The organism is Ruegeria sp. CDSA141, from assembly GCF_059612005.1.
The window spans coordinates 56368-113645 of the sequence record NZ_JBXWPT010000010.1; the positions used below are offsets into that span (position 1 = coordinate 56368).

Genomic DNA, 57278 nt, shown 5'->3' on the forward strand with positions numbered 1-57278 from the left:
CGCCAGCCGGTCGTCTGAAATCTGTCTGGGTGAAAGCAGCCGCGCGCCCAAGCCAAAAAGCTTTCCGGCGGCGGCCAATGCGGATGCTTCGGCCACGCTTCCGGTGCCATAGGTGGCGCGGCTGCGGGTCGAGCAGGTAAGCGTGCGTTGACCGGCCAGATCGGCGGCACCAACGAAATGCAGTGGAAGGGACATTTCTTCGGCAAAAACTGTCAGGGCGAAATGACCTTCCTTGTCGGCAACAGTTGCCAGGGCGGTCACATCCCGGCTCGCTGCCGCCGCATCATATGCGGCGCGCAGGCTGTCGACTGTGGCGGCAGACGAGAATCCCAAACCGGCAACGATCATAGCGTTACGCTCCACTGCACTACCGGGTAGGCGGATTTCCAGCCGCGGCGTGGTCCAAGCGGCGCAGATTGTGCGAGTTCGATCCGCAGGAGTTCACCGCCCAGCTTCTCATGCCAATGGGCAAGTGTGGCCTCGCTTTCCAAAGTCACCGCATTGGCGATCAGACGCGTGCCAGAGGGTAGGTTCGTGTGCACCCAGTTCAGCAGGTCTGCACTGAGCCCCCCCCCGATGAAAACCACATCAGGCAACTCTAACCCGTTCAGCGCAGCGGGCGCGGTGCCATGGATGACGTTCAACCGATCCTGTCCCAATGCAATTGCATTCCGACGAATGCGATCTGCTCTGTCAGCGCGGGGTTCTATGCTGGTTGCGGTCAGGGTTGGGTCACACATCAGCCACTCGATGCTGATCGAACCAGTGCCCCCTCCGATATCCCACAGATGCTCGCCCCGTTGTGGGGCAAGCGCCGAGAGTGTCAGCGCGCGGATCGGGCGTTTGGTGATCTGCCCGTCCGTCTCAAAGATGGCGTCCGGTTTACCAGACGCTTTGGACAGGGCAGGTCCTGCACCGGAAACTTCCAGCCCGACGCAGACCGGATGGTCGAACGTACCCAACAGCGCTTCGGTTAAGGTGACTGTTCGGGTGTTTTCGCGCGGGCCACCTAGGGCCTGCATCACATGCAGGGCCGAGTCGGCAAAGCCTGTCTCGGTCAGATACGTAGCCAGTTCCGCCACGGCTTTTCCGTCGCGCAGCAACAGGATCGCGTGCAGTCCCGGGGCCAGATGCGGTCGCAAACGGGTCAGTGGGGCGGCATGCAAGCCGAAAGTCAGAGTGTTTTCCAAAGGCCAGCCGAGCCGGGCAGCGGCGAGAGAAAAGGTGGATTGGCCGGGCAGGGCGGTCCATTCACCGGCATCGAAATTGCGCGCAATGACGGAACCTGCGCCAAACCAAAACGGATCGCCCGAGGCCAGAACAACGGTCTGCCGGCCACGCAGTCCTTTCAGGATCGGCAGCCCATCCGAGAACGGCGCTGGCCATTCGACTCGTTCCGTCCCTGTTTCAGGCAGCAACGACAGGTGACGGGGCGGCCCCATGATCACGTCGGCCCGGTCCAGCACTTGACGGCTGGCAGGCGACAGGCCATCAAACCCGTCTTCGCCCAATCCAAGAACGGTCAGCCACGGAGATTCAGACATGACAAACCTCCTGATCCTTGGCGGAACGACCGAGGCCAATGCGTTGGCCAAAGCTGTTTCGGAACAAGGGATTGCGGCTGTGTATTCCTACGCTGGACGGGTCGAAAACCCGCGTCCGCAGCCCTTGCCGGTAAGGGTTGGCGGTTTCGGCGGTCCGGAAGGTCTGGCCGCCTATGTCAGTGACAATGCCATCACCCATGTCGTGGACGCGACCCATCCATTTGCGGCCCGGATGAGCCGGAACGCGATTGAGGCGTGCGCCGCGACGCGGACGCCGTTGGCCGCGTTGACCCGGGCGGCCTGGGTGTCGCAGCCCGGCGATATCTGGCATAACGTGCCCGATATCGCTGCCGCCGTCGACGCATTGTCCGGCGATGCTCAGCGTGTCTTCCTTGCAGTTGGCCGAATGCATCTTGAAGATTTTTCGACCCAGCCTCAACACAGTTACCTGCTGCGCCTTGTGGATGAGCCCGACACTTTGCCCTTGCCGAACGCAGAGGTGGTCGTCGCCCGAGGGCCGTTTGCCGAAGCTGACGACCGGGCGCTGATGCAGCACCATGGGACGCAGCTGGTCGTGTCCAAGAACGCAGGCGGCTCGGGCGCGCGCGCCAAGCTGGATGCGGCGCGGGCGCTGGGCCTGCCCGTGCTGATGATCAATCGCCCGGTTCTGCCGGAGCGGACCGAGTTTTCGCAGGTCGGACAGGTTCTGGACTGGCTGTTTCATCCCTGATCCTCATCAGGGGTGAAGCGAGGAGTGTAAATGATGGGTGGTCCATCGCGCTCGATGACACGCGTGCGGGATGAACCCACGATCACCACGGTCTGCATATCAGCCATGTCGGGCGTAGCTTCGGCCAGTGTCGAAATACGCATCTCTTCATCTGTCCGCGATACGGCGCGGGCGAACAGGATCACACGCTCGGGCTCACACTCGTCGCGCAGGATTTTCAGCGTCTTTACAAAGCCTTCCGGGCGGGACTTCGAGCGTGGATTGTAAAAGGCCATCGAGAAATCCGCCTGTGCAGCAAGACGCAGGCGTTTTTCGATCAATGACCATGGTTTGAGATTGTCGCTGAGGTTGATGGCGCAGAAATCATGCCCCATTGGGGCGCCCGCGCGTGCGGATGCAGCCAACATCGCCGTGATCCCCGGCAGCACATCGATCTGAAGGTCGCGCCATTCTGCGGGACCGTTTTCCAGCGCTTCGAAAACGGCCGCCGCCATGGCAAACACGCCGGGATCACCCGAGGATACAACGACCACGCGTTTGCCTTCTGCGGCCATTTGCAGCGCGTGTCGCGAACGGTCTATTTCGACCCGGTTGTCACTGGAATGCAGTGTCAGGCCGGGGCGCTCGGAAATACGCGCCACATAAGGAATATAGCCCACAACATCAGTGGCTTCGGCCAGTGCGGCCGTTACTTCTGGCGTAACAAGCGCCTCGTCACCCGGCCCAAGACCGGCAATCTTGACCCAGCCGCTCATGGTCGCCGCCCCTGACCGTGCACGACGATGATCGAGAAATACGGGGTGATCTTCTCGCAGGCTTCAGACAGCTTAGTCACCGTCTGGTTTGGCATCTGCGCATATTCCACGATCCATGCCCGGTCATACAGGCCAGCGGTCTTCAGAGCGCGTTTCACCTTGTCGATGTTGCGCCCGATTTTCATCACGACCAATGCATCGGTTTTAGCCATGCGTTCAGCCAGCGTGTCCTCGGGCAGGGTGCCAACCAGCACGGTCAGAACATCATCACCCCAGGTGATCGGGTCTCCTGTCGCAGTCCAGGCTCCGGACATGCCCGTAATGGCGGGTACAACTTCAACCGGCGCGTCTTCGCGCAGACGACTGTAAAGATGCATGAACGAGCCATAGAAGAACGGATCACCCTCGCACAGAACAACCACGTCCTCACCCTGTTCGGACAGGGCCTTGAGATGCTTGGTGCAGTCTTCGTAGAACGCAGCCAGCAATTCGTTATAGCGCGGATCTGTCACCGGGATCTCGGTGGTCACGGGATACTCCATAGGGAACTCGATCGCACCTTCGGGGATCATCCCGTTGACGATCTTGCGTGCCTGGCCGCTGCGACCGGGTTTGCGGAAGAACGCCACATGTTTTGCATTGCGCAGCAGGCGATCCGCCCGGACGCTCATCAAATCCGGGTCGCCGGGGCCAAGGCCCACACCGTATATGGTGCCCATCTTCATTCTGCCCGGCTTGCGATGGCGTTGACGGCCGCCACTGTGATGGCGCTGCCGCCCAGACGGCCTTTGACAATGCAGGACGGCACCGGTTGGGCTTCCCAAAGCGCATCCTTGGATTCCACCGCACCGACAAAGCCTACCGGGCAGCCGATGATCGCGGCAGGGCGCGGGCAATCCGGGTCTTCCAGCATGTTCAGCAAATGAAAAAGCGCGGTGGGCGCATTGCCGATGGCGACCAGCGCGCCCTCCAGATGCGGCCGCCACAGCTCCAGCGCAGCGGCGGAACGGGTGTTGCTCATCTCGGCGGCCAGCGGGCGTACGCGTTCATCGTGCAGGGTGCAGATCACCCCGTTATCGGCGGGCAGGCGGAAGCGGGTGACGCCTTCGCTGACCATGCGCGCATCACACAGGATCGGTGCACCGTTTTCCAATGCAGTACGGGCCGTTTGCACGAAGCCGGGCGAGAAATGCACGAACTCTTCCAGTCCGACCATACCCGCGGCGTGAATCATCCGAACGGCAACCTGCTCTTCATCGGCATCAAACCGGTCCAGATCAGCCTCGGACCGGATGGTGGCAAAGCTTTCCTTGTAGATCGCTGCGCCATCGGTTTCGTATGTATAGGGCATCAGGTGAAGTCCATGGTCATGAGTGTTTGGGGGTCAAGCCCGCGCTGGCAGGGCTCATCCCCCGCGCGGCCCTGTTTGACAAGATCAAATCGTCCGTTATCGCCTACCAATGTGATGTCAGCGGGGCCCATGCGGGCGCATCCCTTGCTACAGCCTGAAACATGGAGACGTCCGGAAACACGCGAAGCCAATGCGCGGGCGATGTCGCGCGTCTCTGCCTGTGCCTGCGGGCAGAACGGTGCGCCGGGGCAGGCGTCGGTGGTCATCAACGGATCGGTTCCATCTTCGACAAACGCCGAGGCAGGTATCGCCGCCCCGCCTTCCAGCAGGATCAGCCGCCACGGTGTGACGCGCAGGGCGCAAGCACCGCTGTCCTCGATCAGATCATACAGCTTGCGCGCAGGCAGCGACCCAAAAGCCGCTCCGTACAGAGCACCCACTTCACAGGGGCCGGGTTGAAGCTTTGCGCCAACAGAACCGGGCGCACACCCTTGCCATTCCTGCGGCAGGGCGTCGATGACACGCGCCATGCGGCGTGTCTCGGGTGTGTAGGTTTTGGAAAACCACATTGCCAGCGCGATCACGTGGTCAATGGCGTCGGTCTCGGTCACGCTCCGCCCGGTTTCGCACCCGTCGGCGCGCAGGATCAGGCCGTCTGCAACGGTTTCCAGACGAATATCCGCCGAATCCGACGCCAGCAGACGTTCGGGGCCTGTGTCGATTGCAAAGCCGAATTTTGCAGGCAGGGCCGGCAGGTCCGCAAGCCGGCCAATCAGTTCATGGGTCAACCGAGCGGTCAAATCGCCCGCCTGATAGAGCGGTGTAACCAGAATATTGCGGCGTATTTCGATGCCGGGTTCCGCATCCAGCAGGTTCAGCGCGGCAAGCTCTTTGAGTAGAGGCTGGTGGTCTTCCTCGTCCACGCCCCGCATTTGCAGATTGGCGCGATTGGTCAAATCGATCGAGCCGTTGCCAAAGCGGCCCGCCAGATCGCACAGTCCCAGAGCCTGATCGGCGTCCAGACGCGCCAGCCGGGGCCTGACCCTGACGACCAGACCGTCACCGGACATCATCGGACGATGGGCGCCGGGGCACCAGCCCTGAACAATTGGTGCACTCATCTCAATTTCTCCAAATCGGCCCGGATGGAATTCCGGCGCGTGTTCCAAAGCCCGGCCTCCAGCAGCGCGCGGAACCGGTCCTGCATGGCCTGACGAGCTTTGGGATTGGCCTCTTGCAGGAACGCGTCCACCTCTGCGTTGCCCAGCGTGGCATCGTGGTAGAGGTCAAATAGATGTGGTGCGACCGTGCCGGACAAATGCGCGAATGAGGCCATATGATCCAGCGTCGCTGCGATTTCAGCGGCTCCGCGGAAACCATGGCGTTGCATCCCGGCGATCCAGCCGGGATTGGCGGCGCGGGCATGGACGACACGGCTGATTTCTTCAGGCAAGGTGCGGGCACGAGGATTTTCCGGTTTTGTGTTGTCCAGATGGTACAGCTGCGCGGTTCCGCCGGCGATCTTCTTGGCGGCGGCAAAACCCGCCTCGTGTGTGGCATAATCGTTGGCCAGAAGAAGATCGGTTTCGGTCAGGTCCTGCAAGTGGACAAAGCTGTCCGCATTTGCAACGCGTTGGGTGATACCGTCCTTGTCCTGCGATATGTGTTCGCCTTCCAATGCAAAAGAGCTGGCCTCAAGCCACGCTTCACCTGCCTGTGCACGGGCCTCGTCGGTATACACCTCGGAGAGTTCGGTCATGTTGACGCCATAGCTTCCGGGCGCAGGTCCATAGACCCGCGCCACCGGCTCCTGCCCGGCATAGGGGTTCCAGTCCGCCGCCTCATCACGCGCGGCCAATGCGCGAACCGCTTGGCCAAACAAAGCGGACAGCGTCGGGAAAACATCCCGGAACAGGCCCGACACCCGCAAGGTCACGTCCAGGCGCGGGCGGCTCAGGTCAGTGATCGGCAGAACCTCGATGCCGGAAACCCGCTCGGACCCTTTGTCCCATACGGGTTTGACGCCCAGCAGGTGCAAGGCCATGGCAAATTCCTCGCCCGCCGTGCGCATGGTGGCTGACCCCCACAGATCGACGATCAGCCCTTTTGGGTAATCGCCTTCTTCCTGAAGATGGCGTCGCACCAGTTCCTCGGCCAGTTTCACACCCTGCGCATAGGCCGCACGGGTCGGAACCGACCGCGGGTCAGTGGTGTAAAGGTTCCGCCCGGTGGGCAGAACATCTGACCGACCACGATAGGGTGAACCCGAAGGCCCGGCATCGATCCGTTTGCCCCCGAGCGCTTTGATCAGCGCGTCGCGTTCAGCGTGGGCCGACGGGGCCGAATCGAAATTGCCCGTCACCTCGGGCACGCGCCCGAAGATGTGCAGCCCGTCGCCAAACTGGCTTTCCTTGATGTCACAGACAAAGCGGTCGATACGTGTGATCGCTTCGGCGGTGCAGGTTGCCTGATCAAGGCCGAGATCGCTTTCCAAGCCAATGGCCTGCGCTTCATCACGGATATCTTCCTGCAAGCGGTCACGGCGTTTGGGGTCAAGCCCGTCGGCGTTCGAAAACTCATCCAGCAGCGATTCAAGCCGGACCATCCGATCCGGCGTGCCACTTTCCTTCATCGGGGGCGGGATGTGGCCCAGCGTGACCGCTCCAATCCGGCGCTTGGCTTGCGCGGCTTCACCGGGATCGTTGACGATAAAGGGATAAATCACCGGCAGATCGCGGATCAGCGCCTCGGGCCAGCAATGAGCAGACAAAGCGACCGATTTTCCGGGCAACCATTCCAGCGTTCCATGTGCCCCGATGTGGATCAGCGCGTTCACGCCCAACCCTTTGCGCAGCCACAAATAGAAGGCGACATAGCTGTGGCGCGGGGTGCGCGAGAGGTCATGATAGTCGTCATCACGCAGCTCGGGCGTGCCGCGTTCGGGTTGCAGCGCGACCAGCGCCTTGCCGCGTCGCAGTGCGGTGAAATGGAAGACCCCATCGGCACAGGCCGGATCATCTTCGGGCGCGCCCCATGCGGTGTGCAGATCGGTGCGCAGGGTCTCGGGCAAATCCGCAAGCGCATCCAGATAATCCTCGAGCGCCCACGAAATCCGTGCGTCCAGAAGAGTGTCGGCAATCGGCTCGCCAGTCGCGATGTCATAGCCTTCTTCGCGAAGATCGGACAGCATCGCTTGGGCTGAGGCCAGCGCGTCAAGGCCAACCGCATGGGCCATCTGCCAGTCTTTGCCGGGATAAGTGGACAGGACCAGCGCGGGAATCTGATCTGCCTTGGGTTTGTCGTTCAGTGCAAGCCAGCCCGAAACACGGTCGATGATCGCTTCGATCCGATCCGGTTCGGGCCGATGTGCAAAGCGCGCGTATTCCAGATGAGGATTGCGTTTGCCGGGTTCCTTGAAAGACGCGACTCCCGCCGAGATCCGCCCATCAACCTCCGGCAGTACCACATGCATGGCCAGATCGGCGGGGGACAGCCCGCGTTCTGCTTCGGCCCACGCTTTGCGGCGCGAGGTGGCGAGAGCGACCTGAAACACAGGCACATCTGCTGCGTCCAGAGGCGATGTTCCCGACGCACCTTTGCCCGAGAAGGAAGTGGCATTGACAATTGCCGATGGTTTCAGCGCAACAACCTGTTCCCGCAACCAGTCGGCGGCCACAGGCGCCTTGAGCGACGGGGCAAACAGGCCCATCGCCTCGAATCCACGGGCCCGCAGGCTGCGGATCAGGGTGGCGATCGGGGCGGTGTCTGCCGAGGTCAGGTAAGCGCGGTAGAAGGTGACGAGGATGCGTTTAGCGTTATCTTCGAACGCGGTTTCCACCGGGATTACGCCGCGATCCGGACACCACGCGCCACATTCGGGCAAGGTCTTGGCGCCCATCACCGGACCGGCATAAAGCCCTGCCGCCAGAGCCATCTGTGCCAGTGCGGCCTGTGCCGCGACCTCGCCGCCGGTATCGCACAGATGCGCCAGCCGCCGCAGGGTCGAGACGGGCAAGGTGGAATAGTCATCCAACCGCGTATCCTCGCGCCCGTCCGCTGGGAGGACGGCCAGAGCGATGCCTTTGGCCTGCGCCAGTGCCAGAACCTGCTGCAGGCCATAGGACCAGTAGGGCACGCCACCGATCAGACGGATCAGAATGCCCTTGGCGCCCTCGAGCGTCTGCTCGACATAGGTGTCAACGGACAGCGGGTGTTTCAAAGCTGTCAGATTGGCCAGCCGCAGGGTCGGCATTCGCCCATCCGGTCCGCCACCACGATGCCAGCCCGCCGCGAAAGCACCCAGGTCGCTGTCCGAGAAAGACAGCACCACCAGTTCTGCTGGGCTCTGGCCCAGATCGGTCGGGGTCTCGGTTTCCTCGAGCCCGTGGCTTTCGCGGAAGACGACGTGCATGGGTCTTACTCGGCAGCCTCACGCACACCCACGAGGATATCGCGGATTTCCGCCTCTTTGATGTCGTCATGCTCGGCGATTACGACCAGACGCGAACGGCGCTCTTCGCCGGGTTCCCACGGACGGTCATACTGGTGACGTACCCGCGCACCCACGGCTTGTACCAACAGACGCATGGGCTTTCCCTGAACGGCGGCATACCCTTTGACCCGCAGGATGTTCAGCTCATTGGCGAGGCGTTCGATTTTGGCCACCAGTTGGGTCGGATCGGCTTGCTCGGGCAACTCGACGATGATGCTTTCGAAATCGTCATGCTCGTGATCATGGTGGCCGTCGTGATGCGAAGGGCGGGCGTCCATGTCATCCTCGGCGGCGGCTTCCAAACCCAACACAACGCGAACGTCCACCGCACCTTCGGCCACTTCGACCACGGGCAGGGGACGCGGCGCCTCGGCGGCGATGATCTCGCGTGCTTTTACCACGCCTTCAGGGCCGGCGAGGTCGGGCTTGGTCAGCAGGATGATGTCGGCGCAGGAGATCTGATCCTCGAACACCTCGGACAGGGGCGTTTCGTGGTCGATCGAGTCATCGGCCATGCGCTGGGCATCCACCGCTTCGACATTGGGCGCGAAGCGACCGGCGGCTACAGCCTCGGCATCGGCTAGGGCGATCACGCCATCCACGGTGATTTTCGAGCGGATGTCGGGCCAGTCAAACGCCTTCAGCAATGGTTTGGGAAGCGCCAGTCCCGAGGTTTCGATCAGGATGTGATCCGGGCGCGGTTCCAGAGCCATCAGGGCCTCGATGGTGGGAATGAAATCATCTGCCACGGTGCAGCAGATGCAGCCATTGGCCAGTTCCATGATGTTTTCCGCCGGGCAATCGGGAATGGCGCAGGATTTCAGGATGTCGCCATCGACGCCTACATCGCCGAACTCGTTGACCACGACAGCAAGGCGCTTGCCCTGCGGGTTCTGCATCAGATGACGCACCAAAGTGGTCTTGCCCGAGCCCAGAAAGCCGGTGATCACTGTGACGGGGAGTTTTTCGAGGTTCGACATGTCAGGCTCCAATCGGGGGAATGCGCGAGGCACAGTTTTTTCGGAAATGTTCGGGGCGTTCGCGCCATTTCACCAAACCATCTTCAGTGGCCAGATACTTGGTCGCACCGTCGACAATGACGTCGACATGATCTGTTTCGCTCAGGTTTTCATAGACGAATGTCCAGCGGCCCGGCCCGCCGCGCAATACGATCGAACAACCTTGATCGCAGTTAGACAGGCATTCTACGGCTTTCAGGGTGACACCGTCGGGCAGGTCAGCCTGTTCCAGGGCCTTGTGCAACAAAGCGCCCGGGCGTTGCGCGTCATCTTCGACAGGCAGGCCGCGACGGCAGGTGGTACAGACCAGCAACTCGACTGGTGTGGTCTCGGTCATGTCTCTCATCCCCCCAAATCCTCTTCGCGGGGGACGGGGTTTCATGCGGGCCACGATTGGTCACGGACCCGACACCGGAACACCCCGCCCGGTTTCAACTTCGGTTGTTGGCAGGTCTCCCGGCTTGCGGATGCCAGAGGAGGGCCTCTGTCGGATGTCCCGCCTTCCCGGCCTTTGGGCCAGTGGCATTGGGCATCCTCTCCGTTCACGGTCGCGGGGGCGGCTGCGTTTGGCGGCATGACCGTTGACGCATTCCCTTTTCATCGGCTGTCACCGACACCAACGAAAGGGACATGCGGCACCGCTGGCCTGCTTGTCAAGCGAGTCGCGCGTAACAATGATGTAGAGGAGTAGAAAGCGACCTGTGGGCGTCGATGGGCGGCATGTCGTGCGGGGTTCAGCCTGAGATGAGCCCGGCGACGAACGGTATCTCTGCTAGGGTCGTACACTGTGGTGGGTGGGTGCCTCGACAGAACTTGTCACGATGGTGGGAAAAGACCGCCGAACACCCCGGATCCTCTCGCGCTAATAGATGACGTTGATCATGAGCAGAGAGACGACCAGAAACAGCACAGTCATGATCCCACCGGAACGCACGAAATCCATCACCTTGTATCCTGCCGGACCCATAATCAATGCGTTTACCTGATGGGTTGGGATGATGAAGCTGTTCGATGTGGAAATGGCGACGGTCAGTGCAAAAACCGATGGATTCCCACCAGCCGCTATCGCAATCGATATCGCCAAAGGCACCAGCAGGACAGTGGCCCCGACATTTGACATGACCAGAGAAAAAGCAGTCGCCAGAACGGCGATTCCGGTTTGCAGCGACCAGAGCGGCCAGCCGTCCAGAATTATCATGATCTGCTGGGCGATCCACGCAGCTGTGCCTGTGTTCTGTACGGCTTGTCCCAACGGTATGAGGCAGGCGAGCAGGAATACGGTGTTCCACCCGACCGCCCGGTATGCCTCATCCACGCTGAGCACACGGGTCAACATCATGCCTACCGCTCCGGTAAGAAGGCAGAGCGAAAGCCGGACGTCCGTGAACAGGATCAATGACAGCGAAATGGCGAAAAATGCCAGGGCCCAGCCGACTTTTTGCGGCCTCAGTTCGTCCTGGGGAAAGTCCGTTGTCACAACGACGAAGTCCGGGTCGCGCTTGATCCGCATCAGGTTGTCCCATCTGGTATGCGCCACGAGCATGTCACCGGCCTGAAACTTTTCGAGCCCGATCTGAGTGGATTCGTGATCCTCGGTCTCGACATGGCTCAGCGTCTCTTCGCCGCGGTGAATGGCCAGCAGCGACATGCCATAGGTCTTGCGGAACAAAAGCTCGCGGGGGCATTTGCCGATCAGCTTGCTGTCTGGCGTGACGACCACCTCGGCCACGCCTGCATTGGTGGGGGCGAACTCTTCGACAAAAATGTCCAAATCCGGAAGAACGGTAAGCCCGTATTTCTTGGCGAACGTCTCGACCTCCCAACGGCGGCCGACGATGGCCAGCCGACACGGGGCCGCAATTTCGGCTGTCAAAACCTGAACCATCGAGGTTTTGCCGCGATAGAAGGTGGAAATGATGTACAGGTGGTTTTCGTGGTTGATGTCGGCCAGAATCTCTCCGACCAAGGGGCTGTCCTCGGGCACTACGACTTCGAACACGTCGGCTTTGAGGCCATAGACCCTTTGCAGGTATTCCTGTGTCCCTTGTCCGGTGCCCGTATTGTCAGGCCCTTCAGCCACGGGCAAAACCCAGCGTCCTAACAGCAAAAAGTAACCAATTCCCGTTAGGATCAGAACTGCACCGATCGGTGTGACCGAGAACAGGCTGAAGGGCGCCATTTTCTGAGATGCCGGCAAACTGTCATTTGCCGTCAGGATCAGGTCGTTCAGCAGGATAAGTGGAGACGACCCGACCATCGTCATTGTGCCACCCAAAATGGCGCAGAATCCCATCGGCATCAGCAGTCGTGACAGCGGTATACCTGACCGCGAAGAAATACGGCTGACAACGGGAAGAAACAGAGCAGCGGCGCCGACATTCTGCATGAACGAAGAAATGACGCCAACGGTTCCTGAGATGATTGGAACAACCCTGCCTTCCGATTTGCCACCATATTTGAGGATAACGGCAGCAACCTTGTTCATGATCCCCGTCTTGTCCAGACCAGCACCGACGATCATTACCGCAATGATCGAGATGACGGCATTGGATGCGAAGCCGTCGAACAGAAGGGTTACATCCGCCAGATTTCCCAGCCCGGGCGCGTAGCTGAGCAAGCCTATGAGAACCAGAACCAATATGGCGGAAAGGTCGATCCTGATGATCTCGGAGACGAACAAAAAAACGGTGAAAGCCAGAAGGGTACAAACGACCCCCATCTCAAAGGTAAAGGCAATGTGTTCCACAATACGTCCAGAACTTTTTCTTTGTTAGATTCCTAGTTCATCCTTCTCGCCTTGTCATGAAGTTTCGTTTTTCACTCACTTCGAGACATAATATTTCTCTAAGAATGGCGGTTTGAGTAGTGGTAAAAACCTCTTTTGACGAACACCAAACCCTGTGGTCGTGGTGTCCCGCACGCGGTTCAGCGCGTCGAACGTTTAAGCGGGCGGTATGCATGGGTCCGACGGTTCAACACAAACGGAATGCTGGCAAAAGTTCTGTTGGAAAACTTAGAACTGGCTGGTTGAACAGCGCCCTCAAATGCAGGTGAACGCAAATTGCAACAGTTTGATCCAACAAGCGACACGACCCGTAACACACTTGCCCCATTTAGTCTGGGCAGTCCCATGACCAGACTAAGTCCCCGCGTTGCCTATCATCCCAGATTAGGGCGGCGCGGGGAATTTTGATCCAAAGTGCAATTAACGCCGTACACAATTTACCCCTAACTGTATGCCCGCGTTGTTCACTTGGTTTCCCTCCGAACAACGCGGGTTTTTTGGGGGATGAGGGGGTAACGAGTGACAGCCCCGCCATAGTGCGGGGCTTTTTCTTGATTAGACATGACGCGAAATTCTATCATATTGTGACTAAACGTCATTGCGGCACGGGTTTCGTCATGGACAACACTGTACTCTATTTTTTGGTTGGCATCTTTGTCGTCGGGCTACTGACGATGGGTTACTACTCAAGGGGCAGCGGTGCTTTAATCTCAATTGTGATTGTGGTCGGCGTTATAGGTGCAATAATAGCTTACCTGAGTGGCTATTTCGGTGAACTGCCACAGTAGGTGCATGCATCCGGTTGAGAGGCAATGGACGATGTGACTGATCGAATTTGGTCCAAGACGACGATTATGTTGGCAAGAAAAGAACCAGCTTCGCAGTTCCTGTGAGTGAGTTTTGCGAAGCTGGCTAATCCCAACGGCACTGGGATGGTGGCCGCAGGAGGGGTTCGCATAGGACTATGCAACTTGTATTTACCACGAAATGACCGACACCGATAAGCGGGCATAAGAATAGGGGACTATCCAAAAGTATAGCTAATTGTGACCGACTGGCCCGCGTAGTTCCGGTTCGGTCGGCAAAGCGTGGTCTGGTGGTTCAATGCCGTGCTGAATCAGCCACTCAAAGACAGCGACCCAATCGTCTTGTAGCGACGGTTTGCTGCGATACTCGCGCAAACATTCCAGTTTGCATTTCAGGTCATAAGGAGTCGCCCGCGGCCATTTTTTCATGCTGCATGTTCTAATTTTGTTCCGCGTCGGGTCAATGCCGCTATGCACCCTTAAACAACAACCCTTCCCACAGGTTCATGATTTCCCGGCGCTGTCTCAGGCGTCGGGATCGGTTGTAGGTTCGTGCAACCCCGCGTGATGTTGCTGCGGCCTGATGGTTCAATATCCGGTCTACTTCGTTTTCATCCGCGCCGTGTTCGCACAGATGCGTGGCGAACGATCTGCGTATGTCCCTGATCTGGAACTTCCTGACGGGGATATATGCGTCAACGAACCAGCGTCGTTTGACGTGTGCGGTTGTTTTGAAATCCTGAAACTGGTTCGGCTGCATCGCGGCCAGAACGAAAGCTCGACCGGCCAACGGTATGACGTGGCTGGTGCCGTTCTTATAAGGCGGGATCACCATGCACTGATCGCGCACCAGAGCCGGGTTGAATTGCATCAGATCGCTGGGTCTCTGGCCCGCCCGGATGAGCAATTGCAGGAACTGGCGCCACGGCTTGCCCTGATACTGTGCGGCCTCATACAAGGCGCGTAGCTGGTCCAGCGTCAATGTCTATTCGCGTGGTGTTTCTCGGGCTGGCAGGATCGTCGGTGCCAGCGTCGTCCAATCATTGGCCCGCCCGTACCGCCAGAAATGCGTCACCGCTGCCCTGTACCGGCTTCGGGTGCTGGTTTTCCACCGGCTGAGTGCATCCGACAGGTCGGAATTGGTGGTCGTGTGCATGTGAGAACATGAGTTTGATTCAAGTGCCCGCTCCAACTGCGTCAGGCGTTCACCGCCATGTTTGAGTTGGTCCAGATGGTCGATCTTACATCGTGCGAGTGCATCGCGTATCAGCATGGGTGTTCCCGTAAAATCCGTGAACATGCCCTGCTGACAATCGTCAGGGTTTTTGGGGTCATTACATTGCAACGGGTTAGCGTCAGAATACAACTTGGAGGCGAGTACCGGAATCGAACCGGTGTACACGGATTTGCAATCCATAAAGACAGGCAGCGAAAACAACGGCTTATGGGTGCAAAACACCCCCTGACAAAAAGTGAACAAAAAGCGAAAGTTTCAACGCTCTTTGCGATCCAGAATGCTCACAAAATCGTTTCTAACCTTGGGATAATTTGATGAGTTGGGCGGTTGCAAACGAATGCGCCGAGCGCCGTTTTGGCAGCGCTGCGCGCAAGCAGATCATCATGTTTCTGGCCGACAAGGCGAGCGATGACGGCTCGGGCGTCTGGTGCTCCAAGGGAACGATCCAGCGCCACACAGAGCTCAGCGAGAGCACGGTAAAGCGCACCATCATCGACTTTCTGCGGGAAGGCATTCTGATCGAGACGGGGCAGCGGCAGTGCAAGAACGGCTACACCGTCATTTACCGCATCGTTCTGGAACGCGTGGCCGCGCTTGAACCCACGGCTGAGCCCGACATTGAGACGGGGGTCACTGTGAACCCCGTCCAGCCTGGACCCGGTACGGGGTCCACGGTGAACGGGGTACGGGGTTCACAGTGGACCCCAAACCATCCTAAAACCATCCATAAACCACCTACGCGCAGGCGCGAGGCGGCGGAGGAGGTTGAAGATCTGGAATCTGAGAAGATCTTGGCGGCCTATCCCGAAGACAGGATCCGAGACCGGCGGACCAGTCTGCGTTTGATCGCAGCGGCCGTGAAGGCCGGGGTAGAGCCCGATGATCTGCTGCAGGCGGTCAAAGCCTATGCCAAGGAAAGCGAGGGCTATACGCGCAGCAAGGTCTGTTTCTCGGACAACTGGTTCAAGATGCGCCGGTGGGAGAAGGGACTGGCCCAGATCCAGGCCGACCGCGAGAAGGCGCGAGAAGCCGAAGCCAAAGGTCGCGCTAGCCTCGCCGAGTGGATCCGTGAACGCCACCCCCTTTGTCGCCACATTACAAGCCGACAGATCGAGGGCTTGATTGTTTCAAAGTTGGTGACGCCTGAGCAGGTGCGCGCTGCGGGGCTGCAGGCATAAGTGCGACTCGATTGTTACGCCATGGCGTAAAAAGTAGATATTTACGTTGCAGCGTAATTTGTTTTAATTTACGCTGTGCCGTAAAAGGAGCCACATCATGGACCTCACAGCACGAACGGCCGAGCAGATCGGCGAGGCACTTCGCCGGACGCGCAAAGCGCGCGGCTGGACCCAAAGCGATATCAGTGCGCGCACGAATTTGCGCGTCGCGACGATTTCGTCGCTGGAGAATGGCGACGCGGGAGCCAAGCTCGCCACGGTGCTCGCTGTCATGGCGGCACTTGGACTTGAGTTTCGCTTGGTGGAGCGCGGTGGCTCGCTAGAGATTGAGGATATCTTCTGATGGCGAAACGCGGGCGTAGCGGCACGATGAAGGTGCTTCTGAATGGAAAGCTGGTGGGGGCTTTGGGTCTTGCAGGCTCAGGCGCAATCAGCTTCACCTATGATCCAGACTGGCTGTCGTGGGAACATGCCATGCCCATCTCGTTATCACTGCCTTTGCGCGAAGAGGCGCACCAAGGCGGCCCTGTCATTGCCTACCTCGAAAACCTGCTTCCGGACAATCAGGCGATACGTGAGCGCGTCGCTGCACGGGTGCGTGCGGGCGGCACGGACGCGTGGCACATGCTGGAGAAGATCGGCCGCGATTGTGTGGGGGCCTTGCAGTTCGTTTCGGGTGAGATCCCCGAGGTTGGCGCACTCGAGGGAGAGCCCGTTTCCGAGGCACAGATTGCGGATATGTTACGCAACCTCGCAAGTGCCCCCCTTGGCTTAGACGAGGAAGACGACTTCCGCATTTCTATCGCAGGGGCGCAGGAGAAAACGGCGCTGCTACGCCACGAGGGCGCTTGGATCCGTCCATCGGGGCTCACCCCAACGACCCATATCCTCAAGACGCAGCTTGGCGTTCTGCCCGCAGGGATCGATTTGTCTGACAGCGTCGAGAACGAGTATTTCTGCATGAGTTTTTGCCGTGCCATGGGCATGGATGTGGCTGAAGTCGAGATTGCCGACTTCGAGGACGTGCGGAGCCTTGTTGTGACCCGGTTCGATCGGCGTTGGACCAAGGATGGTCGCTTGATCCGCCTCCCGCAGGAAGACTTTTGCCAAGCGCTCTCAGTTCCACCCAGCCAGAAATACCAAATGGATGGCGGGCCGGGGATCACTGAAGGGATCGGGTTGTTGACTGGTAGTGATGACCCTGAAGCAGATCAGCGTGCCTTCTTCCGCGCGCAGGTGCTGTTTTGGCTCTTGGGAGCGACAGACGGTCACGCCAAGAATTTCAGCATCGCATTGCGCCCCGGAGGTTTCCGCATGACCCCGCTTTATGATGTGCTGAGCGCCCAGAAAGCCGTGGATGACGGTCAAATTCGCCAGAACCGGATGCGCCTCGCGATGGCGGTCGACGGGCACTACCGGATGAACGAGGTCGTGCCGCGTCATTTCCTGCAGGCTGCGAAGGCGGCAGGTTTTGGTGTGGCGCTGGCGGAAGAGGTCTTGTCGAACGTCGCGACAGAGCTTGAACCCGCCCTGGACAAAACACTAGCCGACCTGCCGGATGAGTTTCCACAACCATTGGCGGAAGCCATTGTTGCTGGCGTGCGACGTCGGGCGGCTGCCTTTCATGCCGTATGATCCGCAGATCATATTTACGCTTTATGAAAGGTAGATCATATTGAGCGGCAGGCGTGCCTTCGTGAAGTAACAAGTATGTAGGGCCGGTTTACGCCGCGATTGTGAGATCGCAGGGGCCCTATTCTACTTGATGCATCGGGTTTTCCATATTTGTGGGCGCCAAAGCGGACCTTTAGGTCGATTGCAGAGAATGCCGGGAAAGAGCCCATACCGGAAGTGGCACAGCTATAATACTCGCAAGTGCAGCAAGGCTACCAACAAAGGCGTCAGCCGCGATGCAGAGAGAAAACCGGCCGTTCGTTCACAGCGCAGCGAGTTTTTGGGTGCCGATGTCCAAGTTGCGGACCAAACCATCGTCAGCTGCACCGCAGCACTGGACCTCTAGTTGAGTGTCTAATTTGCTAACAGAGCGGGTATCGTTTTAATCACTGAAGCGGTTTTCAACCCTTGGACATAAGGAACTGTTTCATTGGTGTTCGGATACGGGGTCCGAACTTGCTCCGTAATCAGGATGAAATTTGGTTGCCTAAGGAACATTTCCTTCAACTCCCAACCCGAATACAGCGGGCTAGGTCGGGCCCTACTGAAAGTTTAAGCCCGCGTGTGCCAAGTGAAAATTCTTAGCCCGAAATCTCGACCTCACGAACAAATGGCCAAAGCTACAGCACAGGCGCGAACAGGCGGGCAATCGGGGCACCTACACGGATGCCCAAGGGTTGTTCGGCAAGGGTCTTGTTCAGCATCCAAGCTCGATGAAAGTCATTCTCAAGCATAGCAGCAGTTGCGGCCGCAGGACGGGAATCAAAGAAAGTTGCCATAGCCTCAAAATTCAACCGAAACGACCTATTGTCCAGGTTTGTCGTGCCAATGGCGGCAAAGTCGTCATCCACCAAAACCACTTTCTGATGCATGAAACCCGGTTTGTAACGCCAGACCTGCACTCCCGCCTCACGTATCTCATCAAAATAGGCAAACGCCGCCAGCCAAGGAATCTTGTGGTCTATTACCTCGGGCACAAGAATGCGCACATCTACGCCGCGCAGTGCAGCATGCTTCATCGCTGTCAGTACGTCGGTATCAGGAACGAAGTATGGCGATGCAATCCAGACTCTGTGTTTGGCTGCAGTGATGGCCGAGAAGAAGAAGAGCGCGCCAGTTTCCATTTCGTCACCGGGGCCGGTCGCAACAATCATTGCCGTCATGTCTTCGGTCGCATGAGGAGCTTCCCAATTCAGATCGTTAATAAGCACCTCATTGGTAGCCCAATGCCAGTCTTCGCCAAAAACCAGCTGTAGTTGAGACACAACTGGGCCCTTCAACTGGGCGTGAGTATCGCGCCAATCACCAAATTTCGGGTTAAGTCCCATGTATTCGTCGCCGACGTTCAGGCCGCCGGTGAATCCGACTTTTCCATCAACGATAACGGTCTTTCGATGATTGCGCAGATTGATGTGAAACCGGTTCTTGGGGCCTCGTGTTTTTTTGGGATCCACGACGTGTACACCAGCTTCCAGCAGGCGTTGATAGTAAGCTCTGGGCAGTTTGGCGCTGCCGACAGCATCAAACATAAGCCGTACGACGACGCCACGCGCCGCAGCGGCAATCAAGTGTTCTTGGAGGGCTTGTCCCAGCGCGTCATCGTTAATGATATAGAACTGAACGAGGACATAGGTTTCAGCAGCGTCAATGGCACAGAATATTGCGTCAAATGTGGCTTTCCCATCAACAAGCAATATCATGTTGTTACCACGAGCCGTGGGCATTTCTGATATTTTTTCAAAGGGTTGAACTGAAAGCTCAGGTGTTTTCACAGGCGCGTTGGCCATTTGGTAAGTCCGAAGACCTTCAATGACTTCTTCGCTATCGCGCCGGGCGATCAAATAGTTTTTGAATTTGTGGTGCCCCAAAAACAGGTACAGCGGCACGCCTAGGTATGGTGCAGTGATCAGGAACACGACCCACCCAACAGCGCCTTGGGATGTTCGGGCAGACGAGACGGCGCGCCAGGCGAACCAGAAGGCAACAATTTCCAGAAAAATCAGCGCCAGTATGATAATATTTGAGCCCATTGATATTCCTAATTTTCGGTTGTTTAAGCGGTCCTTGTTAACGGCTCCGGCTGCGTATTCGACCATTTGCACGGACTAATTGACAACAGATGAGGTCCATCTGCAAGGCAGCCCCTGAACATGGCTTTGCCGAAACTCGATAGTATGTGACCTTTCCCTGATCTTTGGCAGCAGACCCGTCCATGTTTCATTGTGTCGGCAAGTCATGGGTTACCATGAAGATAGACTCCTGAGTAGCTTCCGAAATCCGAATTCTCGGCTGGTGCGGAAAGACGTGAGAAAATCGCCTGTATCAATCTAGACTTTCGGCGTGCTAGTCGAAGCCGAAGGTCTAGGTTGAGAGGATCCGTAAAATGACGGCACGGCAAGCGGCGGGGGCACTCTGGACGGCTTTGGTCTGGTTCGATGCAAAGAACGGCTGGTCAAGAAGCAGTCATATTGCCATGTCCATGATGCTGGCCCTCTTTCCGTTTACAATCTTTGCGCTGTCGTTGACACAGGCGGCGTCGGTAGATTTTTCGACTTTGGATATAGTTGAGTTCATCTATGGGACATGGCCTGACAGCATCGCTGAACCCATCGTCAAAGAGGTGCGGGCCGTGTTGCAAGACAGCAGCGTCAAGGCGATGACCATTGGCGGCCTATTGGCGGTTTTCTTCGCCTCTAATGGGGTCGATGCAGTGCGCCAAGCCCTCACGGATGCGTATCGTGAGCACGATCCGCGGCCCCTTTGGAAATCGCGCGCATTGTGTGTCGTATTCGTTTTGAGCGGCTCAGCAATTTTGACCGTGGCCGCGGTTTTGACGTTTGCGGTACCTATTTATATCGATACTGTTGACCGCGGCGGGGAAGGCGAGGGAACCTATGATATCTTACGGCTGGGTGTCTCTTTTGGCTTGTTGATTTTTTCGGTCTTTGCCTGTCATTTATGGCTTCCTGGTCGCCATCACACACTGAAGCAGGTTTATCCGGGGGTTGTCCTAACGGTGGCACTTTGGATTTCTGCCGGAAAGGTATTTGCGATGTATGTCGCAAATTTTTCGTCTTACAGCGTCACCTATGCCGGCTTGGCCGGAGTAATGTCAGCCCTTGTATTCATGAACCTGATGGCGGTGATCTTTGTGATTGGAGCTGAGTTTAATGGCCGACTTATTGCAATAAAAGAGTCCGACGCAGAGGCGTGACAGGGCGAGAAAAGTGTATTGGGTTTCGGCGGATGGATTTTGTTCATCATGAACTGGCATTGCAGGCGTGAACGAACGTCGAAGCTTGGGGGAGCGCTGTCTTAGGAAAAAACTTTGCTCTTTGCATACGTCGAAGGCGCACAGCCTTCCCAGACAACGAACGCTTCCGAAAAACTCTGCCGATGCTCGAAACCAATTGCATTTGCCGTATCATCAATGCTGGCCCCAGAGGTCAGCAAGCGGCAGGCCTCTTTGTGGCGTTCAATCTTTTGGATATCTCTAAATGCAGTACCTTCATTTTTTAACTGAATCTGAAGAGTCCGAGGGCCTACTCCAAGTACCTGTGCGGTGTCAGACAGCGACCATGGCGCAATGCCAAATGACGCCTTGATCAAACCGGCGACTAGGTCTGCCCTGTTCACTTGAGGTGCTTGCATAAGTTTCTTGCCACGCAGATAGCGCGAAAGGATATCCGCTCGAACGCTGTCTGAACGGTGCATTTTCGCCCGAAGCAAGTCTTCGTGAAATTCGATATAGCCCTGATTTGAGTCTCTGACTGACTCAACTGCTGAATTATTCTGAAAATGCTCCGAAGAGGCGCCAGGATAAGCCACCGTGATCTGCGGATCGACTTCGCCGAGGGCCATCAGGACAACTTTTGTAAGCAGCCCTATTGTATACTGGATGTCCTGCTTGCCATCATGAGAATTCAACAACGTAAAGTACCAGATACGGCATTTCCCACGATACGTTCTGATCACGAGTTCGGAGTTGTTCTGAAAATAGCGAAGCGCCGTCGTAGCGGTTTGCAAGGCCTCCCAAAGCGTATCCGATGAGACGATTGCTCTGCCAAAAACGCCCAGTTCGCCCACATCCTGTTCAAGGCTGACGTGGAGAAAAAAGTCATTGTCTTCCGCCGAGCGAATAACGTCACTGATGCCTTTCAGATATTCATCGGCTCCGATGATCTGTTCCGCATCCGTAGGCAAACCGAGTGATCGAAGTATCCGTGCGAAGTGTCGCGGGTCTCCGGCAAGAATTGCTGCTGGCCCGTGAAACGCACCTGCTCTGATGGCAAAATCGTTGGTTTCTTCTGACATGCAAAGCCTCATTCAGCTGTCTGGTTCACACCTTGCTCTTATAATGCTCCAATTTGTCAAGGTCTTGGCAATGGTGTCTCGAAACCGACGGTTCGTTCGTCAGCCCTCACTCAAGGCATGAACAAAGCGACGCAAATGTTTCAAGAGGCAGTGTTCGAATATTAGTTTGTTAGATTCGCATTTTCCGACAAAGCGAAGTTTTCCATCACTTAAGTTCCACATGGTTCTTGGAGCAGATCAACTCAAATGTCGCGAAGTTTGGGTGTGAATGGCGCGGAACATCGAGATCATTTTGGAGGAAACATGCGACCTATTCTTTATTCGACAAAGACGGCGGTGACGGCGGTAATGTCAGCTGTCGCGCTCTTTGCTGCGGGCCCAGCGTTCGCTCAAGACAAGCCAAACATCCTAGTAATCTGGGGTGATGACATCGGTGTCCACAATATCAGCGCCTACAACCATGGGATCATGGGCTACAAGACTCCGAACATCGACCGCATAGCAAATGAAGGCGCGATGTTCACAGATGCGTATGCTCAACAGTCTTGCACCGCCGGGCGCGCCGCCTTCATGACCGGCCAACATCCTTTTCGCACTGGGCTACTGACGATCGGCATGCCCGGATCCGAGCACGGGATTCCAGATTGGACACCCACAATTGGCGATGTGATGAAAGAGCATGGCTACATGACTGCTCAACACGGCAAGAACCACTTTGGCGACCAGGATCGCCACCTGCCAACCAACCATGGCTTCGACGAGTTCTTTGGCAATCTGTACCACTTGAATGCCGAGGAAGAACCCGAAAGCTATTATTATCCCAAAGACCCTGCGTTCAGAGAGACGTTTGGTCCACGTGGCGTGATCAAGTCGACTGCTGATGGGAAAGTCGAAGATACAGGCCCAATGACGCGCAAGCGTATGGAAACAGCTGATGACGAATTTCTTGCGGCTTCCGTTGACTTCATCAAGCGAGCAAACGAACAAGAAAAGCCGTTTTTCCTATGGCATAATTCAACGCGAATGCATGTCTGGACCCATCTGAAAGATGAAGCTGTAGGGCGCACAGGCATTGGCCTCTACCCAGATGGCATGGCTGAGCATGATGACCAAGTGGGCGTTCTGCTCGATCTGCTGGATGAGCTTGGTATCGCGGAAAACACAATTATCATGTACTCGACCGATAACGGCGCCGAGACGATTTCCTGGCCTGATGGTGGTACGACGCCATTCCACGGTGAAAAGGGAACAACCTGGGAAGGTGGATTCCGCGTCCCGCTTATCGTGAAGTGGCCCGGCCTTATCGAGCCCGGAGAAAAGTTTAACGAGATTGTCAGCCATGAAGACTGGATGCCGACCTTTGCCACAGCGATTGGAGAGACCACGCTGGTTGAGGACCTCAAAGAGGGAAAAACGTTCAACGGCAAAGACTTCCGCGTCCATCTGGATGGTCATGATCTGACTGAATACCTGTCTGGTGAAACAGACGAGAGCCCACGTGACTCGATCTTCTATTTTGATCAGGGCGCAAATCTGAACGCCGTCCGTGTTCAGGACTTCAAGGCGCACTTTGCAACACTTGAAGGCGGAATCAACACCGCAGTTCGGCAGGTCCCTGCTTGGCCTCTCGTGGTTAATCTAAAGGCCGACCCGTACGAAAAGGCCGTGCATGAATCCGAGATGTATCTGCGTTGGTATGCCGAGAACACGATGTGGATCTTCGTCCCTATCCAAGCGAAAATCAAAGAGTTCCTTCTTTCGCTCAAGGGCTACCCATTCCAGCAAGGTTCAAGCTTGTCGGCAGCCGGGATCAACTATGACTTCCTGACCAAAGTGCAGGCACTTCAACGTCTGGAAAACCTGGAAACCATCATGCCCGGTGCTCGGCAATAACGCGGTCAAACATTGAGCCGCTGGGAGCTTTGCTCGTGAAGATGAACTTTTCCCAGCGCTCACACAACTTGGAGCCGCGTGCCTGGCATGCGGCTTCGGGAAGCGAAACTTAACTCAATCTGAGGAATGAACTTATGAGCGATTTAGTAGTCATCGTATTTGAAGGTCGTCACACAGCAGACGAAGCGCTTTTGCGCCTGCAAAAAATGAGCATGGACTGGGAAGTCGACCTCGACGAAGTCGTTGTGATGACCCGCGATCAAAACGGGGTCGTGCGCACCCGAAACTCCGACACATTGACCGCAGCGGGTTTTCTGGGCGGGACATCGCTTGGCGCTCTGACCGGTACCCTGATCGGGGCTATGGCTGGTAACCCGGCTGCAGGTTTTGTTGCGGGATCGGCTGTAGGTGCCGGTTCCGGGACGCTGGCAGGAATGCTGGATCAGGCAGACGAAGAAGACGCGCTAGCGGCCCGTGTTGGTGCAAAGATGAAGCCTGACTCGTCGGCATTGGCCGTGATCGGTTGGTCGAACCGGCCGACGAAACTGCTGAGCGAATTGGAAGGCATGAAGGGCGAGGTCATCGAGACGTCCTTGTCTGTCAGCGATGAAAACGAGCTTCGCGCAGCCCTGTCCTGAAGCTGACCAAGTTGATTGGAGAGGCCGGCGGCCGGAGCATCTTGCCGCCGGAAAATCAAAGTTCAAAAATCGAGAACGGAAAAAGTGAAATGAAAGAGCTTCTGACAACCGCGGCGATCTTGTGCGCATTCGCATTTGGAGCCCCTATGCCTGCATCCGCACAGTCTGCACCCCATGTGGCGGGTGGAGTAGTTGTTGAGTACAACAATCTGGACATCGCTGTGGTTGCTTCCGGCTGGAGTGTTGTCCAGCTTTTGCGCGGCGATGTTTACAATGCTGGCGGTGATTTTGTGGGCTATGTTCATGATGCGCTGGTTTTGCCGGATGGTGATACGACCTTCGTGATCGTCAATGTTGCCGGCTTTCTGAACATCGGCGAAAAGCTGATTGCGTTGCCTGCCGGCGCTTTCGAGATCAACGCTGATGGCGATCTACTGTTGCCCAACGCGACAAAAGACAACCTGAAAAGCTTGCCGCGGTTTTACTACGCACGAAACTAGGACCTCAAACCGCAGTTGTCTTTACAGCACAACCGCCCGGCATGTCTGAACATGCCGGGCGATCGGTTGGAAGGTGGGTCCAAGTCGCCTTCTGACCAACCAAAACAAAAAGGCTCCGCTTATTGTTTAAAACTAAGCGCACCGAAATCAAAGGACCAAGAGAATGAGTGATATAAAGATTAGCGCATCTGGAGATGTACAAACAAGCTGGGGTTGGTTTCTTGCTTTGGGCATTTTGATGATAATCGGTGGGGTAAGTGCGGTCTTTGCTCCTTTCCTAGTCTCCGTGATTGTCGAACAGATCGTAGGCATCTCTTTTGTTGCAGGTGGCGCCCTGATGCTGGTCCAAATGTTTACCACTAAGGACGGATGGAATGCCCGGATGATCTACCTGATACTGGGGCTGTTCACTACCATGGCCGGTGCATTGCTTTTGTTTCGACCGCTCGAAGGCCTTGTGGCCATAACACTGATTTTGATTGCTGGCGTTTTCGTCAGCGGCTTGATCCGTATCGCAATGGGTATCGCGGCACGCCCGGAAACTGGGTCTGGCTGGGTGATATTCGGCGGAATCCTGTCCGTTCTGGTTTCAGGTTATCTCATGATGAATTATCCCGAAATCAGTGTTGCTCTGCTTGGGTTAATGGCCGGATTTTCATTGATTGGCGAGGGCGCCGGATACGTCCGATTTGCCTACGGTCTTAAGAGCAATGCGGCGAGAGCAACTTAAGCATCCGTGGGGCAACTTAATGTCTTTAAAATCCCGCTCTAAAACGCAGCTCTTTTTTCAAGGGGATAGCATGGTCGGCATCTTTTCAAAACTTGCTGTCGGGGGCACAATTGCCGTTGGCATTGTGTTCTCGTTCGCAACTTCGGCAACTGCCACAGAAAAACCCCAGCTGGTGCTCCAGATAACGGTAGATCAGTTGCGCGGTGACCTGATTGACAGATATCGGACACATGTTGGCGAAGGCGGGTTTCGATATCTGATGCAAAACGGGGTCATTTTTTCAAATGCCCATCATCGCCATGCTAACACCGAAACCATTGTCGGTCATACAACATTGTCCACTGGCACGGACCCGGCAATCCACGGCATGGTTGCCAACCTGTGGTTCGATCGAAAAACAGGCACCCCGTTCTACAATGTTCAAGACATCGAGTATCCACTTGTAGGGGCAGCAGGGATCGATGCAGCTAATGAGATTGACCCGACGCAACGCGCTGCGACAACTGACGGGCGGTCTCCGCGCAATATCATCAGTTCAACGATATCTGACGAAATTGCCATTCATTTTGGTCCGGCTTCCAAAATCTTTGGCGTGTCGGTCAAGGATCGCGGTGCCATTGCAATGGCGGGTCACGCAGGGCAGGCTTATTGGTTTTCGAAAGCCGAAGGCAGATTTGTCACCAGCACGTTTTATCGCGACGACTATCCGGCTTGGATCGCGGACTGGGAGGCGCAAGGCAAAGTGGCGTTGTACGCAAATCAGGACTGGACCCTGTTGCGGGATCGTGAGCTTTACGCTTTTGCTGATCACGACGATCAAGCATGGGAAACCGAATTGCCGGGTTTTGGTCGCACATTTCCCCATAACTGGGGCCCTGACGATAACAAGTATTTCACTACATTCCTAACTCTCAGCCCGGCAGGGGACGAGATCACGGTCGACTTCGCAAAAACGCTGATGGATGCCGAACAGATCGGAACAGACAGTGTGACGGACTATTTGTCGATCAGTCTTTCCTCGACGGACTATGTTGGTCATGTTTTTGGTCCTTCCAGTCTGGAAGCGGAGGACAACTTTGCCCGTCTGGACCGAAGCATTTCCGATCTGTTGGCGCATGTGGATAACACAGTTGGGCTGGACAAAACCCTGATTGTCTTGTCGGCGGATCACGGCGCACCCGAACACCCGGATTATCTCGCGACAGTCGGTATCGAGGCCGGGTTGTTTGACTTTCAGCGTGTGGACACCGAACCGGGGTTTGTACGCTTGCAGCTGGATTTCGGAGCTTCCCGCGATCTCATCCAGAATTTTTCAAATCCCTATCTTTATCTGAATCAGGAATTGATTGGCCAAAGGGGGCTTGATCCAACTGCCGTTGAACTGGCGATTGCCGAGGAGCTTCAGAAGTTACCCGGAATTGCCTATGCGGTCGGCAGCTCTGCATTGCGCAGCGGATCAGTCCCGCGCACCAAGATCACAGAAGCTGTTTTGGCGAACTTTCATCCTGACAGGTCCGGTGACATCTATGTAGTGTTTGAACCACACTGGTTTGTCGCCGATTTCGACGGATTAACGGTTGCGTCGGCACATGGCTCACCTTGGGCCTATGACACCCACGTCCCCCTGATATTTTCCGGCCCAGGCATTACGCCGGGGACAATTGTACGCCGCGTCGAGACGGTTGATGTCGCGCCAACGCTAGCGGCTTATCTAGGCACCAAACCTCCTTCGGGGACCACCGGCGTGCCACTGCCCGAGGTGATGCCACAATGATTGGAATACTCGGATGACAATAGATTCTCGTTCCCTTTGGAGACTGACCATGAAGATGTTCCATATTTTGTCCTTGGTTTGTGCAGTGTCTGTATGCCTGTTCAACACGCAGGCCCAAGCACAATCAGATGCCGCTTCAGATGCAGCTCAGGCGAACAACCCACTGGCCGACATCACTGCTTTTAACATCCAGAATTACTATATCAACGAATTGACCGGACCGGGGGATTTCGATGCAAACCAGTTTGTCTTGAGATACGCCAAGCCAGTTCAAATCGGTAATAGCAACTGGCTGGTCCGAGCATCGCTCCCCTTCAATAGTTTCCCTGTTGGTGATGGCGGATCGACGGAAAGCGGGATCGGTGACTTCGATATTTTTGCTGCATATCAAATCAACACTGGTGATCCCGCTGTCAGCTTTGCTATAGGTCCACAGGTCGTTGCTCCTACTGCAACCGAAGACCGTCTGGGATCGGAACAATGGCAGCTCGGTCTCGCGAATGTTTATTTCAACGCTCGTTCGGCAAAGGTGCAATATGGCTACCTTTTGACATGGCGCGGTGGAGTGGGTGACACAAATGGTCGCGAGCGCGTCAGTCTCGGCGCATTTCAACCATTCGTCTTTTACCAGCTTGGTGACGGCTGGTACACGGGCGGTGCGCCTATCTGGTCCTACAACTTCAAAAACGATAACTATTCTGTCCCGGTGGGCATTCGCTTGGGCAAAGTCTTCAAGAAGAACAAGACCGTTTACAACGTGTTCGTCGAACCGCAGTGGTCGGTGAGCGATAGCGGTAGCGGGCTGCCGAAACAGCAAATCTACTTTGCCGTTAATATGCAGTTCAAATGACACCTAATCCTCAATCAGAAAAATAAATGGAGAACTAAGTTGGACAAATTTGTAGCGGTTGTCTTTGACACCGAGGAAGCCGCCTTTAAAGGTGCAGAGGCAATGCGTGCTCTTCATCAAAACGGAGAGCTTGCTGTCTTTGCAGCGGGTGTGATCACAAAAGATGCAGACGGAGAAGTTGAACTGAAATCGAGCGCAGATGAAGGCCCAATCGGGACTGCATTTGGATTAATGTTGGGAGCTATGGTCGGGGTTTTGGCTGGTCCTGTGGCAGTTGCATCGGGCGCCGCACTTGCCGGTTCTGCGGCAGCAGCATCAGCCGCCGCGAGTGGCATGGCTGTTGGCGGCATGACTGGCGGGCTCTTTGGTGCATACCGGGATCTTTGGGTTTCGGGGATGGACGCCGTAATGCTGGACAATATCAGCACAGAACTTCTACCAGGAAAATCCTGTGTTGTCGCTTCAGTTGACGAAGTTTGGACTACGCCGATGGACACAAAGATGAGCGAGTTTGGTGGAACTGTTTTCCGAAAGTTGCGAGCTGATGCAGTTGACGACGAAATGGCAGCGGAAATGGACGCACTGGATCGCGAATGGGACGCGATGGAGGAAGAATGGCAGGCCGCAAGTGACGAAAGAAAAGCTGCTTTCAAAGAAAAGATGGACGGCATTAAGTCCAAAATGAAAGAAAGTGGTGAAAAGATCGACACTCGCATGGAAGAGCTCGATCAGGAGTTTGAAGCCCGGCTCGAAGCCATCGAAGAGCAGATTGAACGAGCCTCTGATACAACGAAGGCCAAGTTTGAAAAACGCAAAGCTGAGATCAAGGCAGATTGGCAAGAGCGCAAAAACAAACTCGCAGCCTCTTTGCGCAAGGCAGCGGCCAAGATTGAGGCCTGATTGCTCGAATAAACACAGCTTGTACGGGCGAACGCTGTCGCCTGTACAAGCTGCATTATGGATTCTGGAGCAGTCCACCAATCCACCAGAACACAGCATCCAAGCGGGGCCTCGGTTTTGGATACTTGACGTAGCGCAGTGTGCCTCGGATTGTGGTTACTAGGTGCTGACAGCCAGTGTTGTCGCAACTGGCGATTTGATCTTCAAGTTTGGTCGGCGCCGATGAGAAACGCAGAAAAGTTTGAAATTCATCGTGGGAGTTCTTCGTCATGGCAACCAAAATGGAGTTGGAAGCGGAGCTTGAGCGCCTGCGCGCACAAAACGAAACGTTACGTTCGGAGACCAGCGATTCACCCACGATGGATGTGGCGGATGATCCTCCGGGCGAAACAGATGCGATCAGTGATCTGAAACAGCTTCTGGACGAGCACGGCATCGATGGTGAAAATATTGATGCCTTGCGCACGCAGTTGACGGATGAATTCACAAAGCTTCAAAAGGAGTATCCAATAGCGGTCCTCCTGAGCATCTTCGTCCTTGGGTTTGTTGCTGGCCGGACGTTTAAGTAGGATAGAATGCATGAATAGAATTAGCAGAAATCTAACCACAATCTATCGCACAGAACGGCTGATAACACGCCGTCGTATCGCAGTAGTCCAACAACAAACGGTCTTGATGGCACTTGCTGGATTGGCGGCACTAGCTGGACTTATCTTATTGAATATCACGTTCTACTTTGTCCTTACCAAGTGGCTTTCCCCAGCAGTTGCTGCTGGCACGCTTGCTGTCGTCAATCTTGCACTCGCCGGGTTGCTTGCATCAGTGGCCGGACGCATGAGTGTGGATGACGAGATCGCGCCAGCGATCGAAGTGCGGGATATGGCAATAACCGATCTCGAAGCAGAACTCGAAGGAATGACACTGGAAGCACGCCAGACGGTTAATGCAATCAAAGGACTGGGATCTAATCCGCTTGGTTCCGCTGCAGCGCTTTTGGTGCCGGTCTTGACGGCCGCATTGAAAAAGAAGGGCTGACACGCGAAAGCTTTTCAGCGGCGGAATGTCTGTAATTTTTCCTTCTTGGGGACAGGCTAAATCAGCTCGTATCTGTTTTGGGATTGGCGCCGGGTGACGGTTCAGACTTGCGTTGTCTGGCTTCTTTCCGCTCGAGCAACTCTTGTTTCATCAACGCAAGCTCTTCTTCTGTTTCAGAATGGGGCTGTCTCGTACCAGCATCAGAGCTTACGCTTTTGCGGCTCGACGGCCGTGCGACAGAATGCGGTGTATCATCGACTTTCACATTTTGTTCCTTTGGCAACACACCGTCGCTTGAGAGCAATCTGGCAAAGGGTTGCAAGCCCGGAATTTCCGAACAGACAATCATAATGACGACTGTCAGTGGCACGGCGATAAATGCTCCAATTCCACCCCACATAAGGCTCCAGAAGGTGAGCGCCACCATGACAACGAAGGTGCTCAAGTTAAGGGATTTTCCCTGTAGCTTTGGTTGCACGATGTTTCCAATAATAGCGTCACCGCCGCCGTATACTGCAACAACGGTCAAAGCCGGTACGATAGATTCAAACTGAAGAAGAGCCACCGTCGTCGGGAATAATACGGCGAGGAATGAACCAATGCTGGGAATGAAGTTGAGGAAAAAAACCAATAGAGCTAACGGAAGCGCGAAATCGACTCCCAAAACCGTCATAACGATAAAAGCCAGTGTACCGCTCATCGCGCTGGTGGATGCATTAATCCACATATATTGTCGGACGCCGATTGAAATCGACCTTAGGATATTTTCGACCTGCCTGGCACTATCCGGCGTTGCACAAAGCCTTGGAAGTTTTTCAGCGAACGCGCCTCGGTCACCCAACATAAATGCGACGTAGAGCAGGATCAGCCCAATATTCCCAATTGCGCCAGCAGTTGACGCCGCAAATCCTGTTAGCCAACTTTCGATGTCGATAGACAGAATGGATTTTTCGATCGCGGCGGCTCGTTCTGCTCCAACGAAAGCGTCAAATTGAGTTTCCAGCGACTGCAAGCGCTCTGTGTATCTGGGTCCGGCATCTGCGACCGCCGCAGCTTGGTTTGATAAAACGTAACCAAAACCCACAAGCAAAAGGAACAAACCGGCCGTCACCCCAATGTAGGCCGCCCAGCGAGGTATATCCCGCCCGAAAAATGTTGCAGAGTTCAAACGTTCGATCAGCGCGATATTGAGGATAAAAAGCAATGTGGCCAAAGCGAGTGGGATCAGGAAATCGCGGCCAAACCAAAGCAATCCAACTATGATGGGAAATGAGACGATGGTCAAAAACCATGTAGGAACAGCCGACGTGTTTGATGTATTTTTGCCCATAATTTTTTCGTTGGTCATCCGATATGCCTCGTCTTCTGAAGTCGTTGCCGTATCGTTTGACCGGTAATTACACTACTTTACACTGTACTACCCATGTTTCAAAGGACCAACTAAAAAGGCTCCCAGGCCCCTCATTCCCAAAAAAGTGTGCGTGTCGTTTGTATTCAGCCGTCGCTCACATGGTCGTGGGTGCGTGGCAGAACATAAAGTAGTGTAAACGGTGCAGGTGGCTTTTCGCGGCGAAGGCAAGATTGCCCGACGTGACTCACGTCGCTGCAAGCCTTCATTGCCACAAGGAGGGGCCGCAGTTGTTTGACTTCTATAGGTTTTGCGGACAACGTCGCACATGGATTTAATTAACGAAGGGACAAACGAATGATCGACGTAACCGAGATTGTGAAAGAGCTTAAACAACGCCGCGATGAGCTCAAACTGCAGCTTCATCTTGCTTCGAAAGAAGCCGAAGACGAATGGGAAGAACTTCAGGCCGAGTGGGACAAGTTTCTATCTCGATCAGAGTTTGACAAGTCAGCCGAAGAAGTAGGTGAATCTGCCCGCCAGTTGGGGCTAAAAATGAAAGCCGCATACGACAAAATGAAAACAACCTAGGTTCAAGCCCGTTTTACTGACTGGTTTTGCAAGCCGTCAACCAAAGACGCCAGCTCTAGGAATTGGGATCAAATGTGTTGTCCTGTAGCCCTTGGCTTTCCATGCTGGCGTCTATTTTCACTGTTTGGGTAGGATAGGCGAGTGTCGTGCCCGCATTGCGAGTTATGCTTAGAATCGCTAACGTTAAGCGTTCAGTGACTTGCAGATACTCTTGATAGTTTGGTCCCCGTGTCAAAACGTAAATCAGGATATCAATTGAGCTCGGCCCGAAATCGCTGACAAAGATATGCTTGGGCGCATCATCCCCAAGTTCAAAGTCCCCAGACGTCCGGTGATGATGTCGTATCCCATCCCGCACTGCCTCAATCTGCGACTGGGTGGCAGACAGCTGAAGGGGCACTTTCAGCATGATACGCCTGTGTTTCAGCGCAGAGTAGTTCAGAACAATTGAGTTCGACAAATCAGAGTTGGGGATATGTCGCGGGATTTGATCAAAGCCCACAACCAGTGTTGAGCGTAAATCAATCCTTCTTACAGTGCCAACAAACTGCCCCTCCACCTGAATAGCATCGCCCGTCTCAAAACGTTTCTCGCTGATATTCGTCATGCCTGCGACAAGGTTGCGGAGCAAATCCTGCGTTGCAATGGCCAGTCCAGCGCCCAGAACGCCAACACCGGTGAGCGCTCCTGAGATATCAATCTGCCAGACTTTCAGAAGCGATGTCAGGCCAAACAATATGACTGCAAATTGAGTTACTCTTTCAACCCAATCTGTTTCGCTGGCAACCAGACTGGAGGTGTCATCGCGCAATAACGACGCAAAAGGGCCGCTGAGGCGGTACCAAGCGCCAAAGACAGTAACAATGGCAACTGAGCTCAAAACCCTGGTTAGAAAGAGCCCCGTTTCATCGGTGGGAAAGGCTAGGCGGATAGCTACGTAAACCGCAAGAGTAACGAACAGAATTTCGGCGGCGGATTTTAGTTGTGCCTCCACATCGTCCGAAAGATTTACTCCAAACCGGGCCAGAAGTGCTTTGAAACCTACCAAACTTAACGCGGATAATGGTTTGCGTATCAAGAAGACCAAAGCAATGCCGATCAACGACCAAACCACTGAGCCCATATCCAAATAACCCAATGATTGCTTAAATGACTTGACCGTCGTCTCAAGGAACGCGTGAACCGGGCCTACTTCCGTCTCCACTTATCAACTCTCCCGATTTAAGCTCTGGGATTAACAATGCGATTTTTGACTACCATTGACCAGAGTTCGGCTTTACAAACATCGCCTAGGGTGATGTTTTCGAGGAGAATGCCCTTGTTTTTTATGGTTTATCTGCCAATTGCAGGCATTTTGTTCACGACGTCTATACATTGCCGTCTTCGACTGGCAATCACAAATATAGAATGGCTGACAGATTCCCGGTTTACGTGGCTTTGACGCGAGCATTTAGGATATTTAGTAGTAAGAACCGTCGCATTTTTTCGCGCTAAAACCAAGCCAGAGAGCGATGAATACAAGTTCAGACTAAGAGGATGGCGGCGTCGGCCTTCAAACCATGAACTCATCATGCTTTCGCCAACACCAATTGTCTGCTTCCCACCTAAACGTCCCACGGTTGTTGAATTTGCATCTGAAACCAAGAGTTCTTTCCAATCCTTCGCCTTAGTAAGCATGGCAGTCTAGTTTGTGCCGGAAACGACCGTTGAAACTGCAACAACGAAAGTCTGAAAAGTCCCGCTTAGCGGTCGCTAAAACAGAGTGCCGAGAACGGCAGCTAACAGTGCCGGCACACGCGCATTTGACCATTGTCTGGCCTATCTGCGGACGCCTCGGGCGGCTTCGGGATTTTCGGCCAGAAAACCGCGCAGAACCGCAAAGAGCTCTGTTGCATGCTGCAAGTCATCTCTGTGCAACGCGGCGCGAATATCGTCGCAAATCATCTCATGCACCTTCTGGGGCCCGTGATGCGTATGCATCAAGTATTCGCCCATAAGAGCAGCATCGTATTTTGTGATATGCTCATGTTCAGCTAGCGCTTCAATCTCGACCCGCGTCAGCGCAGACATGTCTTCAATATCTTCGATCGCAATCATGTATCACCCTCCCAAGCCATCTCATGCTACCGGTTTGGTGCTTTGATGCATTGATTTGGCTCAATCACGTAAAGGCGTTAGTTAGATGCCAATCATCATTGAGATATCGAACTTGATACTCGCATGCGGGAGCATTCCAGGGTCTCGTGAATACTAGCCACAGCTTCTGATGACTACTTCGTCCGCATACCTGACATTAGACTGTCTCTCGCTCAACGGCAGCGATGCTGAGAAACTGCTTAAGAAGTCTGTGTCTTGGTTTCTTGATTGTCCTCTCAAGATAAGGCAGTCGCCTCGATTTTTTCGCCAACGCGCTTGCGTTGAGGATACTAGCCACAGGGGTGGCTCAGCGCTGTTGTTTCAAATATCCGTGTTTGAAATTCGCGTATAGCTTCTGGAATTCGGCTAAGTACCTGAAATTAAATGGAGGCGAGTACCGGAATCGAACCGGTGTACACGGATTTGCAATCCGCTGCGTCACCACTCCGCCAACTCGCCTTTTCAAGTAAAATCAAATACTTGCCGTGGTGTGCGTGGGGTTTTAGCAGCTTTCCGAAGGGGCGTCCAGAGGATTGCGCGCAATTTTGACGTATGGATTCAAAATTTACCAAAGCCCGCGACGGCAAACGCGCAGGCGCAGGCGAGTTGCGTCAACAGGGCCGTTGCTGGCCGCTTCAGGATGTGGCACAAGCCGGGTAACTTTGGGAATGACACGAGAGATCCTATGACAGATTTCGCAGCCCGGCGCCGCACTATGGTTGACACGCAAATCCGACCTTCGGATGTTACAAAGTTCCCGATCATTGAGGCGATGCTGAATGTCCCGCGCGAAAACTTCGTACCTGATGCGCAGCGTGAGGCTGCTTATGTCGACGGCGTAATCGATCTGGGTAATGGGCGCTGTATGCTAGAGCCGAGAACGTTGGCTAAAATGCTGGACGCGCTTAACATTTCAAACGATGAGATGGTTCTCGATATCGCTCCGGCGACGGGGTATTCCACGGCGGTTGCCGCGCGTATGGCCCAATTGGTTGTGGGTGTGGAAAGCGACGACTCGCTGGCGTCCGAGGCGCAAAGCCTACTGGCTGAGGCGGATGTGGACAACGCCATCATCCACGTCGGTCCGTTGGAACAGGGCGCGGCTGAGCATGGTCCTTACGATGCAATTATGGTGCAGGGCGGTGTCGAACGGGTTCCCGAGGTCCTGCTGGATCAGCTCAAGGAACACGGCCGGATCGCTTGCCTGTTTGTAGAAGGCAGTGTTGGGACTGTGCGGATCGGTCGAAAGGCCGGTGGCCGCGTCAGCTGGCGGGATACCTTCAACGCCAGTGCACCGATACTAGAGAGTTTTTCGGCGGAGTGTGCATTTTCGCTATAGTTCGCCGATAGATTTTTCTGGCGCCTTGAATAGTTGAAAAGAAGACCGCAAACTGCCTTCAGGGCAGTGTAATTTCGTTTTGAGAGGATTTCGGTATGCGTGGTTCAGCGACAGGCAAGCTGGTCAGGGCATTCGCAGTGACCGCAGGACTTGCCATCAGCGTTATGCCAGGGCGTCCGGTGTGGGCTGACAACATAACAGACGCCTTCATCGGCGCATATAACACGAGTGGCTTGTTGGAACAGAACCGGGCGCTGCTGCGAGCGGCAGATGAAGACGTGGCGATCGCACTTGCTGCATTGCGGCCGATCATCAACTGGACCGTACAGATCAGCCAGGACTATACCCGGTCAAGGACCAGCAATGTGGTCACGACGACCGAGCCGTCCCGGTTTTTCACCGGGCTGGGACTGACCCAGCTTCTGTATGATGGCGGTGCTTCGGTTCTGGGCAAGCAATCGGCGCAGGAAACGGTTCTGTCGACACGGCAAACCCTGATCGACATTGAACAACAGGTGCTTATCCGCGCTGCGAACGCGTATCTGGGCGTGCTGCTACAGGAAGAGACAGTCGCAATTCGCCAGAACAACGTGGATGTTTCGGCGGAAGAACTTCGCGCATCGAATGATCGCTTCGAAGTCGGCGAAGTGACGCGCACGGACGTTGCGCTTTCCGAGGCGCAGTTGGCAAGCTCGCAGGCAGATCTTGCGGTTGCACGTGGTGAATTGAGCATTGCGCAAGCTGAATATGTCAACGCGGTTGGCAAGGCGCCAGGGCGGACGGCTGGTCAACCAAGTCTGCCCAATCTGCCGCGGAGCGAGGCAGAGGCGATTAGTCTCGCGCAACGCAACCACCCGGCGATTCTGTCGGCGCAGCATCAGGTCCGGGCCTTTGATTTGATTGTGCAGCAACAGCGGGCCAACCTTGGGCCGAATGTCAGCTTGAACGCCGATGCGGGCGTGCGGGAAAGCTATGACAACAACGACTATGTAAATGACGCAACCGTTTCGCTGGACTTTACACAGCCGATTTACGCCGGTGGCCGGTTGGCCGCCAATGTGCGGCGCGCTATGGCAAACCGGGATGCGTCTCGTGCGAACCTACTCAATGTACAGAAGAACATCACGCAGGGTGTAACGGACCGGTATGCGGCTTTTCAGGCGGCCAGTGCCAGCCTCAGGGCATCTACGGAACGGGTTCGCGCCTCGCAAGTCGCATTTGACGGCATCCGGGAAGAAGCGACCTTAGGCGCCCGGACTACGTTGGATGTGTTGAATGCTCAGCAGGATTTGCTGGACGCGCAGTTGGCAGAAGTGGCATCCCGCACGGAACGATCCCGAGCAGCATATCAGCTATTGCAGGCGCAAGGTCTTTTGACGGCAGAACGTCTGGGGTTGGCGGTTCAGATCTATGATCCGACTTTGTACTACAATCTGGTCAAAAAAGCCCCCGCGCGTGTCAGCAAACAGAGCAAGGATCTGGATCGAGTCCTCAAAGCGTTGCGTCGGGACTAACCGGCAATACTATTTGTTGTAGGGCTCGGATTGTTTGGCTACACTCGATCCAACGATAGAGCGGTAGAGAACAATGTCTGATAATGTCGTGAAAGCAGGGATCGAAGACGTTCTGTCTTCGGTCAAACGTCTGGTCAGTGAAGATAGTCGTGGTAAACCCGCCCCGGATCAACAGGGTGCAACGCGTAAGCCGGGGCGTCTGGTGTTGACGGACGCGCTCCGCATCAGCAAACCCGCTCAGCCCGAGGTCATATCAGCCAAGCCGACCCCTGATGTTGCCGACTCGGCCAAGCCGATGCTGCTGCGCACCTGCGACATTGTCAGGGCAGGGGATCCGGCCAACACTTCGGATGACGAGGTGGAGGCAAAAGCTGCAAAATCCGGCTCATCTGATGACCCTGCGATCAGTCTGAGCGCCAAAATCGAAGCACTGGAAGCGGCAATCGCGCAAACCGAGGATCAATGGGAGCCGGATGGCGACAGCGGTGATGCTTATTCGGGTACACCGACTCAATCCCTGCCGTGGAATGTCGAAGAAGAGTTTGCCGCCGCAAGGTCCATCGTTCTGACTGACGAAGAAGATGCAGGCGATCCGCGGCCTGAGGCCGATACGGCCCAACACGTTGAGTTCATCCGATCCGCACAACCGGTTGAGGCCGATCCTGCCGCTGATGTGGCAGAAGACGTCGCGACAATGGACTTGGATGAAGAGACATTGCGCGACCTGATCGCGGAAGTTGTACGTCAGGAGCTGCAAGGTGCAATGGGTGAGCGGATCACGCGAAACGTGCGCAAGATGGTCCGACGGGAAATCGCTCGCGCGCTGAGCGCGAAAGATCTGGGATAAGATTCAGCCACGCTGCGATGGCTGAGCCAGACTTAGCAGCAGGTCAAGATTCATGTGGCGTTCCAGATGATCCGCAAGATCGTTCAGCGCCTGCTCTACACCGTCTTCGTAAGCAATGTCCGACGTCACGCCCAGCGTTGACAAGTAGCGGGCGCGAAATGCGTCTGACGAGAAAATGCCATGCAGATAGCTGCCTTTGACCCGGCCGTTGCTGCTGGCCGCACCTTCTGGTCTGCCTTCGACTTCCAGCCAGGCGCGGGCGCGGTCCGGGCCGTCGGTGTGACCCATGTGGATTTCGTACCCGCTAACCGGTTCCAGGTCGGGCAGGGCATGGGCCGAACGCAGAATGACCTGTTTCTGGCCGCCCATGACGGTATCGACGTTCAACAATCCCAATCCATCAATCTTGCCTGGCCGGCCATCCACGCCATCGGGATCGGAAATGGTTTTGCCCAGCATCTGATAGCCACCGCACAACCCCAGGACATGTCCGCCCCGGCGAACATGGGCATAGAGGTCGATATCCCAGCCCTGTGCCCGGAAATAGGTCAGGTCTCCGATTGTGGATTTGCTTCCGGGCAGCAGAACCAGATCGGCGTCGCCGGGAAGGGGGCGTCCGCCAGGGATGATCTCGACACTTACGCCGGGTTCGGCGGACAACGGATCGAGATCGTCGAAATTCGCCATTCGCTCAAGCTGAGGCACAACGACCTTGCTCACGCCGCCGGTATGGGAACGGATGTCCATCATGTCCTCGGCGGGCAGTTTCCATGCGTCGTGAAACCATGGCACGACTCCCAGACAAGGCCATCCGGTGCGTGCGGAGATGTCTTCGCGCCCTTCGTCAAACAGGGACACATCCCCTTTGAAACGATTGACCGCAAAACCCTTGATCTGCGCCCGGTCTCCTTCGTCCAGCACGGCCTGAGTGCCAACGATCTGCGCAATCACCCCGCCCCGATGAATGTCCCCGACCAGAACCACTGGTATCTCCGCGGCACAGGCAAACCCCATATTGGCGATGTCACCCTTGCGCAGGTTGGTCTCAGCCGGGCTGCCAGCGCCCTCGATCAGAACCAGATCAGCGTCGGCGCAGAGCCTGTCAAAGCTTTCCAGCGCTGCTCCCAATAGCTTGGATTTGTCCTTGCGGTAATCTCCGGCCTTTATCGTGCCAGCGCGCTGCCCCTGAACGATGATCTGCGCGCCGGTATCGGTTTCAGGTTTCAGCAGAATAGGGTTCATGTCCGTGTGGGGTGTCCGCCGTGCCGCACGGGCCTGAAGGGCCTGCGCGCGGCCAATTTCGCCCCCGTTTTCGGTGACGGCAGCGTTGTTCGACATGTTTTGCGGTTTGAACGGCGCGACCCGAAGCCCCCGACGCGTGTAGGCGCGCGCCAGCCCGGCCACCAGAACTGATTTTCCGACATTGCTGCCGGTGCCTTGAATCATGATGGCGCGAACCATGTTTTGTCTCCTATATGTCAGGGCGCAGATGATCTGATTTGAGCCGAAAGGGAAAGCCCCGGATGAACACGCCAGCGCATCTTTTGATCGGGGCTGCCGCGTTTGCCCGGCCGCCGCAAGGACGTATCCTTTGGGCTGCGCTCCTGGGAGCGTTAATGCCGGACATGTCCCTGTATGTGATGGCGGGCGTGTCCCTTTTTGTTCTGGGCATTCCCGAACAGGTGGTCTTTGGGCAGCTCTACTTTTCCCCGGCCTGGCAGACCGTATTCGCCATAGACAATTCCTTTATCCTCTGGGGGTTGGCATTCCTGCTGGCAGTCTGGAGAGGTTGGCATGTTCTGGCTGTCGGTGCAGCGGCGGGTCTGTTGCATCTTGCGACAGATTTTCTGCTTCATGCGGGCGACGGACGGCCACAGCTCTGGCCTGTCAGCGACTGGGTGTTCCACAGCCCTGTCAGCTATTGGGACAGCGACCATCATGCCTTGTGGGTGGTGCCGGTGTCAGCCTTTGTCTGTCTGGCTGCATATGTTTTGCTGTGGCAGCGTGGATTGCCGGTTTGGGGCAAAGCCCTGTTCGCGACTATGCTGGCGGCTGAATTCTGGGTGGTGCGGCAATGGCTGTTGTTCTTTTGATCCAACAGCTTCACGCCTGACGATCAGGCATAGAAAAACGCGCTCTGATAGGCAGAGCGCGTTTGTTCAATCCAAATCCGCCCTGGTTCAGGCAGCTTCGGCCTGCTGTGCAGCGTTGCGGCGTTCGCTCTCTTCACGCGACAGGGCAACCGACGTGCGGACACCGCGCCCAACGAATTCCATCAATCCGCTGACAACCCGTTCGTTCGGGTCAATTCCTGCGCAGGATAGCACTTCGCGCCCATCGCGCGAACGCGCCCAGCGGGCGATTTGTTCGGGGCCATTGCCGTATTTCTTGTCATCGGCGATAGCATCATCAAGTGCAGCCAACACAACGGCCGCGAAAAGTTTGCGCGCACGATTGCCTTGCTCATTGTTAAAGGCAGTGCCGTCAACGAAATCTCTCATCTCGTTTTCCTTGTTGTTCTTGCTCTTGCATTTTCGGCGTGAGGGTCCTTATGACCGATTAGGTGCGATTCGGATACAGCTAAAATGCATAGTTGCGTTGCGTCACTTGCATGGCTTGCTGCAAGTGCAGCACTAGGTGTCGTTGTCTTGTCAGGTGTGGTCCCGCCAGATATAGGGACCGCAACTGATGCATCAACCGTTTGTGAAGGATTTATGTAATGCCCAAGATAAATGGGAACGAAATTCGCCCCGGCAATGTGCTTGAGCATAACGACGGCCTTTGGGCAGCGGTCAAGGTTGACCATGTAAAGCCGGGCAAGGGCGGGGCTTTTGCACAGGTGGAACTGCGCAACCTGCGCAATGGCTCGAAGCTGAACGAACGCTTCCGCTCTGCGGACAAGGTCGAACGCGTGCGTCTGGAGCAAAAGGATCAGCAGTTCCTGTACGAATCCGACGGGATGCTGGTGTTCATGGATTCTGAAACCTACGAACAGATTGAATTACCTGCAGAATTGCTGGGAGAACGCCGCCCGTTTCTGCAAGATGGCATGACCATTGTTGTCGAGTTCTACGAAAGCGAGGCGCTGAACGCGACGCTGCCGCAGAAAGTGACTTGCAAAATCGTCGAGACCGAGCCGGTGGTAAAAGGTCAAACTGCGGCGAACTCGTTCAAGCCCGCGGTGCTGGACAATGGCGTGAAAGTCATGGTTCCACCCTTCGTCGGTCAGGACGAAATGATCGTCGTGAACACTGAAACTATGGAATATTCCGAACGCGCGTGACGTTTCGTCACGTTTCGCATCAGACCGCGCAGGCACCCGCCGCGCGGTCTTTTCTTATGCGTTGGGTCGATGGCGATAGCGGGTTGGATCCGGGCCAAACAATTCCAGCATCAGTTCGTATTTGATACGATTGGCACTGACCTGGCGATAGAATGCGATCAGAAAGGCAGTGGGCCCCTGAATGCGGCTGAGCCCACTGGTGGCAGCCACCACGGTGCCGACATCCGTTTTCCCTTGCAGGACCAGGTAGCCACCCAGCATCAGTATGCCGACGGTGCCGGCCCCGTTTATCACGCTCAGCAGGAACTTTGCCGATAGTTTCCACAGGAACATCCGCCGCCGCGTGTCGTAAATGTCATCGAACATGGTGTTGATGTCGCGCTCGACGGCTTCGATATCCTCAGTCGTAAGCCGGTCCGTGGCACCGCGCAGAATGCGAACGCGTTCCGCCACGAAAGTGTTCACTTTGCGCTGCGAGGCCAGTACGATGATGATCTGCGGAACGATCATTGAAAGCGCAATCAGCCCCAGACCTGGTTGCGTGGATGAGATGTAGCCGATGACGCTGATCAGCGTTCCGATCTGAACAACCGGATCCGAGAAAGCACCGCCCGCGAATTTTCCCAATTCTTCAGCCTCAGCCGAGATGGCCGTGGTCATGGTGCCTTTGCGAAGGTCTTCGCCGGTTTCCTTCAGGTCAGTCGAGCGCCAAAGCAAGCGCTGGCGGATCAGGCGTATCATGTCTTCGCCCAAGGTTCCTGCGCGAAACCCCAGCACCCATTTCAATGCCAGGCTCAGCAGGATGACCGCCATCATGCCAATACCCAACTGGATCAGTTTCTCGACCCCGACATCATCGGACGTCAGGTGGTTGACGATGTCGCGCTGAAACTCCAGCGGCACGGCGGCAAGGCCCGCAATGGCAATGGACAGCAGGATAAGTATGATTTGCCGCCCGGCACTGGCGCGCCAGATCGCGGAGTAAAGTCGAAACATGCAGGTATCCGGTTTGCCCCGTTTGCCTATACTGTGGCAGCGCTGGACGACAGGTTCAAACTTTACGATACAAGCTGCTGTGCCGGACGTGCCGTTTAGGCAACAAGGTTGGTTTAGTCTTCCAGGCGAACGGTGGCGTCACTGGCCTGCATCTCTCCGCTTGTGCGATCAAATCGCAGATATGCAATCCCGTACCCGCCTGACTGTGTGTACAAAGTTCCGACAGGTTTGCCATTTGCCGTGATTTCGGTCCCTACTGGAGCAGAGCCCTGAACGCCGACGCGTCGCAGACCTTTGCGCAATTCGGTTTTGTGCTTCATACGCGCAGTCACTTCCTGTCCGACGTAGCAGCCCTTTTTGAAATCCACGCCCTTCAGTGTTTCGAACCCTGATTCCAGGATATAACTGTCCGGAGTCAGCTCAATGCCTGACTCGGGAATGCAGTGCCGGACGCGCAGCGCATCCCAGCCGGATCCGTCATCGCCCTCTGGTTCGGTGGAATAGGTGCGCCAGCCCATGTTTGGGTGGCGGGGATCTGGCAGGGCGTTTTTCGGCGTGGCCCCGGTGCCGCGTTGCAGGTTCAGATCAGCTCCCTCGATCACCACATCTGCACGCAGTTTGTACATCGTCAGACGTTTGACCAGATCATCCGCAAGGTGCTCGGCCACATCCAAAAGAACGCCATCGCCATCTCGTTTCAGGAAGAAATCCGCCAAGTACTTTCCCTGCGGTGTAAGCAGAGCGGCGTAGACCAGCCCGTTGCCCAGCCCCCGAATGTCGTTGGTAATCAGGTCCTGCAAGAAGCTATCGGTATCCGAGCCGGTCAGGCGCAGTATGCGGCGGGTGGGCATGGCTTGGTCCTCGTCATTTCCTCAGGCCTCGTGATATAGGAAGTTCCGATGCCAAGACCAGAGGTTATCAGACGTGCCTGCACCCATTTCCGTTGTGATTCCGACCTTTGATGCCGCTGACGCATTGCCGGCCTGCCTCGAGGCCCTGATGGAAGGGCTGCATGGCGGATTGATCCGGGAGTTGATCGTCAGCGACGCATGCTCAACCGATCATACGCTGGATATTGCAGAAGAGGCCGGCGCGAAGGTTGTGACCGGCCCGCCATCACGAGGTGGTCAGCTACACCGAGGGTGCGCAGAGGCCAAAGGGGATTGGCTGCTGATCCTTCATGCGGACACTGTGCTGCAACAGGGATGGATCGAGACCGTGAGCGCCCACCTGCCTTCGGGCAAACCGGCAGCTTTTCGGCTGGCGTTCCGCGCGCACGGTGTCGCTCCAGCGTGGGTGGCTGGCTGGGCCAATCTGCGCAGCAGGGTGCTGGGTTTACCCTACGGAGATCAGGGATTGCTGGTTCCGCGTCACGAGTATCAAACGGCGGGCGGGTTTCCGGACCAGCCGTTGATGGAAGATGTGACTTTGGTGCGCGCGCTGCCACGGATTACGATTTTGGAGACCCACGCCTCTACGAGTGCGGAGCGGTATGAGCAGGTGGGCTGGTTTCGGCGCGGCGCTCGGAACCTGTGGACTCTTCTTCGTTACTTTCTGGGGGCTGATCCGCAGGTTCTGGCGCAGGCTTATCGACGCTGAACGTGGTGCGCAGCTCGACCACGGATTTCCCGAGCCGAAAAGGTGCCGCAAAACTGACAAGGCATAGGGCCACAATCTGCAGGACAAGAATATGGGCATTGTCCTGTAGGTATTCCCATTCTTCTTTCAGCTTCCCGACCTGCGCGATCAGGTCGTCATAACTTTGCGCAAGTATCAGGTAGTCGCCCGCAATTGCGGGAACCTTGCGACGCATGTTGTCTATGGCGGTCTGCGTGCTTTCGTCCAGTGAAGTGAAGACAAGGAACTGGTCGATGTCAAATGCATCGGCCTTGGCGGCCATGTCACGTATTTCGTCCATTTCGTCCTTGGACTGACCCCCAACGAGGAAGTGAAGCCCCTGCAAGGGCGCCACCTCATTCGTGACTGCGATGAACAGGGGCAGTTCCGAGTTGCTGGCTGTCGAGGCTGAAAGGAATTCAACTTTTTCACATAAAACGGCGGTGTCCGGGTCAAAGGCCGGATCACAGAACCGCAGACGGAACCGGGCAGCATCTCTGTCAAATGCCAGCGTCGCGGCATAGGCCACGTCGATTTGTCGGTCCAGTCGCGAACTGTCCGACGTGTAAAGCCCGGCCAAAACAGCAACAAGTGCCCCGATGCCACCCAGCACAACCCATACCAGATCAGCCAGTTTCCACGCCCGGTGCCCCGCCGGTTTGCGAAACAGAAACGCGGTGCCGATTGTGCCTATGACAAAGAACAGGATCAGCAGGAGCAATTGATTGTCGGTCACAAAACTCATGGGCCCGATCTTAGGACCTGTGAACCGTCCTGCAACAGGGATCACGGGCAGTTGTAACATCTTGCCACATGCCCATACTCGGTCTTGCGTTGAGGGAGATTGTCAATGCCAAATGAAATTGTACTGATCCACGGGGCTTTTGCTGGACCATGGTGCATGCAGAATTACGCTTCCTTCTTTCGTGATCGGGGTTGGACGGTACATGTCCCGGCTCTGCGCCACCACGGTGGTGATCCCAAGAGCGATCCCGACCCGGAACTGACGAACACCAGCGTCATCGACTACACCGATGACATTGCGGCTTTTGTGCAGGGATTGGACACCAAGCCGGTCATACTGGGACATGCCATTGCGGGTGTAGTCGCGCAGCAGGTGGCCGCACGGGGATTGGCCAGCGCCATTGTTCTTGTCAATCCGAATGCACCTTGGGGAACGTTGCCTGAAACCGACGACGAGCGCGCCGTGCCACGAGCATTGATGGAGGGAGGCGCGTTTTGGAAACAGCACATGCGGGTCGAGTTCGACCTGATGGCTCCGTTTGCTCTCAACAAAATGCCTGAAACGCAGCAGCATGTTGTATTTGATCAACTGGGGCCGGAAAGCGGGCGCGTTATGTTCGAGATGTTCTTTTGGATGTTTGATGACCACCACGCGATTAAAGTCGACTTCGACAAGATAGATTGTCCGGTACTCGTGGTCTCTGGCGCGGAAGATCGCGCCGTTAACCCCAACACCTGCCGGGCCCTAGCTGATCAGTATGGACAACGCGGAACTTTTCTTTTGGTTGAAGACCATGCGCATTTTCTGTTCATGGAGCCGGGATGGGAGCAACCTGTCACAAAAATTGAATCCTGGATAAACAGTCATGTGATCTGAAACAGGCTTGACAACAATCCACCCATTGGAGACATCGCGCCAAGTAAACAGGGCCACAGACCCTTTTTGCGCAAACTCTCTGCGGGAAAGGTTTTGGAGTGACCCTGTTCGTCATCCCTATCATTTTGTCGGCCGCGTTGTTGCATGCCGTTTGGAATGCCATAGTCAAGACAGCGGCGGATCGAACCACAATGCTGGGTTTGGTCGCTTTGGGTCAAGTCCTGCCTGCGGCGGTTATGGTGATGTTGCTGCCGCTGCCAAGCCCAGAGAGCTTTGTCTACATCCTGCTCTCGACCGTTGTGCATTTCGGCTATTACTTCATGCTGGGTAAAGCCTATCAGCATGGTGATCTGAGTGTGGTCTATCCCATCGCCCGCGGTATTGTCCCGGCGCTGGTCTCGCTCTGGGCCATGCTCTTGGTCGGAGAAGTGCTGCCTTTTCAAGCCTGGGGTGGGATCGCCCTGATTGCCGTTGGCATTCAGTTGAGTAGCTGGAAAGCGCTGCGCTCGGGCGTTGGGCGCAGCACGCTGCAGTTTGCGCTGGGCACCGGGTTCTGCATTTCGATCTATTCGGTCGTAGACGGGATCGGGGTTCGGCTATCGGGCAATACGCTAAGCTATTGGGCTTGGGGGGCATTTCTGCACCTGTTCATAGCCGGTTTTGTAGGCGTTCGGAAACGAGCGGCCCTCAGAGACCTTCCATCAAAAATATGGATGACAGGTATTCTTGGCGGACTGGTATCGATGACGGCCTATGGTCTGGTGCTGTATGCCAAGAACTTCGCACCATTGGGCGCGGTTTCGGCGCTGCGCGAGACGTCGGTCATCTTCGCAGCACTGATCGGGTTCATATTCCTCAAGGAAGGCAATTGGGCGCGACGGCTGGGTGCCGCGGTACTCATGGCTGTTGGCATCGCCCTGATAGGAATGGCTATCTGATCCGGCTGAAAAGCACTGGATGGCGGTGATATCTCTGGCTTAGCGGCCGACCTGAAACGTGCTTTGTGGTTTCCAGTGCATGTTGCCCTTGTCGTTGCTCACACATCGCAGCAAGCGTTCTTCACGCGTGTTGATCGTTTCTGTGACGGTATTGTCGCCAAAGATCACGATGAAGGAATCCGGGGAATAAGCCAGCCCTTTGTAATAGCAAAACCGCGTTTCCGCCCCGTCCGGGATCGGAGAAGCCAAGCTGAGCGTCTGTTGCGCCAGCGTCTGGGTCGCGAGCATGGCTAAGGCCAGCCCAAAAGTCAGTGTTTTCATGTCGTCCTCCCGTCCTGCAAATCTGTTGTCGATCAAAAGGTTTTGGACGCCCGGACCTCAATCATTGTTTTTGTTGCCGCAAGTTTGAACGGGATCAACGGGTTAGGCAACGAAAATCCGACAAGCACAGTGGCAACGCCGTGGGGCGATTTTTACGATCGGTCGTTTCTGTGGTAACATGAACGCATTGTTTTAGGAGAATTGAGAGATGTTCAGACCCTCTGTGGAAGCGATTATGGATGTCATGTCCCAAAAAGATTATGTGGTTTTCGATACCCCTACTGTCGATTGGAACCTGAACATAGTGGGCATTCGCGCCCACCCTGTTTCACCCAAGAAATTCGATGATGTCATGACGGTGTTCCACCGGTTTCTTGGCGTTTGGGATATTGCCTATTACCCGATGACCGCCGATCCAAGCGATCACTACCTGAAGAACCCGATAAACCCGGATGGGACGGCCATTCTGGCGCCGGGGCAATACCGGTCCTGCTACAAGATCGATATTCATAAAAGAGGCCGGCCCGGAGGCCACAAAGCGCTGTGTCAAAGGCTGGGAAACGTTACCGTGTTTCGGGACAACAACGAGGATGGGAACCTGAACCTTGAAAATCCTCAAAGTGGGATGTTTGGCATAAATCTGCACAAGGGGCCAAACAACGGTGATGATGACACTGCGAATACGATCTATTCCGCCGGGTGTCAGGTATTCGCGGATCAGCGTCACTTTGCCGAGTTTCTGCTGAAATGCGAAGCCGGGCGCGATGCGTTTGGCAACAAGTTCACCTATACGCTGCTAGATCAGGCAGATTTCGAGTAAGGCGACGCCTTGCGAAGGTTCTTCAAGCGCCGGGGCAGGTCAGGGGCTTTGGTCGTGCCCGGTTCCAAAACCGGGCGTTGACCCTAGGTCTCGACTTCGGCCTGAAGCTCGCGGAAATACCGGATGGTTGCGTTCAGCCCTTCTTTCAGCTGCACTCTGGGTTCCCAGCCCAGAAGGGTCCGCGCCAGAGTGATATCGGGCTGACGCTGTTTCGGGTCATCCTCTGGCAATTGCTTGAAACTGACGGGGGTTTCGGCCCCCACAAGGGCCAGCACTTCGCGGGCCAGTTCGTTCATCGAGAATTCGTTGGGATTGCCCAGATTAACCGGTCCGGTGACGTCTGGGCCGGTCTCCATCAGGCGGATGAACCCTTCGATTAGATCATCCACGTAACAGAATGACCGGGTTTGCGTGCCGTCGCCAAAGATCGTGATCGGCTCGCCGGTCAGGGCCTGCATGATGAAGTTCGACACGACGCGCCCATCGGCAGGGTGCATTCTGGGCCCGTAAGTGTTGAAGATGCGGGCCACCTTGATCTCCAACCCCATCTGCCGGTGGTAATCGAAGAACAGCGTCTCGGCGCAGCGCTTGCCCTCGTCATAGCAGGATCGCGGACCAACCGGGTTGACGTTACCCCAATAGTCTTCGGTCTGCGGATGAATGGTCGGGTCGCCATACACCTCGGAGGTCGAGGCTTGAAAGATCTTGCATTTCAGCCGTTTCGCCAGCCCCAACATGTTGATCGCACCATGCACGCTGGTCTTGGTCGTCTGCACCGGATCGTGCTGGTAATGCACGGGCGAGGCCGGACAGGCGAGGTTATAGATCTCGTCCACTTCCACAAACAGAGGGAAGGTCACATCGTGGCGCAGGAACTCGAAACGCGGGTTGTTGTGCAGATGGTCGATATTGCGCTTGGTGCCGGTGAACAGGTTGTCGACGCACAGTACCTCATGCCCCTGATCCAGAAGCCGGTCGCACAGATGCGAGCCCAAAAACCCGGCCCCACCGGTTACGAGAACACGTTTTCGACTGTCATAAAGGCGGGCCATTGCAAATCCTTAATCGTTAAATCCGAGTCTGCTGGCCATAAACAAGCCGGTTATTGATCCGATTTGCAAACTAAAGTGGTTTGTTTTGCAGTATCCTGTGGTTTCTTGAGGCACCTGTTGTTTCGCTGCGCCAATCAAATAGCCAAACGCTGATGCGAGGGTTTATGAAAGCGGTCAACACGCGCATGGGCGCAAGGGTAGTGAGATCATACAGAACTGTAGGTTGAGACCGCAGTCAGATTAAATGCAGTGGTTCTCTCAGATTTGGGTACAAGCACTAAGATTTACGGTCTCGACATGAATTTTGACATGCGCTTTAAGGTGAAAATTGCTGGGGTTGGCAACTTCAGAGTTCATCGTAAAAACGAAGTATCAGAGTAGGCGAGCACATAAATCTAAATGAGCGACAGAAAATTTCTTCCAGAGGGAACGCAGGTCTTAGCTGACAGTGTTTCTTTACACGCACGAGCGGCAAACAGAGTCTTTTTCTTGATGGTTTCGCTCACCATTTTGGTTTCCTTTGGGCACGTGGATAAGGAAGTAATCTCCTTATTTGGTTTAAAAGTTCAAGAGCCGCTTGTTCGAAAGTACGTCGTGTTCATAGTGATGATCGTCAACGTTAATTATGCCATGAACAGAGTTCTTATGATCGATGCTGCTGATGCATATTTTGCATTCATTCGTGCGAACAGTCCTTCGGAAGTATTGTTCAGGCATCCTTCAAGCAACAAATCATTTACCCGAGCTGACGTGATGCACCGATTGCATGCGTCTTCGATTGATCGAGTTTACCCTGTTTTTTCCGTTCTTTCGTCCAAGCATAAGAACATGATGACTGCTATCCTTAGGCCGGCAATAGAAATAGTATTAGTATCAGTTCCTTATGTCGCTTTGTTGCAACTTGTTCAGATTGAGCTGTTCGGATCTAATATCTACACACTAGTCTTCGCGCTTGTTTTTACTGCGACGGTAGTTGCTTCGATAATGATGTTGCTCCGTGGTCTGGGTTGGACGTTGGAAGCACGTGATCGCCCAAATACATAGATCGGTTTTTCGTCACTATGCGATCTTGACAATCCTCAAACATCCAACTCCTCCACAAACCGCGCGTTTTCCTGAATGTATTGGAACCGCAGTTCGGGTTTCTTCCCCATCAAGCGCTCGACCAGATCGCCGGTCTCGCCGGGTTCGTCCTCGTCGATGGTGACCCGGATCAATTTCCGGGACGCCGGGTCCATCGTGGTTTCTTTCAGGTCCTTGGCGTCCATCTCGCCCAGACCCTTGAAGCGGGACACGTCGATCTTGCCCTTGCCGCCCAGACCTTTCTCAAGCCATTCATCCCGCTCGGCCTCGTCCAGACAGTAAACTCGTTTGGCGCCCTGGGTCAGGCGGTACAAAGGCGGGCAGGCCAGATACAGGTGGCCCGCGTCGATCATCGGGCGCATCTGGGTGAAGAAGAACGTCATCAGCAGCGCCGCGATATGCGCCCCGTCCACATCCGCGTCGGTCATGATGATGATCTTGTCATAGCGCAGGTCGTCGACGTTGAACTTGGTGCCAAGCCCCACACCCAGCGCCTGCGTCAGGTCGTTGATCTCGGCATTGGTGCCCAGTTTCGAACTGGCCGCGCCCAGTACGTTCAGGATCTTGCCGCGCAGGGGCAGCAGGGCCTGCGTTTTGCGATTCCGGCCCATTTTGGCAGAGCCGCCCGCAGAATCGCCCTCGACGATGAATAATTCCGTGCCGTCCCGTGTTGAACTAGAACAGTCCACCAGCTTGCCGGGGAGACGAAGTTTCTTAGTGGCGGACTTGCGTTGTGTTTCCTTCTCGGCCCGTCTGCGCAGGCGTTCCTCGGACCTCAGGATAAGGAAGTCCAGAATCGCGCCTGCGGATTTATTGTCCGCGGCCAGCCAGTTGTCGAAATGGTCGCGGACCGAGTTTTCCACCAATCGCTGCGCCTCGACCGTGGCGAGGCGGTCCTTGGTTTGGCCGACGAATTCCGGTTCCGAGATAAAGCACGAGACCAGCGCGCAGCCGCCGGTGATCAGGTCCTCGCGGGTGATTTGCGCGGCCTTTTTGTTGTTGATCAACTCTCCGTACGCCTTGATGCCCTTGAGAACAGCAGCCCAGAACCCGGCCACATGGGTGCCTCCTTCGGGGGTGGGGACGGTGTTACAATAGGACTGGATGAACCCGTCGCGCGAGGGCGTCCAGTTGATCGCCCATTCGACCTTGCCGGGGGTGTTGAACTTTTCCTGAAAATCCACGGTGCCCGCAAAGGGTTGGTCAGCATAGGTGGAGGAGCCGTTCATCGTCTCCTTGAGGTAATCGGACAGGCCGCCGGGAAAGTGAAAACTGGCCTCTGTCGGGGTTTCACCGTCATCGATGGCGGATTTCCAGCGGATTTCTACGCCTGAGAACAGGTAGGCCTTGGAGCGGATGGATTTGAACAGGCGGGCGGGTTTGAACTTGTGATGGCCAAAGATGTCGGGATCGGCATGAAACGTCACCGTGGTCCCGCGTCGGTTTGGGGCCGCGCCGATCTTTTCGACAGGACCAAGGGGAACGCCGCGCGAGAAACGTTGTTCATACAGCGTCTTGTCGCGGGCAACCTGAACGACCATCGAATCTGACAGAGCGTTCACTACGGACGCGCCCACGCCGTGCAGGCCGCCCGAGGTCTGATAGGCCTTGCCCGAGAACTTGCCGCCCGCGTGCAGGGTACACAGGATCACCTCAAGTGCCGATTTGTCAGGAAACTTGGGGTGCGGGTCAATCGGAATGCCACGCCCGTTGTCGCGAACGGTCAGGGCATAGTCCGCATGCAGCTCAACCTCGATCCGGTTGGCATGGCCTGCCACCGCTTCGTCCATCGAGTTGTCGAGAATCTCGGCCACCATATGGTGCAGCGCACGCTCATCGGTACCGCCGATATACATGCCGGGGCGTTTGCGGACCGGTTCCAGACCTTCGAGCACCTCAATTGAGGAGGCGTCATAAGTTGTGGTCGCTTCTGGCGTCAACAGATCGTCGGGCATGGGTGCTGCTCTTGTTTTTGAGTTTCCCCCATTATGGCAGGTGATGTGGTCCGGGGGAAGAGGGGCGCGAGGTGTTGTGGATGGATTGAGGACGCTGAGCCGTTGGCTGCTTGTACATTGTGTCGAACACCAAGATTGGCCACCACGCTGCCTGCCTCCACAACGCGGGCTGGTTCCGCAGTGCCGTTATCGACCGAAGAAAGGCCGGCATCCCTGGCTGAACATCGCGCGATAAACCCGTCCGATACAACAAGCGCCGCGGCAAACGCTGTACGCATCGGGTTCTTGTTCGGACGCCGGCAGGGCTGGCGCCACGCCGCAACCTGCTGGGATAAGTGTCCGAAGATCTTCCTGTCGGCCATCGCTGTCGTGTCGGATAAAACTTCCTTCTTTCGGGCAGCAAGAGAGTTGTAACCGGTATGGCATACACATTTGGGTTTGGTGGAATCGTGTCTAGATTCAATTCGCTGTCTGGAAAACTCAATCCTAAAAGCTCAAGCCAGCCGAGGTATTATCGAGAGAATCCTCTTTGGTGATTTTGCCAAATGAAGCAGTGTTTGCACCAGATCAGAACCCTTTCTCCAGCTGTCGATATCGGTTCAGTGCAGCCTTGTGGCGCTTCCGGATCATTGACGGAATCGCTGGAAAAATATAACGTGAAGGCAGACTCCCAAATTATCCATTTATGAGTACCAAGCGTTCATGAGTTACGATTTTTCGTAATTGGAAGGCTGCTATGGCTACGTTTCAGGACGTTCAGGCAGCAGTGCACGATATTGCTGCGCGTTTGAATGTTACCCCAGAGCTGGCTCGCGCTGCGCTAATTAACCCGCTGTTGGCGCTTGAGGAACTTGGGTTCGATCTGGATCTTTCAGGTCGGCTTGAGCTGGAGGACAGGGCGCGGTTTTCCAAGAAACAGATCGTTGAACGCAAAAGCTTGCGGAAAAAGATTTTCGTCGCGGCCGGGCATGAATTTGACCCCGGGCAGGAACACGACCTAGCAGCGGTGCTTTTCGATGAGTTGAAACTGGGCGAGGAAAATTCAAAACGCCCTGACCTGTCCCCCTTGTCCATGCCGAAACGAAGAGTGCGTTCTTCCACTTCCAAAGTGAAGATTGCGAGGGTCAAGGCATCGGAAATCGCCCGTCAGTTTTCTGTGAAAGCCAAGGGCAACTCAGTCGCCGGGCTGGATCCAAGCCTGATCGGAGCCGCGAAAATTCCCGACCCGCTGGAATCATTGAACAAGGCTCACAAAATCATCTCTCCATTGCTTGCCTACAGGCAACTTGATGCAACGGTACCGCGCTTCGCGCCCGCGTCGCTCTATCATGCCGTGCGATCCGGAAAACGCAGGCTTGTCAATATCACGCCCCGCGCCGTTGTCACCGGCACTGCTTGAAGACACCCGGGCGCGATTCCGTCGCGCCGATAGACCGAGGACGTCAGGATGGCAAATACAAGAGGATATGAAGTCGTCGTTGAAGCCTCGGAAGAGGTCCTGCGAAAGGTCATACGGGGGGCGTGGAAGTCTGCAGAATGCGACGATGACCCCGGCGATGAAGGCCGCATTCCCGAATTCATGGATGTTCCCGCGGGTGAAACCTTTGGTGGTTTCGTCGTAGCTGACGGATCTGTTCAGATTCCCGAAGACCAGTTGGACGCAAGCCTGCGCCCGGACATCACCGGTGCCGAAATCCAACTTGGTGTTTTGATCGAGATCGAGATTGAAAACCCACCGGTTCCTTCCGCGCAAATGCTGACGATGACGGCTGATCTTGCTGCGGCTGCGCCCATTGGTCTGATTCCCGGGCGACAGGATGTGGGATGGCTGTTGGACGGTATGCCCCGCAATCAGGTGTCAGCCACTCTGACCAGCGGCGACCCTATTGCCGCCAACATCGATTTGTATGCAACCGAATTCGTGGACAAAGCCTATGAGAACGGTGGCCCGGGTGGACCGATTGACCCGGCCTTCCCATCCATCCCCCATGTTATCGATGAGACCGCGCTGCCATTTGCCTTGGGAGCGTTGACGACGGATGTCCATGCCGAAATATTCAACGACGACTCGGTCGCGGCGCACGATATTGAAACCACCGTGTCCGGCGGTGACATAACAATTTCGCTGCCGGTCTATCTGCGGATGTTCAACATTGTTGTCGGCCCGGCGGTACAGCTCTTTTTCAATCCGCAGGATCCAATGGGGATCGAAACGCGGATCAACATTACGGCACCTTTCAGCCGGGTTGGTTCAGAGTTCCGTACAGATTTGAATGCGGCCATCGTCACCGTGGACGCGATCAATCCGGCCGGTCCGGAGTATGGGCCAGAGGGTGACAACTATATCGATAACCGCGATCAGCTTGCGGCAATCCCGTTGGTCGCGATTGACCTCGACGCCCAGATTTCCAGCGAACTGGTGTCGCGCGGGCAGGAACTGGCCAGTGGCCTGGGCGAGATTTCCATTGCTGCCCCGACCGTAGCCGAAATCGAAGAATTCATCGGCGACTTCTTTCACCGGGATCTGGAAGCACGCGACTTCGTTTACATCTGGGGGCCGGAGGCAACGGACGAACAGTTTCAGGTCGACAGCATCACCGTCGGAGTGACAAACGAGTTTCTGGCCATCGCCTTGAACGATGATGGTGGCGGTGACGTAGGCGGGCTTGCCAATTTCATTCCGGCTGACAGGGATTTTGCAATTGCCATCAGCGCGGCCCAGGTCGAAGCGTCGATTGAAGCTGCTCGCATTGAAGCCGAGTTGTCGGATGATGACCTTCCGAAGACGTTTACGCCTGACGGGCGCGAAGTCCGGCTGACTGATCTGGACGTGAGCCTCAGGGCAGGGGCGATCAGAATATCGGGCAAAGTGACTGTTGTAGACGCGATCCTGGGCAGCATTGATGTGGACGCCGACTTTTTCAACGACGTCGGTTTGCGCTGGCAGCCGAACGGTTCGCTGGGCCCAGACGGCGGGCAGCAAATGGATCACTTTGAAATCGACAGCGATGTCGATCCCGAAGAGTCCGTGCTGCTTTGGGTGCTGACGGCAATCGCCGCGATTTTGTCGTTCGGAGCTTTCGGAATTCTGGGCGCACTGGTTGTTGTGATCGTGGCACTTGTCGTTCGCGGTATTGCCGAAAGCATGGGCAGCGAAATCCTGTCTGATGAAGTTACGAATACGGTTACGGGCATCACCGGCTGGCCGGAAAACCTTGCCAGGATCGGACGGGTCGAGGCGGTTTTTTCGGACCCGATCGTCATTGATACGGACGGCCTTGAAATCGCGGGAGATTTCACTGTTATAAGCAGTTGTGAGGCCACGGATGTCGTCCCGGCGGATTCGGGAGGGGCACGGTCGGGTGCTGCGGCGTCCTCCATGTCGCTCTCGGCTGTGAATGAACACCCTGACGCAGGCTACGAATGGTTGCCGGGTGACGGAACTCCGGCCGCAGTTTTGCCTTCGATCCAGCATGTCTATGCGGCAAGTGGTGTCTACACCGCGAAACACGCGCTGACGATCAACCAACCGGGCGGCGCGCGCAGTCGCAGTTTCTCGCTTGTTACCGTCGAAAACGTGCCGCCGACAGCGGATGCCGGACCTGATCTGACGGTGCAAGAAGGCGAAGAGGTCACGCTGATTGCGCGGTTCAGAGATGTCGAATACCCCGACACGCACGAATCCATGTGGTATTTCGGTGATCACCACGCGCCCAAACCTGGTGTGATTTCTGAAACAAACACACCTCCCGAGGCGACAGGTACCTCGACCGTGACCCATGCCTGGTGCGACAATGGTGAATATACTGTCACGGTGCGCATTCGCGACGTCAATGGTGGCGAGGCCATCGACACCTTGCGTGTCACCGTCACCAATGTTCCGCCCGAGGTCGAAGCTGGCCCGGATCTCTTTGCATATGTCTGCACACCGATCACGCTTGTCGCTGATTTCCGGGATCCCGGCTGGTGCGACACGCATACAGCCAAGTGGGATTTCGGCGATTGCAGTGAACCCCGCACGGCCTTGATCGAGGAAACGAACGAACCGCCAGCGGCCGAAGGCACAGCGACCGCCACGCATGTCTATAACAGGTGTGGTGATTTCCGGGCCATCTGTACGGTCATGGATGACGACGGCGACTTTGGTCAGGACGAGCTGACCGTCCGCGTCGTGCATTTGTTGAACTCCGGCTTTGAAGACGGGTTCCGTTCTCTGCCAGCGGGAAATGTTGGCCGTTTCTGGACTCCTTATGCATGGCTGACCGATTTGGCTGCCTTCCACGCTGGTAAGGGCAATCCCGTTCCGATATTGGCCCCGATCCCTGCCGATGCCTTTGACTGCGAAGGTTGCATCGTCCGAACCGGTGACAGGTCCCAACGGGTCATCGCGCAACGCGGCCTTCGCGTCGGTATCTGGCAATCACTGGGCACAAACCCGGGGTGGGACTATGAGTTCTCATGTTGGTTCACAACAGAAGCCCGCAGTGCTGGCGGCTATGCTCTTGGGTTGGACCCGCGCGGTGGTGACGATCCGCGAGCGCCCTGGGTGGAATGGTGGACCGACGACCTGGACGGTGCCTGGCGGCAATTGCGGGGTCGTGTGACGGCGGAAGCCGAAGCCGTAACGGTATTCCTGGAATTCAGCGGAGATGATCCGCGCAACGATGTGCTTGGATGCATTGATGATTGTGCGTTCATCGCGATTCAACCGCATTGCCCGGACCAGCCTAAACCCGATCCGGAAATTCCTCCGCGTGAACGTTGCATTGATTTCCGCGGCCATAAAGTGCCTTCCCGCCATCCTGTTTTGAATGTCGGCGGTGTACGGTTCTTGCCAGCCAAGGGCAGCATTCTTCAGATCATTGGCGGTTTTCAGCCGCAAGGCACACCCAAACTGTTGCTTTCCATCGCCGGTGTCTTTGCCCATCTGCCGGTCGTCGCTGACTGGGCCCGCTTCAAGGTGAGCTTTGGTGGCGGAAAGCCGATAACGATTATTGCACTTGATGCGGACGGCAACGTCCTGATGACGCAGACAGGAACGCAGCAGCAGGGTGTACAGGTCATAGAGGTTCAGGCGAGCGGGATAGTGACCCTCGTCATGCGGGCGCAGGAAGGAGCGTTGATCGAGCTGTGCTTCCGGCCGGAACAACCCCGCAGCACGCCTTCGGCAGAGCCTGTACCGGGGCCCGGCATCATCGTGAATCCGCGTTTCGACCGCGCCGTCGCCCCGGCTATGTTCAGCGTGGCGGCGATCGAGGAGGATAACACCGTGACCGGAACCAACAGCAACCGTCCGTTTGGATTGTCCGAGACTGCGTGGGGCAAGCTGGACACTCAGCTTCAATCCAAATTGGCGCAGGCCGTAACAGACAGTGATGATCAGGATGCGGTACAAGTCATCTTGCGTCTGGCTCCTGACGCGGGTCGCGATGCGCCTGTTTTTCGGCGTGCTGAAACAAAGGCGCGCGAAGATTACTTCCGCCGGCGCACACAGTCTCTGGTTAATACGCTTGAAAACCTGGGCGGCACCGGAGTCAGGGAACTCTGGCTTGTTGACAGTATCGCAGTTGAGCTGTCGCCCGGAGCCATTGCGACAATCGCCAATGATACCT

At 55.9% G+C, this 57278-nt stretch carries 52 protein-coding genes, 1 tRNA gene and 1 riboswitch (2 of these 54 only partly in view); of the genes, 27 read left to right on the plus strand and 26 right to left on the minus strand.

Going from position 1 to position 57278, the window contains the following annotated elements; genetic code table 11:
* Both AC2FLP_RS14585 and cbiE read right to left on the minus strand, forming a co-directional pair.
* A protein-coding gene (locus tag AC2FLP_RS14585; RefSeq protein ID WP_299901542.1) for a cobalamin biosynthesis protein crosses the window boundary here: on the minus strand, positions 1 to 348 show its 5' portion. Its footprint begins 33 nt before the window's first position; 348 of the gene's 381 nt are visible here — the first part of the coding sequence; it begins with the start codon at positions 346 to 348; its stop codon lies off the left edge, out of view.
* Entirely contained in the window at positions 345 to 1544 is a 1200-nt protein-coding gene (gene cbiE / locus AC2FLP_RS14590) for a precorrin-6y C5,15-methyltransferase (decarboxylating) subunit CbiE (RefSeq protein ID WP_496684524.1), read from the minus strand. The genes AC2FLP_RS14585 and cbiE overlap by 4 nt, the downstream gene beginning before the upstream one ends.
* On the opposite strand from cbiE, the gene AC2FLP_RS14595 reads away from it, so the two are divergent.
* Positions 1543 to 2274 carry a cobalt-precorrin-6A reductase gene (locus AC2FLP_RS14595; RefSeq protein ID WP_496684527.1) on the plus strand — a complete coding sequence of 244 codons (732 nt, stop codon included), beginning with the start codon at positions 1543 to 1545 and terminating at the stop codon, positions 2272 to 2274. The two genes, cbiE and AC2FLP_RS14595, sit on opposite strands and share 2 nt — an antisense overlap.
* Here the strand turns inward: AC2FLP_RS14595 and cobJ are convergent.
* The 11 genes from cobJ to AC2FLP_RS14650 all read right to left on the minus strand — a co-directional run bounded on the left by cobJ (position 2265) and on the right by AC2FLP_RS14650 (position 14755).
* Positions 2265 to 3029, minus strand: a complete 765-nt coding sequence (cobJ, locus tag AC2FLP_RS14600) for a precorrin-3B C(17)-methyltransferase (RefSeq protein ID WP_496684530.1) — start codon at positions 3027 to 3029, stop codon at positions 2265 to 2267. The genes AC2FLP_RS14595 and cobJ overlap by 10 nt on opposite strands.
* A complete protein-coding gene (locus AC2FLP_RS14605; RefSeq protein WP_496674795.1) occupies positions 3026 to 3754 on the minus strand; it encodes a precorrin-2 C(20)-methyltransferase in 729 nt (242 codons plus the stop codon). The genes cobJ and AC2FLP_RS14605 overlap by 4 nt, the downstream gene beginning before the upstream one ends.
* Positions 3751 to 4380, minus strand: coding sequence for a precorrin-8X methylmutase (locus tag AC2FLP_RS14610; RefSeq protein ID WP_117869510.1), 630 nt, complete (start codon positions 4378 to 4380; stop codon positions 3751 to 3753). Before AC2FLP_RS14610 ends, AC2FLP_RS14605 begins: the two co-directional genes overlap by 4 nt.
* Positions 4380 to 5501, minus strand: coding sequence for a ferredoxin-like domain-containing protein (locus AC2FLP_RS14615; protein ID WP_496684535.1), 1122 nt, complete (start codon positions 5499 to 5501; stop codon positions 4380 to 4382). The genes AC2FLP_RS14610 and AC2FLP_RS14615 overlap by 1 nt, the downstream gene beginning before the upstream one ends.
* Positions 5498 to 8791, minus strand: a complete 3294-nt coding sequence (gene cobN / locus AC2FLP_RS14620; RefSeq protein WP_496684538.1) for a cobaltochelatase subunit CobN — start codon at positions 8789 to 8791, stop codon at positions 5498 to 5500. Before cobN ends, AC2FLP_RS14615 begins: the two co-directional genes overlap by 4 nt.
* Positions 8792 to 8796: 5 nt before the next feature.
* Entirely contained in the window at positions 8797 to 9852 is a 1056-nt protein-coding gene (gene cobW / locus AC2FLP_RS14625; protein WP_299901518.1) for a cobalamin biosynthesis protein CobW, read from the minus strand.
* A gap of 1 nt (position 9853) precedes the next feature.
* Positions 9854 to 10228, minus strand: a complete 375-nt coding sequence (locus AC2FLP_RS14630; protein ID WP_170347195.1) for a DUF1636 family protein — start codon at positions 10226 to 10228, stop codon at positions 9854 to 9856.
* 92 nt (positions 10229 to 10320) lie between these two features.
* A riboswitch (cobalamin riboswitch) is annotated at positions 10321 to 10527 on the minus strand.
* A 226-nt stretch (positions 10528 to 10753) separates the two neighbouring features.
* Positions 10754 to 12610 (minus strand): SLC13 family permease, encoded by a 1857-nt coding sequence (locus tag AC2FLP_RS14635; RefSeq protein WP_496684667.1) that lies wholly within the window; start codon positions 12608 to 12610, stop codon positions 10754 to 10756.
* A gap of 1106 nt (positions 12611 to 13716) precedes the next feature.
* Positions 13717 to 13911, minus strand: coding sequence for a hypothetical protein (locus AC2FLP_RS14640; protein WP_496710062.1), 195 nt, complete (start codon positions 13909 to 13911; stop codon positions 13717 to 13719).
* Between the two features lie 40 nt (positions 13912 to 13951).
* Positions 13952 to 14464 carry a site-specific integrase gene (locus tag AC2FLP_RS14645; protein WP_496684543.1) on the minus strand — a complete coding sequence of 171 codons (513 nt, stop codon included), beginning with the start codon at positions 14462 to 14464 and terminating at the stop codon, positions 13952 to 13954.
* 3 nt (positions 14465 to 14467) lie between these two features.
* Positions 14468 to 14755: a hypothetical protein gene (locus AC2FLP_RS14650; RefSeq protein WP_496684545.1), complete on the minus strand. Its 288-nt coding sequence runs from the start codon at positions 14753 to 14755 to the stop codon at positions 14468 to 14470.
* A 278-nt stretch (positions 14756 to 15033) separates the two neighbouring features.
* Between AC2FLP_RS14650 and AC2FLP_RS14655 the strand changes: the two genes are divergently transcribed.
* The 3 genes from AC2FLP_RS14655 (at position 15034) to AC2FLP_RS14665 (ending at position 17532) form a co-directional block, all read left to right on the plus strand.
* Entirely contained in the window at positions 15034 to 15897 is an 864-nt protein-coding gene (locus tag AC2FLP_RS14655; protein ID WP_281971828.1) for a hypothetical protein, read from the plus strand.
* Positions 15898 to 15994: 97 nt separating this feature from the next.
* Complete coding sequence (locus AC2FLP_RS14660) at positions 15995 to 16240, plus strand: helix-turn-helix domain-containing protein (RefSeq protein ID WP_025059995.1); 246 nt, start codon at positions 15995 to 15997, stop codon at positions 16238 to 16240.
* The gene (locus AC2FLP_RS14665; RefSeq protein ID WP_496684580.1) at positions 16240 to 17532 is read left to right on the plus strand and encodes a type II toxin-antitoxin system HipA family toxin; all 1293 of its coding nucleotides are present in this window, start codon (positions 16240 to 16242) and stop codon (positions 17530 to 17532) included. The genes AC2FLP_RS14660 and AC2FLP_RS14665 overlap by 1 nt, the downstream gene beginning before the upstream one ends.
* A gap of 659 nt (positions 17533 to 18191) precedes the next feature.
* Here the strand turns inward: AC2FLP_RS14665 and cls are convergent.
* The gene (gene cls, locus AC2FLP_RS14670) at positions 18192 to 19601 is read right to left on the minus strand and encodes a cardiolipin synthase (protein WP_282027683.1); all 1410 of its coding nucleotides are present in this window, start codon (positions 19599 to 19601) and stop codon (positions 18192 to 18194) included.
* 353 nt (positions 19602 to 19954) lie between these two features.
* On the opposite strand from cls, the gene AC2FLP_RS14675 reads away from it, so the two are divergent.
* Positions 19955 to 20785, plus strand: coding sequence for a YihY/virulence factor BrkB family protein (locus tag AC2FLP_RS14675; RefSeq protein WP_496684584.1), 831 nt, complete (start codon positions 19955 to 19957; stop codon positions 20783 to 20785).
* A 101-nt stretch (positions 20786 to 20886) separates the two neighbouring features.
* On the opposite strand, the gene AC2FLP_RS14680 is transcribed toward AC2FLP_RS14675, so the two are convergent.
* A complete protein-coding gene (locus AC2FLP_RS14680; protein ID WP_281994388.1) occupies positions 20887 to 21885 on the minus strand; it encodes an AraC family transcriptional regulator in 999 nt (332 codons plus the stop codon).
* 303 nt (positions 21886 to 22188) lie between these two features.
* On the opposite strand from AC2FLP_RS14680, the gene AC2FLP_RS14685 reads away from it, so the two are divergent.
* From AC2FLP_RS14685 to AC2FLP_RS14725, 9 genes are all read left to right on the plus strand, one after another.
* Positions 22189 to 23778 carry an arylsulfatase gene (locus AC2FLP_RS14685; protein WP_281994389.1) on the plus strand — a complete coding sequence of 530 codons (1590 nt, stop codon included), beginning with the start codon at positions 22189 to 22191 and terminating at the stop codon, positions 23776 to 23778.
* Positions 23779 to 23912: 134 nt separating this feature from the next.
* Entirely contained in the window at positions 23913 to 24416 is a 504-nt protein-coding gene (locus tag AC2FLP_RS14690) for a DUF1269 domain-containing protein (RefSeq protein ID WP_281971833.1), read from the plus strand.
* An 89-nt stretch (positions 24417 to 24505) separates the two neighbouring features.
* A complete protein-coding gene (locus AC2FLP_RS14695; protein WP_496684589.1) occupies positions 24506 to 24916 on the plus strand; it encodes a PRC-barrel domain-containing protein in 411 nt (136 codons plus the stop codon).
* A gap of 163 nt (positions 24917 to 25079) precedes the next feature.
* On the plus strand, positions 25080 to 25646 hold the full coding sequence (locus AC2FLP_RS14700; protein WP_281971835.1) for an HdeD family acid-resistance protein: 567 nt from the start codon (positions 25080 to 25082) through the stop codon (positions 25644 to 25646).
* Positions 25647 to 25716: 70 nt separating this feature from the next.
* Positions 25717 to 27420, plus strand: coding sequence for an alkaline phosphatase family protein (locus AC2FLP_RS14705; RefSeq protein WP_496684593.1), 1704 nt, complete (start codon positions 25717 to 25719; stop codon positions 27418 to 27420).
* A gap of 49 nt (positions 27421 to 27469) precedes the next feature.
* Positions 27470 to 28270, plus strand: coding sequence for a transporter (locus tag AC2FLP_RS14710; RefSeq protein ID WP_281971837.1), 801 nt, complete (start codon positions 27470 to 27472; stop codon positions 28268 to 28270).
* Positions 28271 to 28309: 39 nt separating this feature from the next.
* Complete coding sequence (locus AC2FLP_RS14715; protein ID WP_281971838.1) at positions 28310 to 29170, plus strand: DUF1269 domain-containing protein; 861 nt, start codon at positions 28310 to 28312, stop codon at positions 29168 to 29170.
* Positions 29171 to 29439: 269 nt separating this feature from the next.
* On the plus strand, positions 29440 to 29739 hold the full coding sequence (locus AC2FLP_RS14720) for a hypothetical protein (protein ID WP_281971839.1): 300 nt from the start codon (positions 29440 to 29442) through the stop codon (positions 29737 to 29739).
* Positions 29740 to 29749: 10 nt separating this feature from the next.
* Positions 29750 to 30205, plus strand: coding sequence for a hypothetical protein (locus AC2FLP_RS14725; protein ID WP_281971840.1), 456 nt, complete (start codon positions 29750 to 29752; stop codon positions 30203 to 30205).
* A 61-nt stretch (positions 30206 to 30266) separates the two neighbouring features.
* Here the strand turns inward: AC2FLP_RS14725 and AC2FLP_RS14730 are convergent, their stop codons facing one another.
* Positions 30267 to 31553 carry an AI-2E family transporter gene (locus tag AC2FLP_RS14730; RefSeq protein ID WP_281971841.1) on the minus strand — a complete coding sequence of 429 codons (1287 nt, stop codon included), beginning with the start codon at positions 31551 to 31553 and terminating at the stop codon, positions 30267 to 30269.
* A 357-nt stretch (positions 31554 to 31910) separates the two neighbouring features.
* On the opposite strand from AC2FLP_RS14730, the gene AC2FLP_RS14735 reads away from it, so the two are divergent.
* On the plus strand, positions 31911 to 32144 hold the full coding sequence (locus tag AC2FLP_RS14735; RefSeq protein WP_281971842.1) for a hypothetical protein: 234 nt from the start codon (positions 31911 to 31913) through the stop codon (positions 32142 to 32144).
* Between the two features lie 55 nt (positions 32145 to 32199).
* Here AC2FLP_RS14735 and AC2FLP_RS14740 read toward each other — a convergent pair whose 3' ends face one another.
* The 3 genes from AC2FLP_RS14740 to AC2FLP_RS14750 all read right to left on the minus strand — a co-directional run bounded on the left by AC2FLP_RS14740 (position 32200) and on the right by AC2FLP_RS14750 (position 34739).
* A complete protein-coding gene (locus AC2FLP_RS14740) occupies positions 32200 to 33348 on the minus strand; it encodes a mechanosensitive ion channel family protein (protein ID WP_281971843.1) in 1149 nt (382 codons plus the stop codon).
* Positions 33349 to 33962: 614 nt separating this feature from the next.
* Complete coding sequence (locus AC2FLP_RS14745; RefSeq protein WP_281971844.1) at positions 33963 to 34241, minus strand: hypothetical protein; 279 nt, start codon at positions 34239 to 34241, stop codon at positions 33963 to 33965.
* Between the two features lie 424 nt (positions 34242 to 34665).
* A tRNA-Cys gene (locus AC2FLP_RS14750) sits at positions 34666 to 34739 on the minus strand.
* A gap of 226 nt (positions 34740 to 34965) precedes the next feature.
* Here AC2FLP_RS14750 and AC2FLP_RS14755 point away from each other — a divergent pair.
* The 3 genes from AC2FLP_RS14755 to AC2FLP_RS14765 all read left to right on the plus strand — a co-directional run bounded on the left by AC2FLP_RS14755 (position 34966) and on the right by AC2FLP_RS14765 (position 37980).
* Complete coding sequence (locus AC2FLP_RS14755) at positions 34966 to 35619, plus strand: protein-L-isoaspartate O-methyltransferase family protein (RefSeq protein ID WP_496684601.1); 654 nt, start codon at positions 34966 to 34968, stop codon at positions 35617 to 35619.
* Between the two features lie 95 nt (positions 35620 to 35714).
* Positions 35715 to 37133 (plus strand): TolC family outer membrane protein, encoded by a 1419-nt coding sequence (locus tag AC2FLP_RS14760; protein ID WP_299895765.1) that lies wholly within the window; start codon positions 35715 to 35717, stop codon positions 37131 to 37133.
* A gap of 73 nt (positions 37134 to 37206) precedes the next feature.
* Positions 37207 to 37980 (plus strand): hypothetical protein, encoded by a 774-nt coding sequence (locus AC2FLP_RS14765; RefSeq protein WP_299895768.1) that lies wholly within the window; start codon positions 37207 to 37209, stop codon positions 37978 to 37980.
* Between the two features lie 3 nt (positions 37981 to 37983).
* Here the strand turns inward: AC2FLP_RS14765 and AC2FLP_RS14770 are convergent, their stop codons facing one another.
* Positions 37984 to 39441, minus strand: a complete 1458-nt coding sequence (locus AC2FLP_RS14770; RefSeq protein WP_496684604.1) for a cobyric acid synthase — start codon at positions 39439 to 39441, stop codon at positions 37984 to 37986.
* A gap of 62 nt (positions 39442 to 39503) precedes the next feature.
* Here AC2FLP_RS14770 and AC2FLP_RS14775 point away from each other — a divergent pair, with 62 nt between their 5' ends.
* Positions 39504 to 40073: a cobalamin biosynthesis protein CobQ gene (locus AC2FLP_RS14775; protein WP_299895773.1), complete on the plus strand. Its 570-nt coding sequence runs from the start codon at positions 39504 to 39506 to the stop codon at positions 40071 to 40073.
* A gap of 87 nt (positions 40074 to 40160) precedes the next feature.
* Here the strand turns inward: AC2FLP_RS14775 and AC2FLP_RS14780 are convergent, their stop codons facing one another.
* The gene (locus AC2FLP_RS14780; RefSeq protein ID WP_037310273.1) at positions 40161 to 40481 is read right to left on the minus strand and encodes a DUF6280 family protein; all 321 of its coding nucleotides are present in this window, start codon (positions 40479 to 40481) and stop codon (positions 40161 to 40163) included.
* A gap of 218 nt (positions 40482 to 40699) precedes the next feature.
* Here AC2FLP_RS14780 and efp point away from each other — a divergent pair, with 218 nt between their 5' ends.
* Positions 40700 to 41263, plus strand: coding sequence for an elongation factor P (gene efp, locus AC2FLP_RS14785; RefSeq protein ID WP_299635772.1), 564 nt, complete (start codon positions 40700 to 40702; stop codon positions 41261 to 41263).
* A 54-nt stretch (positions 41264 to 41317) separates the two neighbouring features.
* On the opposite strand, the gene AC2FLP_RS14790 is transcribed toward efp, so the two are convergent.
* Together AC2FLP_RS14790 and ygfZ are read right to left on the minus strand one after the other, a co-directional pair.
* Entirely contained in the window at positions 41318 to 42259 is a 942-nt protein-coding gene (locus AC2FLP_RS14790; protein WP_117869491.1) for an ABC transporter transmembrane domain-containing protein, read from the minus strand.
* Between the two features lie 113 nt (positions 42260 to 42372).
* Complete coding sequence (ygfZ, locus tag AC2FLP_RS14795) at positions 42373 to 43110, minus strand: CAF17-like 4Fe-4S cluster assembly/insertion protein YgfZ (protein WP_496684607.1); 738 nt, start codon at positions 43108 to 43110, stop codon at positions 42373 to 42375.
* Between the two features lie 73 nt (positions 43111 to 43183).
* On the opposite strand from ygfZ, the gene AC2FLP_RS14800 reads away from it, so the two are divergent.
* From AC2FLP_RS14800 to AC2FLP_RS14810, 3 genes are all read left to right on the plus strand, one after another.
* Positions 43184 to 43858 (plus strand): TIGR04283 family arsenosugar biosynthesis glycosyltransferase, encoded by a 675-nt coding sequence (locus AC2FLP_RS14800; RefSeq protein WP_299895779.1) that lies wholly within the window; start codon positions 43184 to 43186, stop codon positions 43856 to 43858.
* Between the two features lie 868 nt (positions 43859 to 44726).
* Entirely contained in the window at positions 44727 to 45497 is a 771-nt protein-coding gene (locus AC2FLP_RS14805; RefSeq protein WP_117869488.1) for an alpha/beta hydrolase, read from the plus strand.
* Between the two features lie 98 nt (positions 45498 to 45595).
* The gene (locus AC2FLP_RS14810; protein WP_299895784.1) at positions 45596 to 46435 is read left to right on the plus strand and encodes an EamA family transporter; all 840 of its coding nucleotides are present in this window, start codon (positions 45596 to 45598) and stop codon (positions 46433 to 46435) included.
* Positions 46436 to 46474: 39 nt separating this feature from the next.
* On the opposite strand, the gene AC2FLP_RS14815 is transcribed toward AC2FLP_RS14810, so the two are convergent.
* Positions 46475 to 46756 carry a hypothetical protein gene (locus AC2FLP_RS14815; protein WP_117869486.1) on the minus strand — a complete coding sequence of 94 codons (282 nt, stop codon included), beginning with the start codon at positions 46754 to 46756 and terminating at the stop codon, positions 46475 to 46477.
* 208 nt (positions 46757 to 46964) lie between these two features.
* Here AC2FLP_RS14815 and AC2FLP_RS14820 point away from each other — a divergent pair, with 208 nt between their 5' ends.
* A complete protein-coding gene (locus AC2FLP_RS14820) occupies positions 46965 to 47576 on the plus strand; it encodes a hypothetical protein (protein ID WP_117869485.1) in 612 nt (203 codons plus the stop codon).
* 83 nt (positions 47577 to 47659) lie between these two features.
* Here AC2FLP_RS14820 and AC2FLP_RS14825 read toward each other — a convergent pair whose 3' ends face one another.
* Positions 47660 to 48628, minus strand: a complete 969-nt coding sequence (locus AC2FLP_RS14825) for a UDP-glucuronic acid decarboxylase family protein (protein ID WP_496684610.1) — start codon at positions 48626 to 48628, stop codon at positions 47660 to 47662.
* A gap of 399 nt (positions 48629 to 49027) precedes the next feature.
* Here AC2FLP_RS14825 and AC2FLP_RS14830 point away from each other — a divergent pair, with 399 nt between their 5' ends.
* Positions 49028 to 49672 carry a hypothetical protein gene (locus tag AC2FLP_RS14830; RefSeq protein WP_496684612.1) on the plus strand — a complete coding sequence of 215 codons (645 nt, stop codon included), beginning with the start codon at positions 49028 to 49030 and terminating at the stop codon, positions 49670 to 49672.
* A 35-nt stretch (positions 49673 to 49707) separates the two neighbouring features.
* Here the strand turns inward: AC2FLP_RS14830 and parE are convergent, their stop codons facing one another.
* Positions 49708 to 51666 (minus strand): DNA topoisomerase IV subunit B, encoded by a 1959-nt coding sequence (parE, locus tag AC2FLP_RS14835; protein WP_299895794.1) that lies wholly within the window; start codon positions 51664 to 51666, stop codon positions 49708 to 49710.
* Positions 51667 to 52402: 736 nt separating this feature from the next.
* On the opposite strand from parE, the gene AC2FLP_RS14840 reads away from it, so the two are divergent.
* The gene (locus AC2FLP_RS14840; RefSeq protein WP_117869481.1) at positions 52403 to 53065 is read left to right on the plus strand and encodes a hypothetical protein; all 663 of its coding nucleotides are present in this window, start codon (positions 52403 to 52405) and stop codon (positions 53063 to 53065) included.
* Positions 53066 to 53113: 48 nt separating this feature from the next.
* Positions 53114 to 57278: the 5' portion of a PKD domain-containing protein gene (locus AC2FLP_RS14845; protein WP_496684615.1), read on the plus strand. The gene runs 65 nt beyond the window's last position; 4165 of the gene's 4230 nt are visible here — the first part of the coding sequence; its start codon is at positions 53114 to 53116; its stop codon lies off the right edge, out of view.

Bases quoted from the DNA above. Each gene is read 5' to 3' on its own strand.
- AC2FLP_RS14725 (WP_281971840.1), top strand. From the start codon at position 29,750: ATGAATAGAATTAGCAGAAATCTAACCACAATCTATCGCACAGAACGG.
- AC2FLP_RS14790 (WP_117869491.1), bottom strand. From the start codon at position 42,259: ATGTTTCGACTTTACTCCGCGATCTGGCGCGCCAGTGCCGGGCGGCAA.
- AC2FLP_RS14765 (WP_299895768.1), top strand. From the start codon at position 37,207: ATGTCTGATAATGTCGTGAAAGCAGGGATCGAAGACGTTCTGTCTTCG.
- AC2FLP_RS14675 (WP_496684584.1), top strand. From the start codon at position 19,955: ATGACGGCACGGCAAGCGGCGGGGGCACTCTGGACGGCTTTGGTCTGG.
- cobJ (WP_496684530.1), bottom strand. From the start codon at position 3,029: ATGAGCGGCTGGGTCAAGATTGCCGGTCTTGGGCCGGGTGACGAGGCG.
- AC2FLP_RS14745 (WP_281971844.1), bottom strand. From the start codon at position 34,241: ATGATTGCGATCGAAGATATTGAAGACATGTCTGCGCTGACGCGGGTC.
- AC2FLP_RS14760 (WP_299895765.1), top strand. From the start codon at position 35,715: ATGCGTGGTTCAGCGACAGGCAAGCTGGTCAGGGCATTCGCAGTGACC.
- AC2FLP_RS14630 (WP_170347195.1), bottom strand. From the start codon at position 10,228: ATGACCGAGACCACACCAGTCGAGTTGCTGGTCTGTACCACCTGCCGT.
- AC2FLP_RS14755 (WP_496684601.1), top strand. From the start codon at position 34,966: ATGACAGATTTCGCAGCCCGGCGCCGCACTATGGTTGACACGCAAATC.
- AC2FLP_RS14805 (WP_117869488.1), top strand. From the start codon at position 44,727: ATGCCAAATGAAATTGTACTGATCCACGGGGCTTTTGCTGGACCATGG.
- AC2FLP_RS14655 (WP_281971828.1), top strand. From the start codon at position 15,034: ATGAGTTGGGCGGTTGCAAACGAATGCGCCGAGCGCCGTTTTGGCAGC.
- AC2FLP_RS14815 (WP_117869486.1), bottom strand. From the start codon at position 46,756: ATGAAAACACTGACTTTTGGGCTGGCCTTAGCCATGCTCGCGACCCAG.
- AC2FLP_RS14615 (WP_496684535.1), bottom strand. From the start codon at position 5,501: ATGAGTGCACCAATTGTTCAGGGCTGGTGCCCCGGCGCCCATCGTCCG.
- efp (WP_299635772.1), top strand. From the start codon at position 40,700: ATGCCCAAGATAAATGGGAACGAAATTCGCCCCGGCAATGTGCTTGAG.
- AC2FLP_RS14660 (WP_025059995.1), top strand. From the start codon at position 15,995: ATGGACCTCACAGCACGAACGGCCGAGCAGATCGGCGAGGCACTTCGC.
- cobN (WP_496684538.1), bottom strand. From the start codon at position 8,791: ATGCACGTCGTCTTCCGCGAAAGCCACGGGCTCGAGGAAACCGAGACC.
- AC2FLP_RS14690 (WP_281971833.1), top strand. From the start codon at position 23,913: ATGAGCGATTTAGTAGTCATCGTATTTGAAGGTCGTCACACAGCAGAC.
- AC2FLP_RS14710 (WP_281971837.1), top strand. From the start codon at position 27,470: ATGAAGATGTTCCATATTTTGTCCTTGGTTTGTGCAGTGTCTGTATGC.
- AC2FLP_RS14830 (WP_496684612.1), top strand. From the start codon at position 49,028: ATGAGCGACAGAAAATTTCTTCCAGAGGGAACGCAGGTCTTAGCTGAC.
- AC2FLP_RS14720 (WP_281971839.1), top strand. From the start codon at position 29,440: ATGGCAACCAAAATGGAGTTGGAAGCGGAGCTTGAGCGCCTGCGCGCA.
- AC2FLP_RS14840 (WP_117869481.1), top strand. From the start codon at position 52,403: ATGGCTACGTTTCAGGACGTTCAGGCAGCAGTGCACGATATTGCTGCG.
- AC2FLP_RS14770 (WP_496684604.1), bottom strand. From the start codon at position 39,441: ATGGTTCGCGCCATCATGATTCAAGGCACCGGCAGCAATGTCGGAAAA.
- AC2FLP_RS14680 (WP_281994388.1), bottom strand. From the start codon at position 21,885: ATGTCAGAAGAAACCAACGATTTTGCCATCAGAGCAGGTGCGTTTCAC.
- AC2FLP_RS14700 (WP_281971835.1), top strand. From the start codon at position 25,080: ATGAGTGATATAAAGATTAGCGCATCTGGAGATGTACAAACAAGCTGG.
- AC2FLP_RS14705 (WP_496684593.1), top strand. From the start codon at position 25,717: ATGGTCGGCATCTTTTCAAAACTTGCTGTCGGGGGCACAATTGCCGTT.
- AC2FLP_RS14610 (WP_117869510.1), bottom strand. From the start codon at position 4,380: ATGCCCTATACATACGAAACCGATGGCGCAGCGATCTACAAGGAAAGC.
- AC2FLP_RS14595 (WP_496684527.1), top strand. From the start codon at position 1,543: ATGACAAACCTCCTGATCCTTGGCGGAACGACCGAGGCCAATGCGTTG.
- AC2FLP_RS14650 (WP_496684545.1), bottom strand. From the start codon at position 14,755: ATGCTGATACGCGATGCACTCGCACGATGTAAGATCGACCATCTGGAC.
- AC2FLP_RS14820 (WP_117869485.1), top strand. From the start codon at position 46,965: ATGTTCAGACCCTCTGTGGAAGCGATTATGGATGTCATGTCCCAAAAA.
- AC2FLP_RS14640 (WP_496710062.1), bottom strand. From the start codon at position 13,911: ATGAAAAAATGGCCGCGGGCGACTCCTTATGACCTGAAATGCAAACTG.
- AC2FLP_RS14780 (WP_037310273.1), bottom strand. From the start codon at position 40,481: ATGAGAGATTTCGTTGACGGCACTGCCTTTAACAATGAGCAAGGCAAT.
- AC2FLP_RS14730 (WP_281971841.1), bottom strand. From the start codon at position 31,553: ATGACCAACGAAAAAATTATGGGCAAAAATACATCAAACACGTCGGCT.
- cobW (WP_299901518.1), bottom strand. From the start codon at position 9,852: ATGTCGAACCTCGAAAAACTCCCCGTCACAGTGATCACCGGCTTTCTG.
- AC2FLP_RS14735 (WP_281971842.1), top strand. From the start codon at position 31,911: ATGATCGACGTAACCGAGATTGTGAAAGAGCTTAAACAACGCCGCGAT.
- AC2FLP_RS14605 (WP_496674795.1), bottom strand. From the start codon at position 3,754: ATGAAGATGGGCACCATATACGGTGTGGGCCTTGGCCCCGGCGACCCG.
- cls (WP_282027683.1), bottom strand. From the start codon at position 19,601: ATGGGCTCAAATATTATCATACTGGCGCTGATTTTTCTGGAAATTGTT.
- AC2FLP_RS14665 (WP_496684580.1), top strand. From the start codon at position 16,240: ATGGCGAAACGCGGGCGTAGCGGCACGATGAAGGTGCTTCTGAATGGA.
- AC2FLP_RS14635 (WP_496684667.1), bottom strand. From the start codon at position 12,610: ATGGGGGTCGTTTGTACCCTTCTGGCTTTCACCGTTTTTTTGTTCGTC.
- parE (WP_299895794.1), bottom strand. From the start codon at position 51,666: ATGCCCGACGATCTGTTGACGCCAGAAGCGACCACAACTTATGACGCC.
- AC2FLP_RS14695 (WP_496684589.1), top strand. From the start codon at position 24,506: ATGAAAGAGCTTCTGACAACCGCGGCGATCTTGTGCGCATTCGCATTT.
- AC2FLP_RS14775 (WP_299895773.1), top strand. From the start codon at position 39,504: ATGAACACGCCAGCGCATCTTTTGATCGGGGCTGCCGCGTTTGCCCGG.
- cbiE (WP_496684524.1), bottom strand. From the start codon at position 1,544: ATGTCTGAATCTCCGTGGCTGACCGTTCTTGGATTGGGCGAAGACGGG.
- AC2FLP_RS14825 (WP_496684610.1), bottom strand. From the start codon at position 48,628: ATGGCCCGCCTTTATGACAGTCGAAAACGTGTTCTCGTAACCGGTGGG.
- AC2FLP_RS14685 (WP_281994389.1), top strand. From the start codon at position 22,189: ATGCGACCTATTCTTTATTCGACAAAGACGGCGGTGACGGCGGTAATG.
- ygfZ (WP_496684607.1), bottom strand. From the start codon at position 43,110: ATGCCCACCCGCCGCATACTGCGCCTGACCGGCTCGGATACCGATAGC.